A 43,112-nucleotide genomic window follows, 5' to 3' on the forward strand; every position below is an offset into this window, starting at 1 on the left:
CTTAAGTTGATGGGCATGTGACGCTACCCCTTTTATAAAGAAAAGACACCCTAAGGTGCCTTCCTCCGACTTGAACCATAGTGAATGTAAACTTTTGAATGTTAGTTTACATTCATTTTGTTTATTCTATTAGATTCATCCTACCTTAACTATTTTTAGTAAAAACACTGAGAAAAGTATACATTCAACAACGTATAAATAAAGAGATTACAAAATCTATTCGAAGTAAAGAACTACTTAATTGAAATGATCTAATTAATCAAAAATCTCATAATTATGATAATATATTATTTAACAGATGTTAAAAAAAGGAGAACATTACAATATGACTGATTCTAAACAAAAAACACCCCTTTGGGAATGGTTTGCTTATCTTGGAGCAACCGTAACAATTATAAAACTTGTATATACATATTTATTTTAAAATCAAACATATACATTCTACACAACCGTAGTTACCATAACACCACTTATCGGTATTCAATGTATCTAGAAAACACCCCTTCAGTCTACTTGGCTAAAGGGGTTTCGTATTTACATAATTTCCGAAAGCGGAAGTTAAAAGTTTTTAGTTTCTTACTCACTTAAAGCACCCGTTACTTTAAGTGTATTTCTTCACAATCTTATTTTTAAAATTAGAAAAAGATTTTACTCTTTTTTAAAAATAAAGCCAGTAGTTAATCAACGAGGGTTCAATCTCAATATTTTCTTGATTTAATGATAATAGAAGATGGTCTCCGTTTTTCATTTATTAATTCTGGCATTTTTTCTAATCCTGTTGGAGTTGACTCTGGCTCAATAATTTTCTCAATTACAAGACCGTTGTCTATAAGAGTATTAATTAATGTTGAAATTGTTCTGTGATATTTAACAACACCATCTATCCACCAATGTTCCTCCCTTTTTCCTTCTTCTTGGTAATTATCTAATGCCCAATGCAATCTATTTCCATTATTATCCTTAAACCAATTATTCATTTCCTTTCGAGCTGTTACTATTGGATGTTCTGTTGAAAAGATAAATTCACCATCATTTTTTAACAGACCCCTTATTTTCTTAATTAGATGTGAGTAATCTTCTATGTAATGTATAACTAAAGAACTTGTTATTAAGTCGAATTTTTGATTTGGCAAATTAAGTTCTTCTATTGGTACACACATATAATCTATTTTTTCGTTTTTGTTATACATTTCAGCTTGTTCAATCATATTTCTTGAGATGTCCACTCCTATAACTTTCGAGGCACCATTTTCTACACAGTACATAGAAAAATGACCAGTTCCACATCCCAAATCTAATACAGACTTATCTGTAAGATTAGCAATTATAGATTTAATTGCTGGCTGTTCAACAAAATCATTAAAGGTAAATCCATTTTCACGTAATGACTTATACTTTTTAAAGAAAAACGGATTATCATAAATGTTTTGTTTCATTATATACCTCCTATAATACAATCTATATTTTTTATATTCTAGGGGGCATCCGAAAATTCCTATATTAACCAAAATACACTTCAACTAACCTGCCATTTAGTTGAATAAGGAACAGTGTATATCCTATACATGTTAGGTTGACATAACGTCCCATTATCAGTAGTAACCAAATCCCAGAAAGTCATTCATATCAATAGTTTTCTAGCTTTCCGTCCCTTTCTTTGTATGCAAGATTTCATACATTCCTGTCACAATCGTTCTTGTAGTCTGCATGAAATCCTGCATATTCTTAGCGTTTAAAATCTGCGTTTTGCCGTCAGTCCTCCATAAAGAAAAGACACTCATATAAGAGTGTCTTTTCCGATAGTTTTTTAGCAGAAGCAAGCAGCTCCAACGATGATCAATAAAATAAATAATACAACTACTAAAGCAAATCCTCCAGCAAAGCCGCCACAACTACCACCAAAGCCAATAATAGTTCCTCCTTTAATGGGAGGGGAAAACACATCTTGCTTATGCTATCGCAGATCAGCTTGCAGGGGCAGGGATATCAGTTGTCTTCGTCACAGTTGGCGAATTGCTACGGAAGATAAAAAGTACATTTAATAAAGATTCTTCCTTAACAGAGGATTCAATCATACAGACATTAGTACGAGCAGATGTGTTAATAGTTGATGATTTAGGAGCACTGGATGCAAATACAAAAGCAACAAACTTCATTAATAGGGTGTTATGCGATGTTTTCGATGGTAGACAAGGCAAATCTACTATATTTACTACAAACCTTACAGGTGAGCGTTTAGAGGGCGCGTATGACGAACGAATTGTATCACGTATCTTCAATAACTTCAGAGCTATTGTTTTCAAAGATACAAAGGATTACAGAAGAAAAGCACTACCATTCTAAGGGGGAATTAAGATGTGTGCATGTAACGGAACGGGAGTAATTAGAAATGATATCGGAATGGGAATGAATGTATCAATTTGGGCCATGTGTATGTGAAGCGGGAAATCAAACGTCTGAGGAAGTAGATAGAAAGCGTCATGCTGTTATGGCGGAACTAAGAGCAATTCATCAATTACAACTGGAGGGGAAATGGGATGCCGAGACTTGGAACAGATTTGGAAAAGGAAAATTACACAATGGCGTTGCAGCAGAGAAAGTACATGAAGAAATCGCGTCGTAACTTATATATCGCTCTAGAAGAGTTGGACCTGGTATTTGATGAAAGTGAAGTTACTCGATTGCAAGAAATGTGGAAGGGAGATAAAGGAATTCTTAAAATCGCAAAAGAGTTAGGAAGACATCAATTAGAAATCGCGGTTCTAATCATGGATCAGGCGGATAAGAACAAAATCAAATCCCGTCCGATGGGGTTAGGGGCATGAAACAACTAACACTTGAGGATGTTGTAGGAAGTTTTGATTATACCGCAACAAGTACAGCGGGAAAGTTCTTGAAGCGTAATAGCGTTATGACGTACTCAATAGAGTTTTACGACAAAGACGAGAAGTGGAAACTCCGTTGGTTTGAGGCGAAGTTAGAGAGCGACGCTATAGAAATGGCTAAAAAGAAATACGGACAGATACAAATTATTAACACTTATATTTCGGATAGAACCTTAGAAGAGATAATGCATTTAGATTAGGAGGCATAGCGCTATGACGTGTGATACGAAGTTACGCGTGGTTAGCGGATAGTGAAAGAGGCAATAACGGGTTTGGATCGACAAGAGTAAAGTAAGACCAATTTTGAATTTTATTCAGGATGGGAATTCAGTGCAACAAAAAGTAATGAATAAAAGAGAAAATCCCTGCGGGGACAGGGATTTTATAGGAGAGATATTATTGTTGTATGGTGTCGAAATTTGGCGTATTCGACGAATTAATATTATCACGGGATTTCAAGTAATTGTGATGGTTGGTGTGTCAAAAGTGTGTACAACTTTCATATGAAAGCGTTATTTGATACCGAATAAAAATAAAAAAGCCCTTTAAGAGGGCCGTGTAAATGCTATCGCATATCGTATACCACAGTATATGCAGGTCTCGGACTAATGCGAACAAAATAGTTATTTGGGTACATTTAAATACAAAAAGAGCGCCCTTAATTAGCCTCCTTATACCTAATCATAATGAAAGTGACGAGCTCACATTATACAGAAAGGCAATAATTATAGTATGTAAAAGTATGAAATTAGTGAATGGATTTAGAAAAAATCGTTATTTAAGAGAAAAAGAATTATTTCAAATGTTGTAGCTGTGATTCAGCTAACCCTGCGCCAATAATAGTAGCGATAATTAATACGCAAGCAATTAAAATACCTAAAATGATTAACATAGTAAAAGTGATTTTTTTCGCTGTATCGCCTTTTGGAGCAAGAATAGCTAAAATAATTGAGATAGACAGTATAAAAATAGCAGTAAAAAAATCAAAGTGTATATACCTAGAAAATGAACTGAAAAATAAGATTGAAGTTAAAAACATTGAAACGAAACCGAAGTATTTTCTCATTACTTTAGCCTTTCTTGAAAAAATAAATTATACAGATTATACCATAAATGAAATGGATTAAAGTGAAAGTTTAACAAAAACGCTATTTGAAAGGAAAGTGACTAGAATGTCTGAAATCGGCGATATGGTCAAGGTGGTTAGAGAAAACCAGTCAGGTGAAATCGGTGAACACAATATTGATGAGGGGACGATTGGAAAGATAGTAAATGTATTCGTTGATGAAGAACCAGACAATATTTACTTTGAAGCAGGAACATTGATTTTAGCAGAATAGTAATAACATTTCAGTTGAATCGAAAGGAGAAGCTGTAATGGAAGTAGCAGAGATCGAGGGGCAGTTATCAATATTTGATATAGATGAAACGAAAATCAAGCTGTATGAAGTCTTGAAAGCAAATAACTATCATTACGAGATTCGGAGTTACTACTTGCATAATGATTACATCGGATTGGTGAAGTACTTTTATATACGTACGACAGATAATACTATCATCGATTTATGTTTAAGTGAGTTTCCAGAAGTATTTGTGGTGTATGAGGGATTCACTGAAGCGCAGATCAAGAAGATATACAGAGGAAGATTACAATGAACTTAAAGGAGTACGTGGAATGAAACGCTGCAGTAGCTGTTTAGAGGAAACAGATTGGGTAGATGAAGTTAGTGAGTTATGTATGGCGTGTATGCATGAATTAGAAGAAAACGAATAAAAATTTCATTTTAGTTGAAACTTGGAAAAAACATAGAACAAATAAAAAGATAAGTAAGAGCCTAGGTAAATACATTCTTACTTATCTCAAGTGCACTATCAAAAACTTGTTCTTTTACTAGCAGTGATTATCGTGTCCGATAGCCAAAGCACTAAAAGAAAGAGGTCCAACAAGAAACACAAATTATTAAAGGCTTAATGGATAACGGAACCATGCAGAGTGGATGGTGAGGGTTACTCGCTATGCATGGTTCCCTTATTCAACAATGAGATAGTAAAATTTCACGTACCTTACGTGATGTTAAAAAAACAAATTCAGAAATAAAGGGAACGGTGCAAAATGCGAAAATATGAAAGTAAATTTGCAGGGAAACTAGCAGGAGAAGAAAATCAGCAAGGGGAACATTTGGGATTAAATTTGGTAAACGAGCTAAAGAGTTTTAGTGTATCTCGTAAGCCTGAGAAAAAGGTGAAAATATGTTGGAAGTGTAATGGTACTTGTGATATTGAAAGAGGACCAAGTACGGAAAGAGTTACTAGCATGGTATTTATGCCGCGAATGTAATGAACGTGTAAAAGACAATAAAGCTATTAAAGTTTAAAACCTAAAACAAGCATAACCCCGTTCTAAATTTAGAGCGGGGTTAAAATATAGTTGCTCAATTTTCGATATAAGTTACTTAACTGTACTCAAAAATATAACAATAAAGTCGTTTAATAGGGGGAGAACCACGTGTGTTTTTAGTCAATTCCAATTAAATAATTTAACCTAAAGTTTTATTTTATTTTTTTAGCTGCGTAATCACCATAATAGTAAATTCTATCTAAATCATTATATTTAGGATTAGCAATTATGGTATATTTACCATTTTCATCGACTTCAAACAAAGCTACATTATTATATTCCCATCCTACAAAATGATCTGGATTTGAATCATCTACTAACATATCTATGTTGTATATCCCTTTTGTTAATACCCCACTTTTTTGGAAATCCTCAATTAGATCTTTGGCCTTTGGAATAGGATGTTTATTTTTATTCATGTCAAATTCAAATAGAAAATTCACCACCCCTACATACCTGCTATTATAATTTTCACGTCGGGGGTCACTTGGTATTAATATAGGTAAAAGTCCAGTAGTATCAATCTTTTGAGTCTTTTTAAAATCATCAAGTAGCTCTTGAGAATTACTTATATTTAACTCGATGTTGTCGTAAGGGAATATACGAATAGGACCATTTTTTTCTGGGACAGCTTCATTAGGATATTTTACTAACCCATATTTTTTTATGATCTGTTTCATTACTTGAACTACTTCTGGATGTTGCTCAATATATGCACCCGTGAATTGTTCGAGATAGATATCATCACTATCATCTTCTAAAATTTTCAAAGTATCTCTTTCAATCATTAGGAACGGATAAGCACGATATGGCTTTTTAATTTCTATATAAGTTTGATGGTCAATCCCATTAAGCCAATTATTATCTGTCCGAATAACAGAAAACTCATCTTGTATTCCATAGTTTGTTTTTAAATATTCTTGTATTGGTTGATTCAGTTGATCTTTAGGGAAATAGCATCCACTAAGAATTAGGAATGATGTACTTACTAAGATGACTTGAATCAATCTTTTAATACTCTTCATTTTTCTCCCTACATTTCTAAAATTTTATTAATATTATAACATTTTCCATTAAACTAAACTGCTACGTTGACTTAAATACACTTCTTCACAATATTAACGAAATAATTAATAAAATCACTCTGCAATCTGGCCCAATTGCTGAATAACATGACCGGCATTTTTACAACAACTTTATTATGTTTTAAACGACTTTATTGTAAATTAAACAACTTTATTATCTCTATACAGAACGACAACGTCATCCGTATACTGATTAACTAATTCGAAGCATCCATAACGGGTGCTTTTTTCTTTGTTATATAGAAATTACACATTAAACCAGTGAACATTCTAATAAGACAAGCATATGATGAATTCGTGGACGAGTTATCATATGAGGTGAAACTTGGAGCGCCATACTTATTTGTTGAAGGGTACCTAATGACGGGTACTCTTTTTATTTTGCACTTTTTAATAAGGACAAGCATATATTGGAGTATGGGGTAGCCCCACTTCATATATTTGAGCACCTGCAATCGTAAGGTGCTCTTTATTTTGTACAAAATGGACATTTGAATAGGAGGATAAATGCTGGAATTAACATTAGAAGGATTAGAACAGTGTTTTAATGAAGTGGCAATTGAAGGCGCGGAATATGTGGCAGTTCAGATTGAAATGGATGGATTTCCTGGTGATGAAGTGATTATTGATGGTAAGAAAAACATTGATACTAAATTTCTTTAATTCGCTTAAAGAAATATATTCGTTTTCATTAATGATCCCGTTAGCACTTTGTTTAGCAAATTCAATAGCAATTATTAATTTAACCATACTTGCTAACGGTAACCTCTTATCTTCATTAATAGAACATAGAATTTCACCATTTTTTTTTATAATTAATGCACATGTATTCTTCTGTGCGTTTTCTTTAATATACGACAAAATATATTGTGGATCCGTTTTATTCATATCCTTCCTCGCTAGCATAAATACAATAACAAAAACCACTATACAAATAACCACAATACCTAACAAAACATTAATAAACATTATAAATTTCTCCTTATTTAATTTTGACTTATATTTTTTGAGTTGATATAAATACCGGATTTATGTAGTTTTAAAATAAAGTTTGATTAAAAATATCTACTCCCGCCCTTACCCTAAGGAATATAAAAAGAATCTAATTTGAAAAAATACTAATCAAAATAGATTCTTTTTCAGTAGATTTAAGATTGGTTTTTATAAAAATGTTTGATTAAAATTACACATATTAACCTTACTATATGATTCTCTGATTAATAAAACGTATAAAAAATTTTGGAATAGTAACACCTATACGTTATTATTCTCCTTTTTTTTATAGAAATGGTTCGAATTACAGGCAATAACCCATCCTATAATTATTAATGTTACAGAAAACAACTTAAGACACGCCCTATATATAATCTAAATCTTTAAGATAAACCCAGGATATTACCCCTATAACAGCACCAACTATTCCTAGATTCAAACCCTTATATTTTTGTAAAAACATCAAGTTACCCCTTCCGTACAAACAAAATATTCCATATATAAATAATACTAAATTATGGAACATCTTTAAAGAATCAAAATGTTTTTATATTCAATTCATATATTTTATTTCTTTTCTTAATAAAAATATCCCCATAGATAAGTAAATTCAAAGGGATAAAACGGTGCATATTTTTTATAAACAATTAATCTTTTTTCAAAACGGTTAAACTTTTGTAATAACGATTAAACTTTATTTCAAATCCACAGGGAGTTGAAATGCAGTTGAATCTAAAATACGAATACGCTTGAAAACAGAAGTATATGGAGAAGAAATTGGTATAGACGAGGCTAATTTTTGATTTAGTAGTTCAGCTAATATGTGTTGTAAAAATTGGACAGCCGCTTTATTAAATCGTTGATTCAGTCCTTCGGGACTGATGAGCACTTCTGTTGATGCCTCTAAACAGCTAGATAACTGCGTTAAAGAAGTCATAGCGATATTTTGACTCATCCATACACATAAAGCGACTAAATCTTTTGCTTGGTACTTACTGGTTCGTTGCACAAAACCAACATCTCTAGCAAGATTTCGTAAGATATTTGGGGATAAGAAGCTTTGAACTTCTTGAGCAAATAATTGTAATTCATCAGATACAGAAATAGACATACAAAAACGCCATCCTTTCTGTATATTTCTACAAAAAGAATAACGCTTTCTATGAATTATGTGTATAAGTTCACCTTAGGTTGATAGTAATGTATAGTGACTCCTAATAAAGTGTCATTCCTTGATCGTCTGCTAAATATTTTCCGATTCCGTCTGATTCTAACACCTAAAGCTTGTATTTATTTGACTTATCACGAATCGTATCGGTGATGGATAAGTCTTTTACATTCACACGGGAAATGGAGAGGTCACGATTAAGGACATAAGCGCGTTCTCCGTCCTGGCTAAAGACAATGGCTTGTCGGGGTTCTGTGAAACCACTGATTGTCTTAATCACATGGTTATCAGAGACATTGATCACATCGATAGTATTGTCCGCCTTGCTGCTTGCAAAAAGCAGTTTACCATCGGGCGACAAGGCTGCACCATATGGCTCACGTCCAACTTTTACCTCGTTAACGATTTGTCCTAGAGAGATGTCCACCACGGAAATGCTGTCACGACCGCTGTTTGCGGCATACAATGTTTGACCATCGGCAGTCACGGAGATTCCACGAATCATAGAGAAATCAACAATCTCACGTACGATGTTCTTAGTGGCTGCATCAACTATGGACACCTTATCTCCTTTAAAGTTTGTTACAAACACATATTTTCCATTCGGAGAGACTGTAATACCTTGGCGTGGTTGGGAGAAACCAGTGATGACTGCAGTCGGTTTGCGTTTCTCAAGGTCTATAACGGTTACAGAACTATGTGCCTGATTGTTCACGTACAGTGTCTTTCCATCGGGGCTGACGCTAGTGCCGAATGCACCTGGACCGACTACGACTTCATCCTTTAAGGCTAGGCTTTTTGCGTTGTAGAATCGTAAAGTGCCTAGCGTACTGTCCGAGACAACAAATTCTGAACCATTGTTAACGAACACGATGTTTCTCGGTGTAACAAAACCATCGATTTTCTTGCGTAAATTACCTTTAGCAAGGTCATAAATACGAATGGATTGTTCGCGACTATCTGAAACAATCGCCATCTGCTCATCGGGACTTATAGCGAGGGAGTTGTTAGTGATGCTTCCATCGAAGCTCTCCTTTGCCATAGAGCTTTTATTTTCAGTAAATGAAGCAAAAATGGCAGTCGGAAAAATAATAACAAACATCAAAGCTACAACCAATACACCTTTAAATTTCATTTTTTTTAACATTTCTTCACCTCGTTAAAAATTTTTTCATATGATAAATCTTCAAGACACACGAATAACTTCCATAGGTACACGCAAGCCCAGCAGGTAAACAGGGTGTTTGAATCTTTGCAAATATACTTACTATACGTTTTTTGATTCCCTCCTATTGTAATCGTGTCTGAATTTTTATCCCTTCGTTCTATGTAAACGTACAGATGGACAAATTGGTTTGAATATTATAAAAAAATAAATTTGATGATTAAAAATAATTACATGTTTTATAAGGGGTACCACCACATCACTATCAAGCTAACAAAAGTAAATACCCCAAAACGAAAAAAAGCTGACTTCTCAAATTAACTAACTGTAGAGAAAAATTTTCATTTTGGGGGTACTTCAAAATCTTAGCTTGATGGCTGGCGATACCCCATTGCCAGCAAGTTAAGAAACTCATTGTTCTCTAAAACGAAAAAAATCCACTGGATTCTCATAGAAAACCGTGGTGAGATGAAATTTTGATTTTGAAGTACTTCAAAATCTTAGCTAGATGGCTATCTATCGGTACCTCATAATAAAAAGGCAAGAATATTTTGTACATATTAAATATGTTCCTGCCTTTGATTTTATTAAGCTTGACATCTATGACCTAATTATAAATTTATTGAGGTCTTCTTTATTTATTATTTTTCGAACCGCAAATGAACAAATTTCAACATCTTTATTAAGTTTACAATTCGCATCATAATACGCGTACTACCATCCCAATCTTTATTTGTAGGTATAGCTTTAAAGAAAGGGGTGCAGCTTAATACTTTTAAGTCAGAAGACCATTTTTCTATTGATTTTGGATTGTTTACATAAAAATACATCATAGCGCCGTTGTTACCAGATTTTTTTACTGTAGCATTTGAAAGATTCAGTGCGAATTTTGATTCAGCATCAAAATATAACTCTCCTCCAGGAAAACGTTTTGACAAAGCGATTAGGATTTCTTTTAAATCTTCTTCTTTAAAGTAATAAAACACACCTGCTGATATAAAAAGAATACCATCGTTCGGATCATATTTTATTTCGTCGAACCAAGAAGTATCAAAAAATGATTTAGCGATGCTTATATTCCTTGGTGTATCTTCAATTAAAGTCTTGCGAAAAGAGATTGCATCGGGCAAATCAAGGTTGTACCAATGTATAGTGCCGTTATCGATTCTGGAAAAAGTAGTATCCAGCCCTGAACCGATATTTACTATAGTAGCATTCGGATGTTTTGTTATAAATTTATTTATAGTATCGTCTATTTTTCGTGCACGGGTAATGTATGTGATACATCCGTATTCACCAAATGTATTGGCTATATTAGAAAAATCGAAATCACAATTTTTAATAATCTGAATCGCTTCTTTATCCTCTAAAATATCTTTGTTGTTTTCGCTTCCATATGCACGTCCCCATAGCGGAATAAGCATAGTGCCTTGTACTGAATGTATATCTATTTCTTTAACCATGAAACATCCTCCGTTTAATAAAAAACAATATTTTTAGTCGTTATTTAACATTTTTGAGAGCATTTTATTTGTTTTATACAATCCGTAAGTTAAATCCCGTTGATCTTCTTCAGATAACTTTTCGAGATTATCTGTGAAATTAATATAAATTTGTTTCCACCGCTCATAGTGCACCTTTTCAGCTTTTTCTGTCAGAGAAATTAATACAGCTCTTTTGTCTACTGTATCTTGTTTTTTTATAATATATCCGTTCAGTTCTAAGTTACGTACTGTTACACTTAATTGCTGCTTAGGGATGTTTAAATAACTAGCAATCATTTTTAAATTTACAGGTACCTTTTGTTGGGCGATATATTCCACTACGTGTTGCTCTAAATGTGTAAATTCAGAGGATTTCTCCGAGAGTAATTTAAAAGTTCCTGACATATTTAATAATAAATTCATGTATTCATTTAATAATTCGTTATGGGCCATTGTTTTTCTCTTCCTTTATGGATTTAGTCATTATTTTATTACTAATTTAGCCGAAAATCAAATATTTTAATTGAACATAGTAAAGTATAATTTACTATGTTTTTATTTTTAAAAGTTATGTGTACTGAAGTAGAGGAGTATGAGAAGTGCTTTTAGGAAAGGAGAATATGACTGGAAATAAAATATTACTAAATATATATAACTAATGAATGCAATGTCTTTTTCAGTTGTTATGTTGTGAATAATTTTATGATAAAATCTTTTACATAATTAAATAAAGGGGTAGTATTCTATGGGTTATTTCTCAAATAGTTTATTAGTTGTGTTTGTTCTTATCGTGTGTAGCTGTATGATTTTTGGTTGATAATATAATGATAGATTTAAAAAAAGAAGGTAATTCTCAATGGTGAGATACCTTCTTTTCTTATATTAATTATTTAGATTCCGTATAAGGTGATGATTGAAATGTATATATTTTATATTCACCATTGTTATACAGAAATTGTAAAATGTTATTGTCTTTTGGTATTCCTTCAAAAATGGAATAGGGGGCTAAGATAATGAATAATATGTTGATGGATTGTTTGAAACTTTTTTAGAAACGCAACATTTAAGGAGATGGCAGGTAAGCATATTTAGTTAAGGTTTTTAATTTTTCAAGAAGTGTTCCTTGTAGTACATAAAAAACATTAGTAAATGGAATGTGCTTTTTAGTAATACATAATATGTATTAAAAGTCTAATATCAATTTTGTAATTTGGAGGAAGATATATGCAAAAAAAGGTCCTCTTGTTTACAGATTTGGGGATTGATGATGCGTTTGCTATTTTATATACCTTTTTTCGTAAAGATATTCAGTTAGTAGGTATTGTTGCGGATTACGGGAATGTGTCTAGAGAGAAAGCCATATGGAATATCAATTATTTAAAATATATTGCGGGAAGGCAGGAAATACCTGTTTTTCTAGGTGCTTCAGTTCCTTTAACAGGTATAGCTGTTAAAGCTTTTCCAGAAGTACATGGAGAAGCAGGACTAGGACCCATTATCCCACCTCAAATTAATCTTCCGGTTTATCCAATGCATGATATTTATCAAGTTATAGAATCGTATTTGGAAAATATAATTATTATTAATCTGGGAAGACTTTCTTCTTTGGCAACTGCATTCGTTTTAAATTTACCTAAAATGCGAGAGGTAAAGGAATATATTTGTATGGGAGGGGCTTTTTTCTATCCAGGTAATGTGACAGCAGTAGCGGAGGCTAATTTTTTTGCAGATCCTTATGCAGCAAATCTTATCGTGAAACATGCAAAAAATTTAACGATTATTCCATTGAACGTGACTCAAAGTGCTATTGTTACACCTGAAATGGTTCAACAAATTGATGCATTTCATCAGCATACACAAGATCCTGCTGGCCTTTTGATTAAGCCTATGCTGGATTACTATTATAACTTTTACTCCAAATCAAATCCTGGGATACCAGGTAGTCCCATGCATGATTTTGTAACGATATGGTACTTATTAAACCGAGATGCTGTTCAGCTTTCTAAAGTACCTATTAAAATTATACCTGACCAAGGGGAAGGTTTCGGTCAAAGTATTGCTGATTTTCGTTTTACGACAAATCCAGACTATAGCATACATAATATAGCTTTTCAATTCAATTATGAACGATTTAAGCAGGATATTTTAGACACATTCTTAAAGAAAAGGCGATAGTTGATGAGAGTGATGGACAATGTAAAGTAGGAATGGGATTTCCAAAAAGCAAAGCAATCAGCTTACAATACTGATTGCTTTGTGTTTTGAAGAGTAAAGTAAAAATATGTAGGTACTACTAATTTTAAATAGTAAATTCAATTTAGAGTGATCTTTTAATTACTCAGCCCATTCCAATAAAAAGAAACAATTTCTTTTGCTAGGTCATCTATATTTGCAAGTATAGGATTGTGATTCTCATTTTTAAAATTCCCAATTGATAATAAAGCTACGAAAGCATGGGCAGCAAATTTAGGGTTTCCTTTGGGGATTTCTCCAAGATGAATCGCGTTATCGATCGCTTTTTCCAATACCTCATACATGTTATCCTCGGCATTTTTTAATTCTTTTAATTGTTCTTCAGATAACGACAGTTTTGCATCTTTCATAAAATTTTTCATATCAATATCTATCGTTGCTTGTAAGTAAACTTTAGAAAAGTCCAATAATCTTTCTTTTAAAGTCTTATTTGTAGAGAGAATTTGGGACATATTCTCTCGTATACGTATCATCATTTGAGTCATAGTTGCAGTAAATAACTCGGCTTTTGTTGAATAGTAATAGTAGACGGTTGCTTTCGTAACACCACATTCTTTCGCGACCTCATCCATTGAAACGATTTGATAATTTTGAGTAAGAAATAAACGAGTTGCAACTTCTAAAATCATTTCTTTTGTAGATTTTGTATTTTTATTTTGACGAGGTCTTCCGAGAGGACGTTGTTTTTGCTCCAAATACATTCGCTCCTGACGTTAAATAGTAAAGATATTATAACACAAATTTTTATCATTCTTGATTAATTAACTGACCAGTATATATAATTAATATTGGATGGAAAAAAGAAGGAGGGTTTTTATGAAAAAGCACCCGTTACATATGTTAGGGAGGCTTGTAGCAGGGAAGCATACGCAATGGATAACTTTATCGGTTTGGATTCTTATTACATTAGTACTTTCATTTACGTTACCACAAGTAAACAGTACGAAAGAACCGAATCCGAAAAATTTACCCGAAACAGCAATGTCACAGCAAGCGGAAGCAGTTATGAAAAAAGAGTTTCCTAATAATGCAGGAAATCCGTTGTTAGTAGTATGGTATAGAGATGGTGGATTACAGTCAAAAGACTATAAACTAATACAGGACGTTTATAAAGAGTTAAAAGCTAGTCCTTTAAAAGAACAATCAACATTACCGCCATTTGATACAATTCCAGAGCAAGTATTATCAAAAAGCGCATCAAAAGATGGTACATCATTTGTTACACCGGTATTCTTTAATAAATCTGCTGGTACGGATATTTTAAAAGGAAACCTTGAAGATTTAAGAAAAATAGTGAATAGTAAGGTGGATGAAGATCCATTTAAACAAAAAATAAGTGACTCTGGTTTACATGTTCGATTATCTGGACCTGTAGGCATTCAAACGGATGCAGTTAGCTTATTTAGTCAAGCAGATGTGAAGTTATTAGTTGCTACTGTATTACTTGTATTGGTTTTATTAATTTTACTGTACCGTTCACCAGTTTTAGCGGTTTTACCTATAGTTGTTGTAGGCTTTGCGTACGGAATTATTAGTCCGACACTTGGTTTTTTAGCCGATCATGGATGGATTAAAGTAGATGCACAGGCAATATCAATTATGACGGTTTTATTATTTGGCGCTGGAACGGACTATTGTCTATTTTTAATTTCGAGATATAGAGAGTACTTGTTAGAAGAAGAAAGTAAATATAAAGCATTGCAACTCGCGATTAAAGCATCTGGTGGAGCAATTATAATGAGTGCATTGACTGTCGTACTTGGATTAGGGACGTTATTACTTGCTCATTATGGTGCCTTTCATCGATTTGCAGTACCATTTAGCGTAGCTGTTTTCATTATGGGGATTGCAGCTTTAACGATTTTACCAGCATTATTATTAATTTTCGGTAGAATTGCATTCTACCCGTTTATACCGAGAACGACTTCAATGAATGAGGAGTTTGCAAGAAAGAAAAAGAAAGTAGTAAAAGTAAAAAATACTAAAGGATTCTTTAGTAAAAAACTTGGGGATATCGTTGTACGTAAACCGTGGACAATTATTATGCTGACCGTATTTCTATTAGGAGGATTGGCTTCGTTTGTACCACGTATTCAATACACATACGATTTATTAGAGTCATTTCCGAAAGATATGCCTTCACGCGAAGGGTTTACGTTAATTAGTGATCATTTTTCAGCTGGTGAATTAGCACCTGTAAAAATTGTTGTTGATGCGAAAGGAAAAGATCTTCCTATTAAACAAGAACTAGAGAAGTTTTCTTTTGTAAATACAGTAAAAGAGCCAAAAGAGGGTAAAGATAATAAGCAAATACAAATGTATGAAGTTTCTTTAGCGGAAAATCCTTACTCAATTGAAGCATTAGATCAAATCCCTAAATTGAAAAGTAGTGTAGAAAAAGTATTAAAAGATACTGGGATTAATAATGTTGAAGATCAAGTATGGATTGGTGGAGAAACAGCGTCACTATATGACACAAAACAAATTACGGAACGTGATGAAGCAGTTATTATTCCAGTCATGATTAGTATTATAGCTTTGTTGTTACTAGTTTACTTACGATCTATTGTGGCGATGATTTATTTAATAGTAACGGTTGTTTTATCATTCTTCTCTGCATTAGGGGCAGGATGGATATTACTTCACTTTGGTATGGGAGCGCCGGCAATACAAGGGGCGATACCATTATATGCATTCGTATTTTTAGTTGCTTTAGGTGAAGATTATAATATCTTTATGGTTTCAGAAATATGGAAAAATAGAAAGAAACAAAATCATGTAGATGCAGTAAAAAGTGGTGTTATCCAAACAGGTAGTGTAATTACATCCGCAGGTTTAATTTTAGCAGGAACATTTGCGGTGTTAGGTACACTTCCAATTCAAGTTCTTGTTCAATTTGGTATTGTGACTGCAATCGGCGTATTGCTAGACACATTTATTGTAAGGCCACTACTGGTGCCTGCGATTACAGTTGTTTTAGGACGCTTCGCTTTTTGGCCAGGAAAGCTTTGGAAAGAAGAAAAGCAATTACAAAAAGAAGATACTTTATAAAAGAAGGTTGCCGATAAGGTCAGTAAAACTGATTTTTAGGCAATCTTCTTTTTTGTTTGTCTTATAAAGAATGACCATTTTAAATATGCAGCGAAAAATATGGAGGAAATGTAACATGAAGCTTTAAGTGCATCAAAATTTTGCTTATCAGACATAATAATTCATAAGAAATTCCAATTGAGAAAGGAATTTCTAATATGTATTTTTATAGGATGATAAAAATGTGGGACAAGATTGTTTCTTATGTACCTGAGTGGAAAGTTTTTATGCAAGCCTTTATCGTACTTTTCATTCCATATATAATTTCAAGATTTTTTAGTTGGATTCGTACATTAGAAAAAGAATAATCTAACGAACTATATGGGGCATTCAAGTGAGAATAAATATTGAAATGTAAAGAAGAGCAGTATAGGAAGTTTTATTGAGAAAGAGTGATGAAGGTGAAAGCGCAGGATTCAATAGTTAATCAAAGCCAAGAACAAGGAAACACATATGAGAATAACGCGACAAAAGTTTCTGAAGACTATTTTACAGGTGATTTCAACTTAGATTTAGAAGTTATAAAAAAAGAAGCTCTTGATAACTCGGACGTTTATTGTCGAGAGTTTAACATTGGCGGGACTAGCATCCGCGCAGTTCTTGTTTTTGTAGAAGGGCTTTCAGATAAAGATCTTATTGATACGCACATTATGAAATCATTAATGTGTAATTTTTTTGATGAGTATAAAGATGAATCATCTTATAAGGAAGAAAGAGTTTCAAAAGAGTTTATTAAAAACCGAGTTCTTCCTATTAGTGGCGTGGAAGAGATGCAATCTGCACAAAAAATGATGTCAAAAGTGTTAATTGGTTCAACGGCATTATTAATTGATGGATTATCGGATGTATTCATACTTAATACAAAAAAAGGAAAAACACGTAATGTTGAAGAGCCAGTATCAGAAGGATCGGTCAGAGGTCCACGGGTAGGTTTTACAGAAGTTTTGTCGGACAATACTGCTTTGTTGCGGTTACATGGTGAAAATGAAGGATTATCTTTAATGAAATTTCATGTAGGAGAACGGGCTAAGAAAGAGTTGGTTGTTGCCTTTATGAAAGAGATTGCTGATCCAGAATTAGTAGAAGAAGTTAAGAAGAGAATTGAGAAAATTAATATTGATAATGTGCCAGAATCAGGTTATATAGAACAACTTATTGAAGATAATTATCTTAGTCCTTTCCCGCAAGTACAGAGTACGGAACGTCCTGATAAAGTTATCGCTGCATTAATGGAAGGAAGGGTTGCAATTTTATTGGATGGAACCCCTTTTGTATTAATTGTTCCGGTTACATTTAGTATGATGATGCAATCACCCGAAGATTATTATGAACGTTGGATACCAGGTACGCTGATTCGGTTATTGCGCTTTGGAACAGCTATTATTTCTCTATTTGCTCCCGCTCTGTACATTTCATTTATTTCATTCCATCCCGGATTGATTCCAACTAAGTTAGCCATTTCAATTATAGGAGGACGAGAAGGCGTCCCGTTTCCTGCAATTATAGAAGGATTATTTATGGAAATTGCAATTGAAATTTTACGAGAAGCAGGGTTACGACTACCTAAGCCTATTGGTTCAGCGATGGGAATTGTAGGAGGATTAATCATTGGGCAATCAGCTGTATCAGCTGGAATTGTGAGTCCAATCATGGTAATTGTTGTGGCGGCCACAGCTATTTCTTCTTTTGCACTTTCTCATTATAGTACAGCAATTCCATTACGCATTCTTCGCTTTGTAGCTATGTTTTTCGCTGCGATATTTGGGTTATATGGAGTTATTTTATTTTTCCTCTTTATATGTAGTCATATTGCAAGGCTTAAAAGTTTTGGTGTACCTTATGCTAGCCCGGCTGTCTTATATCAATTTACTGATTGGAAGGATTTTATGGTTCGTATGCCAATTCAGATGATGAAGCGACGTCCAAAAATGTTGAATTTAAAAGACTATGTACGGAAAGGTAGTGAAGAGGAATGATTACGAACTCAAAGGACAAAATTCCCACTTCACAAGCAGCTGTTATTCTTATCAATTATATACTTGCTATCGGAATTCTCACCTTGCCTAGAACTGCAGCTGAGAAAGTACAAACGCCTGATGTTTGGATAACGGTTATTTTAGGAGGATTAATTGCGATAGTTGCAGGAATAATTATCGTGAAGTTAAGTCAACAATTTCCTGAAAAAACATTTTATGAATATAGCCAGGAACTTGTAGGGAAATGGATTGGGGTGGTAATTAGTTTATTGATTATCGGTTACTTTTTAACACTTTCGTCATTTGAACTTAGAACGTTGGAAGGTATAACAAGTTTCTTTCTACTAGAAGGTACGCCTGACTGGGCTATTATTATGCCGTTCATGTGGATATGTCTGTATTTAAATTTAGGCGGAATAAATGCGATAGCACGTTTATTTGAAATTATTTTTCCAATTACAGTTTTTATTTTCTTAGTTACATCTTTTATGAGTATTGGAATGTTTGAACTCGATAATCTTCGTCCTGTATTAGGATTAGGGATTGTTCCGGCATTAAAAGGCCTAAAAACAACAACTATGGCATATTCGGGTGCTGAAATTATGTTATTACTTTTAGCCTTTATGAAGAAGCCATCTCAAGGTGTAAGGGTTGTAATAATTGGCACTATGATTCCTTTACTTTTTTATGTCATTACAGTTGTAATGGTTATAGGAGCGTTTTCTATCGATGGTGTATTGGTGAGAACATGGCCTACAATTGACCTTATGAGAAGTTTTGAAATTCAGGGCTTAATTTTTGAACGGTTTGAATCTTTGTTACTAGTGATATGGATTATGCAAATATTTGCAACATATACAATTTGCTATTATGCAGCTGCTTTAGGGTTAGCGCAGCTCTTTAATAAAAATATTCATTTCTTTTTGTATGGGTTACTTCCATTAATATATATCGTTGCTGAAATTCCGAAAAACATAAATGAGTTATTTGAATTTGGAAATATGATTAGTAACGCAGCAATCATTTTATTTGGTATTCTTCCGTTTCTTCTTCTTATGATTTCGAAGGGGAGGAAAAAAAGGCATGAACCAAAATGTTAAAGGTAGAAAAATTATTATAAGCATAGCGTCAATAGTTTTTCTCTTATTACTTACAGGATGCTGGAGTAGTCATGAAATTGAGGAGTTAGGTTTCGCCGTAGGTTTAGCAATAGATAAAGAAAAAGAAACAAAGATTGAGAAAGAAATTGAAGAAAAGGGCGGCGGATATAAAAAGAAAAATTTAATAACAACCACCTATCAATTTGTTAAAGCACAATCATCATCAGATGGAGGCAAAGGTGGAGTATCACAACAAAAAGCTTATATGAATGTTGCAGAAACAGGAGATTCTCTTCATCAATCAATACGTGAAGTTGCATTAAGAAGGCAAAGGCCTATCATTTTTCATCATACGAAAGTAATAGTTGTTAGTGAAAGTATAGCTCGAACATATAATTTAACGCAGTTATTGGACATCTACGTTCGTGATAATGAGATGAGACCGAGTTGCTTTATTATGGTTAGTAAAGGGCTAGCTAGTGATGCGTTAAAATCAAAAGAACCTGGGGAAATTCCAGCATTTCGCTTAATTGAAATCGAGGATAATCAATATAGATCCTCACGAATTTTACCGCCGATGCCACTTGCAAAACTACCAGGAAAAGTGAAATCTGGGGCGAGTTTTCTTTTACCAAATGTGATTTCTATAAACGGAGAAGTGAAATATGTAGGTGCTGCTGTCATAAAAGGGAGTACAAAAAAACTTCGTGGCTTTTTAAACGAGAATGAATTGGAAGGGTTAATGTGGATAACTGGAAAAGGCAAAAGTGGGTTGGTGAAAAGTTTCGATAAAAAGACGGAAAAACTTATTATGTATGAAGTGAAATCAATGAAAAGTAAAATTAAGCCCCATGTAAAAGGGGATAAAATCTCCTTTGATGTCAATATTCAGTCTGTGGGGCGGTTATCTGAAAACTGGGCTGAGTCAGAGGAAGCTTTTAAAAATGCATTTCTCAAAAGGGCGGAGCAATCTGCGGAGCAAGAAGTGAAGCGATTAGTGAAGCATACATTACAAAAAATTCAAAAGGAATATAAAACTGATGTTGCTGGCTTTAATACTAGTTTGAAAATCGAGTATCCAAAAGTATGGAAGAAAGTTGAAAAGGATTGGGATAAGGTGTTTAGTAAGACACCAATTAAATATAATGTAAAGTTAACAATTGAAGATTATGGTACAGAAGGCGCTTAATGAATGAACAACATGAAATATACAAAGGCTCTGAAGCATGAACTTATTCGTGAATATGCGTCAGAGCTTTTTATTGTACATATTTATTATATTAAGTAAATTAATAATAAGATATATATTTCGTTTTAATATTCTTTATTTTATAATGACTTACAAGTACTGGTAAATACAATCACTAAAAATAGGAGTGGGAAAATGACAATATTACCTATACGAAAAGATGAAGCCATAATTATTAATATGACAAAACTATATTGTAAAGTATTTAATAAAACAAATTTTGATGAAATGGTAGAACGAATTACAAGACATATGGGATATACAGGTTTTAAAGGAGCAGTAGCAATAAATGATGAAAATGAAGTGGTAGGTTTTACTTATGGTTATCGTTCTTTGGAAGGACAGTACTATAATCAATTAATGAGAGAAGCATTAAATTTGGAACAAGTAGACCAATGGCTAGAAGATTGTTTTGAATTTGTAGAGTTAGCAGTTCACCCACAATATAGAAATGAAGGTCTTGGAACGAAATTACATAATAGATTATTAGACGGGATTTCAAATAGAACGAGTGTTTTAACAACACAAATAAACAATGAAAAGGCGCGTTCTTTATATGAGAGATTAGATTGGGTAAATCTATTGGAACCATTTCATCCAAGTAAAAATGATGTTCCTTATGTAATAATGGGAAAAGCATTAAAAATAAAAGTAAATGAATAACTATGTCGTTCACAAAAGTTATTGGTTTGCAACAATGAAGGGGAAAACAAAATGACAATAATATCTATAGAAAAAGCTACAATTGTAGATGCTGAAGAGTTAACGGAAATAATGGCAAGAACATTTGATGAAGAAGCAAAACGATGGCTATGCGGTCAAGCTGATGTAATAGATTATAACATCCAACCACCAGGATATTCTTCAGTTGAAATGATGAAATATTCGATTGAAGAATTGGATTCTTTTAAAGTGATAGCGGATGAAGAAATAATTGGTGGAATTATAGTTACGATCTCTGGTAAGTCATATGGTAGAATGGATCGTATTTTTGTAGATCCTGTTTATCAAGGAAAAGGAATTGGATCACAGGTTATTAAATTAATAGAAGAAGAATTTCCAAACATAAAAATTTGGGATCTCGAAACATCTAGTAGACAAGTTAATAATCACCAATTTTATAAAAAGATGGGATACCAAATAATTTTTGAATCGAAAGATGAGTATTGTTACGTGAAAAGAATAAAGACATCTTCACCGGAAGATACATTAGTTAAAAATGAAGATATGAAAAATAATCAATACGAAAACTGTAATTTAGCAAATACAGAGTATTATCAAGTGAATTTAAAAAATAGTTCATTTGTTGGTAGCAATGTAATGCATATGAATATGAGTAATTGTAATGTAAGTCAATCAAAGTTTAGAAATATAAACTTTAGAAATTCCTCATATGCAGATTTAAATCTTTCTGGTAGTAAATTTAATTTGGTGACTTTAGGTGGAGTACAATTTAAGGATATAAGCCTTGGAGAAGGTAAGGAGTCCATTTCTTTTGAAAGATGCGATCTTGAAGGTAGTAAAGTAATGAATTGCAGTCTTAAAAATGTTGAAATACAAAATAGTGATATAACAGGTATGAAAATAAATAATATTCCTGTAGAGGAACTACTTGGATTGTATAATCGGGTGAATAGTTAAAATACATTCGCGCGGATTTTTCTAAGTGGTTAGAGTGAAGAGTATGGGGTTTGAAAAATGTTATTATACTGAAATAATTATATAAAAATGACATGATTAATTAAGGTTAGGAAGGGTTTTTACATTGTATATTAGAATATCTATATAACTATTTGAATGGAGGGGAAAAGATGGGGATCAACATTAGAGCAGTAGAACTACAAGATGCTAGAGCAATTCATCGTATATGTATACAGGATGAGGTTTTACCATATATGGTTTTCTTACCTAGTATGCGTGTAGATGCTATGGAGAATAGAATTCGTAATTTAGCACCAAATCAATTTGAATTTGTTGCAGAATATGATGGAGAAATTGTTGGGTTTGTTGGATTAACACAAAGTCCAGGACGGAGATCGCATTCGGGAGAGTTGTTTATCGGGGTAGATAGCGAATATCATAATAAAGGCATTGGCAATGCACTTCTTACAAAGATGCTTGATCTGACTGATAATTGGTTAATGTTAGAAAGAGTAGAACTGGGTGTTTTAGAAACGAATCCTAAAGCAAAAGCACTATATGAAAAATTCGGATTTGTAGAAGAAGGGGTAAAGGTAGGGAATTTGAAGGCTCACGGGAAGTTTATTAATGAAATTATGATGAGTCGTTTTAGACCGAATGGTTTACTTGTACATAATTAATTGTTAAAAGCATGACAAATCAATGTCATGCTTTTTTTGATTGTTATTTGTGATTTGGTAGTTTCGGTTGTAATAAAAATAAGGCTAATCCAATGAAAATGAGTGAGATTCCTAGTGCTTGTTGTAAAGAAATAGATTCATTTAAAATAAAGTAAGCTAGAATACATGTTCCAATTGTTTCTCCTAAAATACTCATTGAAATAACAGTAGCACTCATCCATTTTAATAGCCAATTGAAAATGGTTTGACCTAAAATCGTTGCAATGAAAGCTAATCCAATAAAGGACAACCATGTTTGTGTAGAGTAATGAATGAAGGATTCTTGCTGCATGTAAGCAAATATACCAAGAAAGCAGGCGCTACTTCCATAACTAACTACTGAATAGGGTATAAGGGATAAATCTTTACGAACGTGTTGGCTAATGAAAAAGTAAGCAGTAATAATTCCGGCCGCAATAAACGCTAAAATATCTCCGTATAAAGCTTCTCCGCTAATTTGGAAGTCTTGCCAGCCAATGACGATACTTCCTGAAATGGCAATGAGGCAACCAATAACGGCTCCTTTCGTAAATTTCTCCTTAAATAAAAAATAACCACCAATCATTGAGAATAAAGGTTGTAACGTTACGATAACTGTAGAACTTGCTACAGAAGTATATTGTAAGGATTTAAACCATAGTACATAATGCGCAGCTAAAAATAGCCCAGATAGGAATCCAAATCCCCATTGTTTTTTCGTTACTGTTTTTAGCTCGTTTCGATTATTATTATTAAATAGTAATAAAGGTAACAAAATTATTGTGGCAAATAATAATCGATAAAAAGCAATGATTGCCGCAGGAGCATCCGCCAATTTTACAAAAATCGCTGAAGTTGATAAAGCGAATACACCGAAAAATAAGATGAAATATGAAAGAATAGGTGATTTCAAAGTTTGCCCCTCCGATATTTTGTTTATTATAATAAAATAAGTACAATATAATGTACAAAAATAAGTATATAAGTCTCGGAGACGATAGAAAAGGATTATTTGCCTTTGTTTAGTAAGTCAGCACAAATGGAATGAAACATACATTATGATGGACGAAAGGAAGTTTTTGCTGTGATACATTATAGGCTTGGACAAACTGTGTTAAGTTATCGTAAGAAAAATAATATGACAATTCGTGAATTCGCTGATTATGCAGGGATCAGTACGTCACTGATTAGTCAAATTGAAAGAGGGTATGCTAACCCTTCTTTAAGTGTATTGGAATTAATTGCGAAAGCATTGAATGTGCCGCTATTTACACTTTTTATTAATGATATTGATACAGACTCACTCATTTCTAAGAAAAAAGATCGAAAAAAGGTATATCGAGAAAATAATGATCACATTGTATATGATGTATTAACACCGGACTTCATGAAAGCACGCATTGAAATGTTAATGATGGATTTAAATAAACAAGCAAACACAACAGAAAGTCACTATTCACATGAAGAGAAGGAAGAAATTGCTGTTGTTATGAAAGGAGAAGTGTATGTGGAATTAGAAGGAAAAGAATACTTTTTAGAAGAAGGCGATGTTGTGCGTATCCCGCCGAATGTGAAGCATCGGTTTTTGAATAAAAGTGATGAAGTGAATCACATCTTGTTTGTGCTGACACCATCTTTAGGGTGAAAATAAATTAAGTTTTATTATGGGAGATAGAAAGATGAAAAATAAAAGTGTTTTAAAAGAGGGGCTTTCAATTATATCTCAATGTAAAAAACAAACAAATGATATTTGGCATGCGCATTTCGGGGCAGCTGCAATTGCTAGTTATTTTTTCGTGAAAGATAGTAATATTGATGAAGAGATAGCTTGTAATATTTATTCACAAACTAAAATGATGCTAAACAAGCAAAACTTAGGAGAAATAATTGATAATAAAGAAGACATTGATTTTCAAAGTACTGAAAAAATGATTATAAAATCTTTGGAACATACGATTGATGAACTTCATTGGGTGGGGCATAACGTCATTTATGCAGCATTAAGCTTATTAGCCATGAAAGAGTTACAACATTGGGGAAATCATCAAGATATTGAAGGAATTACTAGCCTGATATTATCATTTCAAAAAACAATTCCTGGTAGGTCATGGATTGGTTTTACGACGAAAGAAGTAAAACAATTAAGTATAAATGATGAGATACAAAGTGAATTGAGAAATCCAAAACAATTATCTAATTTCATTTTAAATGAGCTATCGAAATTTAATATTATTTATCGAGCGGAATCACATCATGATTTAATTGGCCATATGCTTACTTTTTCCCATGCAATTAATATAATGTATGATTTAGGACATAGAGATATATTTCAACGAGGGCTACGTCCACTTTTAAAGCTAGTTTACGTATTGCGTGCTAGTCAAAAGCTTATGCCGAATACTGAAATGAATTTACACTCACCTATAGATCGTTTACCTTTAATCGAATCTGAACGTGCTCATGTTTTACCAACCGAAAATCGATTTTGGGTAAAAGATTTTAGTAAATCGGATTGGGATTTTGGACATGTTTTCAAATTTTCATATAGTTATTTTGATCATATAAAGAGGGCTCCAGAATATGAAGATGTAACGTTGGAAAAATTCCGGCATTTTATTAATTTCTAATATATTTTAATAATCTGTAAAAAATGACTAAATTTAAGTTACTTTATCGGTAGTATATTATTTTTGAATTTGTAAGATTTTACATGCATATTTTACTTTTACTAATTATGTAAGTAGGCTATACTAAATAACATACATTTTATGTTTGGAGAGAAGTAAATCGACATGGAACTAGTAAAGCTGGAAAAGGTCATTGAAATAAAAAAAGAAGAACTTTTATATTTAGTATCAGATTATGGAATGCAACATGAAAAAGTACTGACATTAAGTCAAGAAATAGACAAATTGATCAATTACTTTATGTTTTTAAAATAGAGAGAACTATGACGTGATTTAAAACTGTTATAGTTCTTTTTTATTTAAATTCGGGGCATTTACTAATTAAGACTAAATGTATTTGTATATATTGTCTAATTTCTTACAGAATGCGCAAGCTGCTAGTCGGAAATAAGGAGTTTTGGGTATAATAATAAAGGTATTATTAATTGTATCGGTTAGGAGCGCAGCACATATGAAAACAGTTGTTGTTATCGGTGGAGGTATAACTGGACTTTCTACTATGTTTTATTTAGAAAAATTAAAAAAGAATTATAATATTGATTTAAATTTAATCCTTGTCGAGAAAGAAGAGTATTTAGGAGGTAAAATCCATAGTGTAGAAGAAAAGGATTTTATTATGGAATCAGGGGCAGATTCTATCGTTGCTCGTAATGAACATGTTATGCCGCTTGTTAAAGAATTAAATTTAGAAGAAGAAATGGTATATAACGAAACAGGTATTTCTTACATATATTCTGATAACGTGTTACATCCAATTCCTTCTGATACTATATTTGGGATACCGATGAGTGTGGAGTCGTTGTTTAGCAGTACGCTAGTCTCAACGAAAGGAAAAATTGTTGCTTTAAAAGATTTCATAACGAAAAATAAAGAGTTTACGAAAGATACATCACTTGCAGTATTTTTAGAAAGTTTTTTAGGGAAAGAGTTAGTGGAAAGACAAATTGCACCTGTGCTTTCAGGTGTATATTCCGGTAAATTGAATGAGCTTACAATGGCATCTACATTACCGTATTTACTGGATTATAAAAATAAATATGGAAGTATTATTAAAGGTTTTGAAGAGAATAAAAAACAATTTCAATCAGCAGGAAATAAAAAGTTTGTATCATTTAAAAGTGGATTATCTACGATTATTAATCGCTTAGAAGAAGTGTTAACTGAGACTGTCGTTAAAAAAGGTATTGCAACGACATCTGTAAATAAACAAGGGGATCAATATGAGATTTCTTTTGCAAATCATGAGACAATTCAAGCTGATTATGTTGTTTTAGCAGCTCCGCATGATATCGCACAAACTGTATTACAGTCTAATGAGTTAAACGAGCATTTTAATAAATTTAAAAATTCCTCACTCATAAGTATTTACTTAGGCTTTGACATACTAGATGAACAACTACCAGCTGATGGTACAGGGTTTATCGTAACGGAAAACAGTGATTTACATTGTGATGCTTGTACATGGACAAGTCGGAAGTGGAAACATACATCGGGTAAACAAAAGCTATTAGTAAGAATGTTTTATAAGAGTACAAATCCTGTATATGAAACAATCAAAAATTATAGTGAAGAAGAATTAGTACGAGTAGCTTTATATGATATTGAAAAAAGCCTCGGAATAAAAGGTGAACCAGAAGTAGTTGAAGTTACGAATTGGAAAGATTTAATGCCGAAATATCATTTAGAACATAATCAAGCAGTTCAATCATTAAATGAAAAATTGCTGGCTCTTTATCCGAATGTGTATTTAGCTGGTGCTTCCTATTATGGTGTTGGAATAGGTGCTTGTATTGGAAATGGAAAAAATGTGGCTAATGAAATAATGGCTACATTAAATGAACAGTCAAAATAATACTGTAGCATACATATGTAAAAACTGTCCCTTCAACATAATGGAGGGACAGTTTTTTGTTTACTTCACTTGAATTGTAACCTTTTTATTTACTGTGTTATTCTCTTTAATTGTTAATATAATTTTTCCAGACTCTTTAAATGAATATGGTGAGAGTTGATATAGCTCTTTTATACGGTGTTTTTCTTCAAGTTTATTTGTAGATATTGATACTATGTTGGGCTTCCATATTTCTTGTTTGCCTGAAGGATAATCAATTAATATTTCTGGATTTTTAAACTGTAGTGTTTCCCAAGAGGCGAAGTACAGTTCGACTTCTGCATCTTTTTTTGGTAATTCCGCTGAGAAATAACCGAACTCGCCCACAGTACCGAAAACGGTGTAGTTTTGATTTTGTAATTTAATATCTAAATAACTAGGTTGATATGTTGCGGCATGGTATATTCCGTACGAAAGTGAGAGTGTGGCAGCGACTAAAATACTAACTGAAAATATTTTAAAGCTATTTCCTTGAAAACTAGTCATCATGAATGAGTTTGGTGTAAATTTTTTTGCGAATAAAAAAATGAGTAATATGAGTAAGAGGGATAAGCCGATGAATATATACATAGAAATTTTACACCTCCAGTATAAAAATAAATATTTCCTATATTTTAACATAAATTCATTAATTAGGATGTTTTTTAGAAGGGAATATTGAAAATGATATCGAATTTATAAAACATCATATTACAAGCGGAGTGATGAAAATGAAAAAAATACAATTGGTTTTTAAAGATAAGGTGAGAAGAGGATAACAGGAGGGAAAGCAATTGTTACGTACCTTTGAAGCGACACAAAAATTATTTGATGATACGGAAATCTATCCGTTTGTTAATGAAGTAGATACACTTCTAAGGCTTATAGGATTTTCAAGTGTAAACTGGCGACAAACAGCGCCTTGCCATTGGGCGTTAGTTGCATATAAATAGAGAATAAAGAGGTGATCATGGCATGTGGGTCATCTCTTTATTTTTTCTAATCATGCAAAAGCAAGAAGGTATACTATTAGTTCGTATTGAATTAAGAGAAGAAGCGTCGTTAGAAATGTTTGATTTATGGAACATTAAGGACTTTCCTAATTATAAATATCTTTTCTGCTATAATGATTAGAGAGAAAGGAGTGATCCTGTGGCGTTTCCTATATTAGAAACAGAACGTTTGCGTTTAGTTGAAATAGAACAATCTTATTGTCAAAAAATATATGAAATCTTTTCATTGGATGAGGTAACATGTTATTACGGCATGAATTCATTTACTGAATTTGGACAAGCTTCGCGTATGATTGAATCTTTTTCAAAAAATTACTTTGAGAAAAAGGCAATGCGATGGGGGATTGTCCTAAAAGAAACAAACACTTTAATAGGTACAATTGGGCTAAATAATTTACAACTATGGAGCAAACGATCAGAGATTGGATATGACTTGCATCCTCGTTATTGGGGGAATGGTTATGCCTCTGAAGCAGCTCGGGAAATTATTCATTATGGATTTCAGGATTTAGGTTTATTTCGAATTGGAGCTATTACATACCCTGAAAATGTTACTTCGTGCAAGATGTTATCGAAAATAGGTTTTCAAAAAGAAGGCTTGTTACGTGGATATATTCATCAAGGAAATAAGCAACATGATGCATTATTATATTCTATAGTGCGAACAGATGTGGAAGACATTAATTTATAATAAAAAACCCCTCTTATTAAAAGAGGGGTTAAGTAAAAAATTAACCTAACTTAGGTAATAAACGTTCTCCGCTTTTCATGCTACTTTTACATAAAGGACATTTAGGTTCTTCTTCAAATGAAAAATTCTTTCTCATCCATCCTAAACAATCCTCTGATTCACATTCCCAAACAGGGGTTTGTTCTGGTGGTACTTCTGCTACATCGTTCTTTCGATTGCGATACATGTAACCACTCCTTTTATGTAAAAAATTTTAGTTATATATTAAAAAGGTTGTTAACCGAGCTGGTAACAACCTTTTTTTTGTTTGAATTATAGCTTTACAACGTTTTTAGCTTGAGGTCCACGGTTACCGTCTTCAACTTCGAAGCTAACTTCTTGACCTTCGTCAAGAGATTTGAAGCCGTCGCCAGTGATAGCAGAGAAGTGAACGAATACGTCGTTACCGTCTGCAACTTCGATGAAACCGAAACCTTTTTCGCTGTTAAACCATTTTACTTTACCTGTTAATGTCATGGTAATGCCTCCTAAAATTTAAAAAGATTACAATATGATCGGCCTTATTTGAATGAAAATAAAAGTTCACATATTATCAAAAACCCATAAGGAGTACAAAATGGTCCTGATTGATACTTGATAATATGCAAAGAAAATATAGTGTTAAATTGACCTTAATTACTATCTTACAACAAATGGTGTGAAATAGCAAGTGCTGGTAATACCAGTGAAAAAATAGGAGATAATGGTAAAAGACAAAAAGACATCTCTTTTATTTATATATTATTCCTAATCTGGATTTATTCCAAACAGAAATCATTTAAATTAAAAGTAAGTTTAAGGGAAACGCTATTTATATTTTAAATGTATTGTTGAGTACAATAATTAGGAGGATAAAATATTGCAAAATAAACAATTTAAAATAATTGAAGCAGCAAAAGAAGGGAGAAGAAAAGTTCATCCTGTTTTCGCTGTTATACTTGCTATCGTATTTTTAACTTTAGGTGAATTGTTTATGTTATGTATGCTGTTTTTACCAAAAGCAGAAACATCCTTTATGAAGGCAATTTATAGCGATGTTGAGATGATATTAACGTTTGGCGGGGCTATATTTTTTGTGTTTTTGTGGATTAAATTTGTAGAGAAAAGGTCATTTTCATCCATTGGTTTTTGGAAAGAGCAATGGATGAGAAAGTATTTGAGAGGTGCATTAATAGGGTTTATTTTTATTTCAATACCAGTAATTTTACTCTTGTTAATAGGGAATGTAAAATTACAAATACAACAAATTACAGTAACTGCTATATTTGGTATTGTAGGATCTTTAGTTGCATTTTTAATACAAGGGGCAACTGAAGAAATTGTTGTACGAGGCTGGTTATTCCCAATTCTTTCTGTTAGGAGCCGTATATGGATTGGGATTGTTGTGACGTCTTTTTTATTTGGTTTTCTTCATTTACTTAATCCAGGTATTACAATTCTTTCAATATCGAATATAATATTAGTTGGTGTATTTGCAGCTTTTTACGTTTTAAAGGACAGTAGTCTTTGGGGGATATGTGCATGGCATTCTATTTGGAATTGGGCACAATATAACGTCTATGGTTTTGGAGTTAGCGGTATGACGATTTATTCAACGCCTCTTTTCAAACCTGTAACAAATGGATCGGAAATTCTACATGGAGGCTCATTTGGAATTGAAGGTAGTATCATTACCACAATATTGCTTTCTATCGCTTCGATCGTTCTATGGAGACAGTTATGGGGGAGCAAGGCGAAACAAAGAGATATTAGTTAAAGAAGGTGGGAGAAACTATGGGAATCATAGCGATTGAGGGAGCGAGTGCTGTTGGTAAGAGCACAACATGCCGTGAATTAGAAAAAAATTATGGAGCATACATTATACCTGAAGTGAACTTTTTATTTGAAAGACCTAAAAATGAACATAGAACATGGTATTTTGAAAAACAAGTAGAGCGCTGGAATATAGCGATGCAGAAGTCGCAGCAATATGATTTAGTAATACTTGATGGAGACATATATCAGCCCCTTAGTTATAATTGGTGTTTCCATTTTGATATATTTAATCAACCATTATCTTTAGTAGAAAACTTTTATAAAGAAAAGATAATAAATAGGGAAATTGGTTTTCCAGATCAATATTTTTACTTATATACGAATGATGAAGAACTTCGAAAGCGGAAAGAATTTGATGAGACGAAAAGAAGAAGAAACTTTGAAAAACATTTACATATATCAAAATCATTTCAGCGTTATTATGAAAATTTAAATAATGTAACAGACGGGTACTGCAAATTGATTGAAGCGAAAAGTGTAAAGTCGAATGAATTAGAAATCGCGAAAAGTTTAAACAGCTTGAGCGTATGTGAAGAAAGACGTTTTGATGTTTTGAGGTTAGATACTATTACGAAGTGGTTAAAAGAAAATCGTGCATAAAAAACAACGAGTGCCTTATAAGGTGCTCGTTGTTTTTTATGCATATTGGATATCTCAATGCACATTATATTGTTTTATAAATATGAAAAGAAATATTTAGGTTAGGATTAACATTGGAAATGGATGATTTTTTTAACAGAATAATCTTTCAATTCGTCCGAAAAAGAAATACAATATAAGGAAATATACATATGATTTAGGAAATAGAAAATATGTAATAAATAGCGTAGGGAAATATTGATAAATTACTTGGGGATTTCTTGCTATATGCGGGCAGAAGACTCGAAAGTCAGCTGAGAAAAAGAAGAGATCAACTCCCCGTAAAGGCCAGATTGGTCTAACAATTAATCAGTGTTTCGAATTATAACTTGTGAAGGGAGAATCAATATAAGTATGAAAAAGGTTATTATTTCAGATCTTGATGGGACTTTATTAAGAAGTGATAAAACAATTTCAGAGAAATCTATTAATATTTTGAGGGAATGCAAAAATAAAGGAGACGAATTGATTTTTGCTACGGCAAGGCCTCCAAGGGCTATAAAACAGTATATACCTAACGTGTTAAAGAATGAGATTGTCATTTGTTATAACGGAGCCCTTGTTCTTAAAGGTAATGATATTTTATATGAAATGGAGATTTCTAAAAATACCTTTTTAGAAATCATAGACATAGCAAAAAAGTATGAGTTTCATCAAATTTGTCTTGAAATAAATGATAAGTTGTACTCAAATTTTGATGTTACTGATTATTTTGGTAATGTACCGTGTGAAATTATGGATGTAAGAAAATTAAACTTTGAAAAAGCATCTAAAATAATTATTTGTATGAAGGGCTCAATAAATAAGGAGTTTATTAAAGAATTGCCTATTGAGTGCAATGCAGTTATTACAGATAACGGGACGCTGTGTCAAATCATGCATGCAGAAGTTTCAAAATGGAATAGTATTCAACATGTTCTACAGCACCTAAATCGAGACGTATCTGAAGTCATTGCATTTGGAGATGACTACAATGATATGGAAATGATAGAGAAGTGTGGGATTGGTGTAGCGATGAGCAATGCTGTTGATGAGTTAAAGTCGGTTGCTAAATTTATTGCTAAAAGTAATGATGAGGACGGAGTTGCTTCATTTTTGGAAAGTAATAGTTATTTTTATGTTAAGTAGAATGAAAAAATTGCGATAAACTGTGAAATGAACAGATGTTAAACCTGATATTAATAGATAGAAATTAAGAAAAAGGAAATGTGGGAGGAAACAAGCGAGATGAAGACATTTTTTAAAATAATAGGTATTATAGTTGGTATGGCGGTAATCGGAGTAGGTTTAACGTATGGTATGCTATATTATTTGAATAGTAGTAAACCGGCTGCGAAAAAGACAGCACCAGCTGCTCCGGCAGTAGAAGTACTAGCTGATAGTAATGTAAAAGCAGAGGATGCAAAGCTTTTAGAAAATGGCAATTATTCATTACCGAATAGTGGGTTTAATAAAAATTTTAAATGGACAGATGAGAACATACAGACAGCATTACATGAAATGGCACATCAAAAAACGAAAGCGGATCAAAAATGGGGCTATATTTTTATAACACAAGAACGTATTGAAAGTTTACTTGAAATAATAAACAGTAATGATATTGCACAAAAAAGTACATATGTGGATATTTTAGAACGATGGAAACAAGGAAAATATGAAAAGGTTGATGCGGATCACAATAAGATTTGGAAATTGCAAAGTGGGAATTTAGGAGAAGGAAAAGGAGTAATGTCAGAAAAGGAGCAAAAAGAATTAATTAATCAAGTATTTATGCAAAAAGGTACATATTCAGGTAGTAAATTAATTGCAGATGGGGGACAGACAAATAAATAATATAATAATTAATGCAAGAGAGTAAGTGCCTATTAGGCACTTACTCTTTTTTTGTATGTACTTTTTTTATATCTTAATCTCACTCTAGTAAGGAAAGAAACGACTGTACTACAGGGGAAATCCATCTAGATTTATGATAGATTACATGACTTTGAATAACGGCCGGAGTTTCGATAGGTTGAAAACAAAGCTGCTCTTTTTGGCAATTTTCTTGTACAACGATGTAAGGAAGAATTGAAATGCCTAACTCGCACATCACAGATTGTTTAATGACTTCAACATTGGAAGTTTCAAATGTTTTATCTGGAATATTCCCGCTTTGACGTAAAAAACGATCTACCATTGGTCTATAGCCACAGCTTTGTTCTGTAAAGATAAATTGGGTGTCCTGCAATAAATGGAATGGGTTTGTGTGTGCGGAGGAATAAGCCGGTAAAATCCATCCAAATGTTTCATTACTAAAAGTACGCGTAATAAAATCATTAAATGATCCCTCTTTTATTATCATGATTTGTGAATGATCATATCATGTATTTCAATTTTTCAAATGATTAAATTTCTTTTAATATTAAGTTGTGGAGGAATTTATTTAAGCAGTATTGGAGGAGAAACAATGAGTGAAAAGGGCTATCATGTAGCTGTTGTTGGAGCTACAGGTGCAGTTGGACAGAAAATTGTTGAATTGTTAGAGGAAGAAACAAATTTTAATATAGTTGAAGTTACGTTGCTTTCGTCAAAACGATCTGCTGGTAAGGCAGTACAATTTAAAGGACGGGAGATAATCATACAAGAAGCAAAAACAGATAGCTTTAAAGGTGTAGATATTGCTTTTTTTAGCGCTGGGGGAGGGGTTTCTAGACAATATGTAGATCACGCTGTTTCTAATGGTGCAATCGTAATTGACAACACAAGTGAATACCGAATGGCGCAAGATGTACCACTCGTTGTTCCAGAAGTAAATGCGCATACTTTAAGGCAGCATAAAGGTATTATAGCGGTGCCGAATTGTTCAGCCTTACAGATGGTAACGGCACTCCAGCCAATTCGAAAAGCATTCGGATTGGAACGAATTATCGTTTCCACATACCAAGCTGTATCAGGTTCTGGTATTCATGCGATTCATGAGTTAAAAGAACAGGCTAAGTCTATGCTTGCAGGTGAGGAGATGAAAAGTACCATATTACCAGCAAAAAAAGATAAAAAGCATTACCCAATTGCGTTTAATGTCCTGCCTCAAGTAGATATATTTACAGATAATGATTTCACCTTTGAAGAAGTAAAGATGATTCAAGAGACGAAGAAAATTTTAGAAGATCCTAACCTAAAAATGGCAGCTACTTGTGTCCGGGTTCCAGTTGTATCAGGGCATTCAGAATCGGTGTATATTGAACTTGAAAAAGAAGCATCTGTAGCAGAGATTAAGGCAGTGCTAATGGATGCACCGGGTGTTATTTTACAAGATAACCCTAGTGAACAGTTGTATCCAATGCCATTATATGCAGAAGGGAAAATAGAAACATTTATAGGGAGAATTAGAAAAGACCCTGATATACCAAATGGATTCCATCTTTGGATTGTTTCCGATAACTTATTAAAAGGTGCGGCTTGGAATTCAGTTCAAATCGCAGAGACGTTGGTGGAAAAGGGGATAATTTAGTATAGGTTAAAAACTGGGGAAATGTTTGTGATTAAGGTTTCCCAGTTTTTACATAATAATTGTTTTCTTTATTTCGACCAAATTTAATTTAAATTAGTCTTTATTGAAATTTTATAAATATCCACTCTCGTAAATAATAAAAACTGCTATTTTAATAGCAGGGGGCGGAATAATGCACCTAAAGGAGTATACCGTTTATAAAGGTGAATCACTCATATGTATCCGGGACTATACAGGAATGCGCTCAGCATAGGGGAGTGCCTATTGATTCCTAATATGAAAAGAGAGCCAGAAGGCTCTCTTTTTTGTTATATGATCCGCTAGCAAAACAAAAACCTGTAAGTGCATCAATACATTAGAAATTTTGTGAACATGAAGTACAAGGTCCGCCTGTTGGTTGGAAGACAACGTTATCTACAAAAGCTGTTGCTCCTGTTCCAGTTGTAGCAGTGTTTTGGAACGAAATACAAGCCATTGTCACAGTAGGTGGGATACATACAACAAGCGTAAAATGTTGGAAACTAGCTTGCTGTTCATGTCCAACGGGTACAATGTGTGGAATGTTTGATGGTCCAAGTGTTGTTTGAGCAGGAGGACATCCCTGCCCAAGTTCTGGGAATGATACGGCAGCGATAAGAAACGCTCCGTCCCGTACATCTGCCGCAAACGAAAGCGTAAAACAACAACCTTCATGCACATCAATAAGTTGAGTCAAACTTCCGCCAGGTCCAATGGACGCAGCAAAAAGACTAAACGTACCATTTGGAAGAAAACGACCACTGTGAGCATCTGGACTACCCACTTCTATAACTGGACCTGTTTGAACCCACCCTGGTACAGTGTCACCTGTCACTCCTGGTATATCAAAACCAGGGTTGTCAAGAAGATTTGTACATGGGCAACATGCTGTTGCAGCTGGTCCCGTAGGTCCTGTCACTCCAGTAGCCCCTGTAGGTCCAGTCGGTCCCGTAGGTCCAGTCGCACCTGTATTACCTGTTGCTCCAGTGCCAGTAGCCCCTGTAGGTCCAGTCGGTCCCGTATTACCCGTAGCTCCTGTCTGTCCTGTGTTACCTGTTGGTCCCGTTGCTCCGGTATTTCCTGTAGCTCCTGTAGGTCCAGTCGGTCCAGCTTCAGGTATAGGAACTGGGGGAAGAAAACATTCGCACGGAATATGAAATTTCTTATTAAATTTACTCATTTTTACACCATCCTTATCATTAATCCACCTACACTCTATAACTTATGAATTAGCTAGCACACAAGTATAAGAAAAAAGCCTTTGAAAATAAAAATAAAAATAAAAATAAAAATAAGCCCTTATGTCGCAAATATAAACCTATGCCATAATATGTAAGGAACTGGGATTCACTTCAAACGGCTTTCAATATATAAAAGGGGACCGCTTCCTAAGTCGATACCGTTGCTCCTGTTGGACCTGTTGGTAAAGTGAATGACGAAAAATAGGTGGAGTGTTGAAACGATTAAACTTGATTCAACAGTAGCTCCACGTAAAATAATATTTTCTTCATTCATAACTTCATCTCCTATAATTGCTCGTCATAGGAGATGAAGTTAGAGAAAAACAAATTATGAAGCTGGAAAGCGATTATATAAAGGCACAAGAATCGTTAAGAAAAATTATAGAGTGTATCGAAAGTGAGAAACAAAGCAAGATGAAGCTGCAAGAAGACTTGTATAATCATGGTGGTTGGATGATATACGATGGTGAATGGGTTGAAGTGGACAAGCAATAAAAAAACAGCTAGCAAAAGCTAACTGCCCCGTTTTAAAGGAGAAATCAATTGTTACAGATTGGCGTATTTAAAGTATGTACAGTATTCGGGGATTTATTCAAAAAACTAAAAAGAGCACTTTTAAGTAGTGCTCTTAGTAAGTTGGTTCCTGAGAGAGTAGTGTAGTGCTCATGATAATATATGTGAGCTATTCATTGAGGTGCAAATATCTAATACCAACTTTATTTGGCACAACAAAGCAGTCAGCTTAATTGGCTAACCACTTGTTGTACAAAAGAAATTAGACCCTACAAATATGGATATGTAACTTGAAGTTACAGCTATAGTATAAAACGTGGTTGGAAATGTTATACGCAAATGAAAAGAACTAATAAAAATTTCATTTTTTATTAGTTTAAAACATAAAAAGAGCACTTGAAAAAGTGCTCCAGTGACGAGATCCTTTACTTGTAAAGACTACCTTATTTTATATAGAAAGGAACGCAGAATATTATATGAGTGTTCAGTCTATTGTGTGCATGTTTACAAATAAAGAGCAGCCAGCAAAAGCTAACTGCCCGATTTCAAGATGATAATCGCAAATACAGTTTGGTCAAGATAAGAAGTAATTATTCAAAAAGAAGATCTAACGTAGGAGAACCGTATCGTATAAATCAACCTTCTAGACATGTAAATGAAAAGGAAATACGGCCTTTCGTGATAGAAGAGTTACAAGATTACCGTGTGTTAAAAGTGAAATTTAAAAACATAGACGAGCAAGCAGAATTCGGAGTGGTATTCCAACTTCGTGTTCTAATGTACGTATTTGTTGACTTAGTGAAGGTTGTGAAATGTTTAATTTCTCAGCTGCTCTTGTAAAATGCAACTCTTTTGAAACAGCTAAAAAGTATTCTAGTTGGCGAAAAACATTTGAAAAACGAATGAGGGGAGAAGAAATTAGTACGAAGGAGAGGATTGAAGGAAAAAAAGAATAAAAAAATTTTATTATAAGTAGTGCATTTCTATTAGTAAAAGCTAACTAGAAAGCACTATTTTCATGTAATTAACTTATTAATATTCGAAAACCTTAATATTGGTTTATTCGACTTGTTTTCGAATAGTCGAAACATAAAATTAATTAGACTATTTTTTTATATTTTATGATACTATATTGATTTGTAAGGTCTATTGTTTTATGAGTAGGTCATATAAGTATATCTAATTTAATGGAATTGACGTATGGAGGTACAATATGGGGAATGTTGAAAAATTGGCAAATCTTCTAATAGAAGAACCGAAAAGAGAGAAGTTATTTCCTTTATTTGAAGAAGTTTTTGGGATTACAAGTCAAACATTGAATGATTTTTCGGAGAAAGGATATTGGGATGATACATATAAAGCTTTGTCCTTTTTACAAGAAGATAAAGTAATTGCAAATGTTGCGGCATTTTCACTACCACTCCTAATAAATGATGAAAAAATAAATGCAGCGGGCATCCAATCTGTAATGACGCATCCTAGTTTTCGTAGACAAGGACTAATGAAGCAATTAATGAGTAAGATGATAGAAGAAATCGATAAGCAATGTGAGTGTGCGTTATTGTTTACTGAAACCCCTGAATTGTATACATCATTTGGGTTTAAAGTTGTGCAGGAACATCTGATGACTATACCATACGATAAAAGTAATAATAAGGATTCTTTACTTAGAAGGTTAGATTATTATACTGAAGAGGATAGACAGTTAATACATGAGATTATCGATAGTAGCCAAAGGCTTTCGAATATATTTTCAACATTAAACTTCCAACCTTCGTTTTATTTGAATATGTATGACTCAAACTGGAATAAAAAACTGTATTATTCAGAAAAACTAGACACTTTAATTGTATATGAAGTAGAAAATCAAAAGTTGAAATTATTTGGAGTGTTTGCGCCGGTACTTCCAGTTTTAGATGAATTATGTGAGGAAATTAATGGCGAATTTACAGAAATTGAATTTTATTTTTCTCCAGATCAATTAGGGATTGAAGATGTACAGTTTACAGAATTACAGTCTAGTAAGTTTTTAATGGTTCGAAGTAATAAAGAGTTAGACTTTAAAGGTTATAAATTCCCAGTATTAACGGAGTTTTAAATGTACATATAAATGATTTTTCATTGAACAAATATAGAGGGAAACCGTATTCTTTTAATAAAGAATACGGTTTTTTTTATTTATATAAGATAAAGCACATTTATTGACCACAAAGGAATTAATACTTATCATTTAATAATGTTAAATATTAATTTACATAATATAATAAAAGTAATGGAGAAATTACAGACTATGGGAATGAAATAAGGAGGGAAATGAATTATTCAGTGTTAATTTCATGAAAAAGGAGATTATGTATGAAATCATTTCGAAGGTTGTTACAGTATTTAAAACCATACATGTTCTTCGCTATTATTGGACCGCTATTTATGGTACTTGAGGTTGCGATGGACTTAATTCAACCGACTATTATGCAGCATATTATTGATGTTGGAATTGCAAATAGGGATTTAAGTTATGTAATAAAAATGGGGCTTCTTATGATAGGAGCAGCAGCACTCGGTTTAGTTGGAGGACTTGGTTGTATGAAGTACTCTACAAGAGCAGCTGTTAATTTTGCTACAGATATAAGAAAAGAAGTGTTTGCGAAAATTGCAACATTTTCTAGCAAAAATCGTGATTCATTTGGAACAGGAAAATTATTAACGATTGTGACAAATGATATTACATCTATTCAATCAGCGATGACGATGACGTTACGTGTACTTGTTCGAGGACCTCTGTTATTTATTGGCAGTATAATTATTGTTTTTGTAACAGCGAGAGAGCTATTTCCTATTTTACTAGTAGTTGTACCAATTTTATTAATTGCAATTGTGCTCATTGCGAGTCAAGCGAGCGGATCGTTTAAAAAGGTGCAAGAGGCATTAGATAAAGTAAATACAAAGCTACAAGAAAATTTATCTGGAGTACGTGTTATTAAAGCGTATGTAAGACAAAAATATGAAATCTCCCAGTTTGGAAATGTTAACACAAACTTAACGAAGATAAATATCCGAGCTGTTCAGATAATTTCGTTGATGATGCCGATTATTATGTTAGTTGTAAACGGCGGGATTGTTGCAACTTTGTGGATTGGCGGAGAGAAAGTATTTAATGGTACCCTTCAAGTTGGAGCGATTTTAGCATTTATAAACTATTTGAATATCATTTTAATGTCACTTATGTCTATTAGTATGGTATTTATTCAAATTGCGCGAGCTTTTCCATCTGCGGATCGTGTACAACAAGTTTTAAATACTGAAGTTGATATTATGAGCGAAGCAAATGCGATTGAACCTGAGCAAGTCGAGGGGAATATTGATTTTAAAAATGTTAGTTATAGTTATACGAAAAATAATGAATATGTTTTGAAAGATATTACATTTAGCATACGAAAAGGTGAAAAAGTAGGGATTATTGGATCAACTGGAAGTGGTAAATCTACTTTAACAAAACTGTTACCGCGTCTATATGACGTTGATCAAGGTGAAATACGTATAGATGGAATAGATATTAAAACATATGATTTACAAAAATTGCGTGCTTCTATCGGTTTTGTACCCCAAAAGGCATTGCTATTTTCAGGAAGTATAGAAGATAATTTACGTTATGGTAAAGAAGATGCTACACACGAGGAACTGGAAGTAGCGGCTTCATCAGCTTGTGCGACGGAGTTTATTAATAAACTTGAAGATTCTTATCATTATAAGTTAACACAAGGTGCAACGAATTTATCTGGTGGTCAGAAGCAACGTGTATCCATTGCGAGAGCGCTTGTGCGAAAGCCATCAATTTTAATTTTAGATGATTCTACATCGGCAGTTGACGCAAAATCGGAAGCCAACATTCAATCTGCATTAAGAACAGAATATAAAGGAACAACTACATTATTAATTGCCTCCAAAATCTCTTCTATAATGGATGCGGATAAAATACTTGTACTAGATAATGGTGAATTAGTTGGTGATGGTACTCATGAACAACTGATAGAAAAGTGTGAAATGTATCAGGAAATTTATCTTTCCCAGGGTGGTAATTTACAAAAAGAAGGTGGGAAAGAACATGCGTAATTTTCAAGGGCACATAGCTAATAAGGGTGGACGGAACGCGCCGAAGATGGGAAAAGCGAAGAATACCAAAGGAACTGTAATGAGAATATGGAACTATTTAGGATATCAAAAAGCGGCTCTAATGTTTGTTATATTTCTAGTATTTGTTACGACATTACTTGGGTTATTAGGTCCATATTATATGGGAGTAATTATAGATCAATATATTGTTCCAAAAGATTTAAGTGGTACTGCAAGAATGTGTATGTTACTTATCGCGATTTATGGAGTAACAGTGCTTTTAACATGGTTACAAACGTTTGTTATGATTAATGTTGCATTAAAAACAATACAAAAAATACGCCAAGATATTTTTGAGAAAATCCAAACACTTTCTTTACGGTTCTTTGATGTACGTTCTCAAGGAGATTTAATGAGCCGTGTTACAAATGATATTGATAACTTAAATCAAGCTTTGACACAAAGTGTTGTGCAGATTATTTCATCAGCCTTAACATTTATAGGTGTAACGATCGCGATGTTTTCGCTAGATTGGATTTTAGCGATTGTAACTTTAATTACAGTACCTATTATGTTTTTCGTTACAAAAAAACTAGTTACATATAGTGGTAAAAACTTTGCAAAGCGTCAAAAAGATTTAGGTGAATTAAATGGATTTATTGAGGAATCTATAACTGGAGCGGATGTTACAACGTTATACGGGCAAGAAAAAGAAACCGTACAAAATTTTAATAAAATTAATGAACAGCTAAGAATTTCAGCTACGAAGGCTGATACATTTTCAGCGTTTATATTTCCGAGTATGAACTTTATTAATAACTTAGGTATGGGGCTTGTAATTGGAACTGGATCAGTTATGGTTTTAAACGGAATGACAACAGTTGGTGTCATTGCGGCATTTATTAATTATTCTCGTCAATTCTCAAGACCGCTAAGTCAATTTGCAACTTTAATGAATACAATTCAAGCGGCAGTTGCTGGTGGAGAACGTGTCTTTGAAATTATGGATGAAGTACCAGAAATTCAAAATAAAAAAGATGCATTTGTTGTACAAAATTTACAAGGGCATGTTGCACTTGAGAATGTTTCATTTGGCTATGAGGAAAATAAAACGATTTTAAAAGAAGTGAGTCTTAAGGCACAGCCAGGAGAGACGATTGCTTTAGTTGGTCCGACTGGATCGGGGAAAACAACAATCATTAATTTGTTAACTCGCTTTTATGATATACAGCAAGGACAAATTCAAATTGATGGAAAAGATATAAAAGATTATGATATTAATTCGTTACGAAGTAAAATAGGAGTAGTTTTACAGGATACGTATTTATTCGCTGGGTCGATTATGGATAATATCCGTTATGGACGATTAGATGCTAGTGATGAAGAAGTCATCAATGCAGCTAAGGCAGCATCAGCACATTCTTTTATTAAGCATTTACCAAATAAATATGAAACAAAAATTGCTTCAGAAGGATCGAATTTAAGTCAAGGACAAAAACAACTTCTTGCAATTGCACGAGCGATTTTAGCTGATGCAGATATATTAATTCTCGATGAAGCAACCTCTAATATTGATACGAGAACAGAATTACAAATCCAAGCGGGGTTAAATAATTTAATGAGAGGGCGAACAAGTTTCGTAATTGCTCATCGACTCAAAACAATTGAAAAGGCAAATCAAATCCTTGTTATAAAAGATGGAAGTATTTTTGAGCGAGGAAATCACGAATCTCTTATGGAAAATAGAGGGTTTTACTTTGATCTATATACGAGCCAGTTTAAAATATAAAAAATGAGGTTT

The 43,112-nt window shown here is 33.1% G+C and carries 43 protein-coding genes and 8 pseudogenes; 32 read left to right on the forward strand and 19 right to left on the reverse strand.

Annotated elements, in window-relative coordinates; all coding sequences use genetic code 11:
* Positions 1-698: 698 nt before the first annotated feature.
* A complete protein-coding gene (locus tag COI75_RS23415; protein ID WP_000812397.1) occupies positions 699-1,436 on the reverse strand; it encodes a class I SAM-dependent methyltransferase in 738 nt (245 codons plus the stop codon).
* Positions 1,437-1,807: 371 nt separating this feature from the next.
* Positions 1,808-1,909, reverse strand: coding sequence for a YjcZ family sporulation protein (locus tag COI75_RS23420; protein ID WP_000505675.1), 102 nt, complete (start codon positions 1,907-1,909; stop codon positions 1,808-1,810).
* 23 nt (positions 1,910-1,932) lie between these two features.
* On the opposite strand from COI75_RS23420, the pseudogene COI75_RS23425 reads away from it, so the two are divergent.
* The 4 genes and pseudogenes from COI75_RS23425 to COI75_RS23440 form a co-directional block, all read left to right on the forward strand.
* Positions 1,933-2,343: pseudogene (locus tag COI75_RS23425) on the forward strand (ATP-binding protein); the annotation flags it as partial.
* 12 nt (positions 2,344-2,355) lie between these two features.
* Positions 2,356-2,623, forward strand: a pseudogene (locus COI75_RS23430) (hypothetical protein).
* Positions 2,580-2,825, forward strand: a complete 246-nt coding sequence (locus tag COI75_RS23435) for a hypothetical protein (RefSeq protein ID WP_002095656.1) — start codon at positions 2,580-2,582, stop codon at positions 2,823-2,825. Before COI75_RS23430 ends, COI75_RS23435 begins: the two are co-directional and overlap by 44 nt.
* Positions 2,822-3,085 carry a hypothetical protein gene (locus COI75_RS23440; protein ID WP_000811975.1) on the forward strand — a complete coding sequence of 88 codons (264 nt, stop codon included), beginning with the start codon at positions 2,822-2,824 and terminating at the stop codon, positions 3,083-3,085. Before COI75_RS23435 ends, COI75_RS23440 begins: the two co-directional genes overlap by 4 nt.
* A 593-nt stretch (positions 3,086-3,678) precedes the next feature.
* On the opposite strand, the gene COI75_RS23450 is transcribed toward COI75_RS23440, so the two are convergent.
* A complete protein-coding gene (locus tag COI75_RS23450) occupies positions 3,679-3,951 on the reverse strand; it encodes a hypothetical protein (RefSeq protein ID WP_001233791.1) in 273 nt (90 codons plus the stop codon).
* A gap of 106 nt (positions 3,952-4,057) precedes the next feature.
* Here COI75_RS23450 and COI75_RS27050 point away from each other — a divergent pair, with 106 nt between their 5' ends.
* From COI75_RS27050 to COI75_RS23460, 3 genes are all read left to right on the forward strand, one after another.
* Complete coding sequence (locus COI75_RS27050) at positions 4,058-4,225, forward strand: hypothetical protein (RefSeq protein WP_001289485.1); 168 nt, start codon at positions 4,058-4,060, stop codon at positions 4,223-4,225.
* Positions 4,226-4,262: 37 nt separating this feature from the next.
* Positions 4,263-4,541 carry a hypothetical protein gene (locus COI75_RS23455; protein WP_000451399.1) on the forward strand — a complete coding sequence of 93 codons (279 nt, stop codon included), beginning with the start codon at positions 4,263-4,265 and terminating at the stop codon, positions 4,539-4,541.
* A gap of 457 nt (positions 4,542-4,998) precedes the next feature.
* Positions 4,999-5,223 (forward strand): hypothetical protein, encoded by a 225-nt coding sequence (locus COI75_RS23460; RefSeq protein ID WP_001233788.1) that lies wholly within the window; start codon positions 4,999-5,001, stop codon positions 5,221-5,223.
* 212 nt (positions 5,224-5,435) lie between these two features.
* On the opposite strand, the gene COI75_RS23465 is transcribed toward COI75_RS23460, so the two are convergent.
* The gene (locus tag COI75_RS23465; RefSeq protein ID WP_000836003.1) at positions 5,436-6,308 is read right to left on the reverse strand and encodes a hypothetical protein; all 873 of its coding nucleotides are present in this window, start codon (positions 6,306-6,308) and stop codon (positions 5,436-5,438) included.
* A 567-nt stretch (positions 6,309-6,875) separates the two neighbouring features.
* On the opposite strand from COI75_RS23465, the gene COI75_RS27055 reads away from it, so the two are divergent.
* Positions 6,876-7,031, forward strand: a complete 156-nt coding sequence (locus tag COI75_RS27055) for a hypothetical protein (protein WP_000891857.1) — start codon at positions 6,876-6,878, stop codon at positions 7,029-7,031.
* On the opposite strand, the pseudogene COI75_RS27720 reads toward COI75_RS27055, so the two are convergent.
* From COI75_RS27720 to COI75_RS23495, 6 genes and pseudogenes are all read right to left on the reverse strand, one after another.
* Positions 7,014-7,337 (reverse strand): annotated as a pseudogene (locus tag COI75_RS27720) (serine hydrolase); the annotation flags it as partial. The gene COI75_RS27055 and the pseudogene COI75_RS27720 sit on opposite strands and share 18 nt — an antisense overlap.
* A 285-nt stretch (positions 7,338-7,622) precedes the next feature.
* A pseudogene (locus COI75_RS27725) lies at positions 7,623-7,824 on the reverse strand (hypothetical protein).
* A gap of 246 nt (positions 7,825-8,070) precedes the next feature.
* A pseudogene (locus COI75_RS23480) lies at positions 8,071-8,472 on the reverse strand (IS4 family transposase); the annotation flags it as partial.
* A 166-nt stretch (positions 8,473-8,638) separates the two neighbouring features.
* A complete protein-coding gene (locus COI75_RS23485) occupies positions 8,639-9,676 on the reverse strand; it encodes a WD40 repeat domain-containing protein (protein WP_000914520.1) in 1,038 nt (345 codons plus the stop codon).
* Between the two features lie 659 nt (positions 9,677-10,335).
* Positions 10,336-11,157: a class I SAM-dependent methyltransferase gene (locus tag COI75_RS23490; RefSeq protein WP_000237859.1), complete on the reverse strand. Its 822-nt coding sequence runs from the start codon at positions 11,155-11,157 to the stop codon at positions 10,336-10,338.
* 33 nt (positions 11,158-11,190) lie between these two features.
* On the reverse strand, positions 11,191-11,631 hold the full coding sequence (locus tag COI75_RS23495; protein ID WP_000940923.1) for a MarR family winged helix-turn-helix transcriptional regulator: 441 nt from the start codon (positions 11,629-11,631) through the stop codon (positions 11,191-11,193).
* Positions 11,632-12,402: 771 nt separating this feature from the next.
* On the opposite strand from COI75_RS23495, the gene COI75_RS23505 reads away from it, so the two are divergent.
* On the forward strand, positions 12,403-13,353 hold the full coding sequence (locus COI75_RS23505) for a nucleoside hydrolase (protein ID WP_001170287.1): 951 nt from the start codon (positions 12,403-12,405) through the stop codon (positions 13,351-13,353).
* A 155-nt stretch (positions 13,354-13,508) separates the two neighbouring features.
* Here the strand turns inward: COI75_RS23505 and COI75_RS23510 are convergent, their stop codons facing one another.
* The gene (locus COI75_RS23510) at positions 13,509-14,126 is read right to left on the reverse strand and encodes a TetR/AcrR family transcriptional regulator (RefSeq protein ID WP_000436012.1); all 618 of its coding nucleotides are present in this window, start codon (positions 14,124-14,126) and stop codon (positions 13,509-13,511) included.
* A 121-nt stretch (positions 14,127-14,247) separates the two neighbouring features.
* On the opposite strand from COI75_RS23510, the gene COI75_RS23515 reads away from it, so the two are divergent.
* From COI75_RS23515 to COI75_RS23550, 7 genes are all read left to right on the forward strand, one after another.
* Entirely contained in the window at positions 14,248-16,482 is a 2,235-nt protein-coding gene (locus tag COI75_RS23515; protein WP_000716541.1) for an MMPL family transporter, read from the forward strand.
* A gap of 434 nt (positions 16,483-16,916) precedes the next feature.
* Positions 16,917-18,497 carry a spore germination protein gene (locus tag COI75_RS23525; RefSeq protein ID WP_000864916.1) on the forward strand — a complete coding sequence of 527 codons (1,581 nt, stop codon included), beginning with the start codon at positions 16,917-16,919 and terminating at the stop codon, positions 18,495-18,497.
* Positions 18,494-19,597, forward strand: a complete 1,104-nt coding sequence (locus COI75_RS23530) for a spore germination protein (protein ID WP_000632267.1) — start codon at positions 18,494-18,496, stop codon at positions 19,595-19,597. The genes COI75_RS23525 and COI75_RS23530 overlap by 4 nt, the downstream gene beginning before the upstream one ends.
* Positions 19,581-20,786 (forward strand): Ger(x)C family spore germination protein, encoded by a 1,206-nt coding sequence (locus tag COI75_RS23535; protein WP_001075387.1) that lies wholly within the window; start codon positions 19,581-19,583, stop codon positions 20,784-20,786. Before COI75_RS23530 ends, COI75_RS23535 begins: the two co-directional genes overlap by 17 nt.
* 195 nt (positions 20,787-20,981) lie before the next feature.
* Entirely contained in the window at positions 20,982-21,509 is a 528-nt protein-coding gene (locus tag COI75_RS23540) for a GNAT family N-acetyltransferase (RefSeq protein ID WP_000154032.1), read from the forward strand.
* Positions 21,510-21,560: 51 nt separating this feature from the next.
* Complete coding sequence (locus COI75_RS23545) at positions 21,561-22,487, forward strand: GNAT family N-acetyltransferase (RefSeq protein ID WP_098448660.1); 927 nt, start codon at positions 21,561-21,563, stop codon at positions 22,485-22,487.
* Between the two features lie 170 nt (positions 22,488-22,657).
* Positions 22,658-23,167, forward strand: a complete 510-nt coding sequence (locus COI75_RS23550) for a GNAT family N-acetyltransferase (RefSeq protein ID WP_000512441.1) — start codon at positions 22,658-22,660, stop codon at positions 23,165-23,167.
* A 43-nt stretch (positions 23,168-23,210) separates the two neighbouring features.
* On the opposite strand, the gene COI75_RS23555 is transcribed toward COI75_RS23550, so the two are convergent.
* Entirely contained in the window at positions 23,211-24,098 is an 888-nt protein-coding gene (locus tag COI75_RS23555; RefSeq protein WP_000841806.1) for a DMT family transporter, read from the reverse strand.
* 138 nt (positions 24,099-24,236) lie between these two features.
* Between COI75_RS23555 and COI75_RS23560 the strand changes: the two genes are divergently transcribed.
* The 4 genes from COI75_RS23560 to COI75_RS23575 all read left to right on the forward strand — a co-directional run bounded on the left by COI75_RS23560 (position 24,237) and on the right by COI75_RS23575 (position 27,724).
* Positions 24,237-24,830 (forward strand): helix-turn-helix domain-containing protein, encoded by a 594-nt coding sequence (locus COI75_RS23560; RefSeq protein WP_346426402.1) that lies wholly within the window; start codon positions 24,237-24,239, stop codon positions 24,828-24,830.
* 34 nt (positions 24,831-24,864) lie between these two features.
* Complete coding sequence (locus COI75_RS23565) at positions 24,865-25,812, forward strand: hypothetical protein (protein ID WP_000792323.1); 948 nt, start codon at positions 24,865-24,867, stop codon at positions 25,810-25,812.
* Positions 25,813-25,977: 165 nt separating this feature from the next.
* A complete protein-coding gene (locus COI75_RS23570; RefSeq protein ID WP_000424363.1) occupies positions 25,978-26,127 on the forward strand; it encodes an aspartyl-phosphate phosphatase Spo0E family protein in 150 nt (49 codons plus the stop codon).
* Positions 26,128-26,323: 196 nt separating this feature from the next.
* Entirely contained in the window at positions 26,324-27,724 is a 1,401-nt protein-coding gene (locus tag COI75_RS23575; RefSeq protein WP_000860388.1) for a protoporphyrinogen oxidase, read from the forward strand.
* A 60-nt stretch (positions 27,725-27,784) separates the two neighbouring features.
* Here COI75_RS23575 and COI75_RS23580 read toward each other — a convergent pair whose 3' ends face one another.
* Positions 27,785-28,333, reverse strand: a complete 549-nt coding sequence (locus COI75_RS23580) for a hypothetical protein (protein ID WP_000275252.1) — start codon at positions 28,331-28,333, stop codon at positions 27,785-27,787.
* A gap of 203 nt (positions 28,334-28,536) precedes the next feature.
* Here COI75_RS23580 and COI75_RS23585 point away from each other — a divergent pair, with 203 nt between their 5' ends.
* Together COI75_RS23585 and COI75_RS23590 are read left to right on the forward strand one after the other, a co-directional pair.
* Positions 28,537-28,695, forward strand: a complete 159-nt coding sequence (locus COI75_RS23585) for a hypothetical protein (protein WP_000946528.1) — start codon at positions 28,537-28,539, stop codon at positions 28,693-28,695.
* A 199-nt stretch (positions 28,696-28,894) separates the two neighbouring features.
* Positions 28,895-29,446 carry a GNAT family N-acetyltransferase gene (locus COI75_RS23590; protein WP_000885401.1) on the forward strand — a complete coding sequence of 184 codons (552 nt, stop codon included), beginning with the start codon at positions 28,895-28,897 and terminating at the stop codon, positions 29,444-29,446.
* Between the two features lie 40 nt (positions 29,447-29,486).
* Here COI75_RS23590 and COI75_RS23595 read toward each other — a convergent pair whose 3' ends face one another.
* Positions 29,487-29,672 carry a cold-shock protein gene (locus COI75_RS23595; protein ID WP_000286203.1) on the reverse strand — a complete coding sequence of 62 codons (186 nt, stop codon included), beginning with the start codon at positions 29,670-29,672 and terminating at the stop codon, positions 29,487-29,489.
* An 86-nt stretch (positions 29,673-29,758) separates the two neighbouring features.
* The gene (gene cspD, locus COI75_RS23600; protein ID WP_000176365.1) at positions 29,759-29,962 is read right to left on the reverse strand and encodes a cold-shock protein CspD; all 204 of its coding nucleotides are present in this window, start codon (positions 29,960-29,962) and stop codon (positions 29,759-29,761) included.
* A gap of 382 nt (positions 29,963-30,344) precedes the next feature.
* Between cspD and COI75_RS23605 the strand changes: the two genes are divergently transcribed.
* The 4 genes from COI75_RS23605 to COI75_RS23620 all read left to right on the forward strand — a co-directional run bounded on the left by COI75_RS23605 (position 30,345) and on the right by COI75_RS23620 (position 33,772).
* On the forward strand, positions 30,345-31,241 hold the full coding sequence (locus COI75_RS23605; RefSeq protein WP_001180193.1) for a CPBP family intramembrane glutamic endopeptidase: 897 nt from the start codon (positions 30,345-30,347) through the stop codon (positions 31,239-31,241).
* A 17-nt stretch (positions 31,242-31,258) separates the two neighbouring features.
* Entirely contained in the window at positions 31,259-31,900 is a 642-nt protein-coding gene (locus COI75_RS23610; RefSeq protein WP_000511280.1) for an AAA family ATPase, read from the forward strand.
* 393 nt (positions 31,901-32,293) lie between these two features.
* On the forward strand, positions 32,294-33,067 hold the full coding sequence (locus tag COI75_RS23615) for a Cof-type HAD-IIB family hydrolase (RefSeq protein ID WP_000755752.1): 774 nt from the start codon (positions 32,294-32,296) through the stop codon (positions 33,065-33,067).
* 99 nt (positions 33,068-33,166) lie between these two features.
* Positions 33,167-33,772 (forward strand): PRK06770 family protein, encoded by a 606-nt coding sequence (locus COI75_RS23620; RefSeq protein WP_000846589.1) that lies wholly within the window; start codon positions 33,167-33,169, stop codon positions 33,770-33,772.
* Between the two features lie 79 nt (positions 33,773-33,851).
* Here COI75_RS23620 and COI75_RS23625 read toward each other — a convergent pair.
* A pseudogene (locus tag COI75_RS23625) lies at positions 33,852-34,262 on the reverse strand (LysR family transcriptional regulator substrate-binding protein); the annotation flags it as partial.
* 123 nt (positions 34,263-34,385) lie between these two features.
* Between COI75_RS23625 and COI75_RS23630 the strand changes: the two are divergent.
* A complete protein-coding gene (locus tag COI75_RS23630; RefSeq protein ID WP_001290633.1) occupies positions 34,386-35,429 on the forward strand; it encodes an aspartate-semialdehyde dehydrogenase in 1,044 nt (347 codons plus the stop codon).
* Positions 35,430-35,784: 355 nt separating this feature from the next.
* Here the strand turns inward: COI75_RS23630 and COI75_RS23635 are convergent, their stop codons facing one another.
* Entirely contained in the window at positions 35,785-36,627 is an 843-nt protein-coding gene (locus tag COI75_RS23635) for a hypothetical protein (RefSeq protein WP_098448661.1), read from the reverse strand.
* Positions 36,628-36,794: 167 nt separating this feature from the next.
* Entirely contained in the window at positions 36,795-36,962 is a 168-nt protein-coding gene (locus COI75_RS27060) for a hypothetical protein (protein ID WP_170958530.1), read from the reverse strand.
* A 56-nt stretch (positions 36,963-37,018) separates the two neighbouring features.
* Here COI75_RS27060 and COI75_RS27065 point away from each other — a divergent pair, with 56 nt between their 5' ends.
* On the forward strand, positions 37,019-37,183 hold the full coding sequence (locus COI75_RS27065; protein ID WP_157259798.1) for a hypothetical protein: 165 nt from the start codon (positions 37,019-37,021) through the stop codon (positions 37,181-37,183).
* 769 nt (positions 37,184-37,952) lie between these two features.
* Here the strand turns inward: COI75_RS27065 and COI75_RS23645 are convergent.
* Positions 37,953-38,105: pseudogene (locus COI75_RS23645) on the reverse strand (LysR family transcriptional regulator); the annotation flags it as partial.
* On the opposite strand from COI75_RS23645, the pseudogene COI75_RS26675 reads away from it, so the two are divergent.
* The 4 genes and pseudogenes from COI75_RS26675 to COI75_RS23660 all read left to right on the forward strand — a co-directional run.
* Positions 38,074-38,157: pseudogene (locus COI75_RS26675) on the forward strand (MOSC domain-containing protein); the annotation flags it as partial. The pseudogenes COI75_RS23645 and COI75_RS26675 overlap by 32 nt on opposite strands.
* Before the next feature lie 257 nt (positions 38,158-38,414).
* On the forward strand, positions 38,415-39,299 hold the full coding sequence (locus COI75_RS23650) for a GNAT family N-acetyltransferase (RefSeq protein WP_000528659.1): 885 nt from the start codon (positions 38,415-38,417) through the stop codon (positions 39,297-39,299).
* Positions 39,300-39,556: 257 nt separating this feature from the next.
* On the forward strand, positions 39,557-41,311 hold the full coding sequence (locus COI75_RS23655) for an ABC transporter ATP-binding protein (protein ID WP_000834813.1): 1,755 nt from the start codon (positions 39,557-39,559) through the stop codon (positions 41,309-41,311).
* Positions 41,304-43,100 carry an ABC transporter ATP-binding protein gene (locus COI75_RS23660; RefSeq protein WP_001243520.1) on the forward strand — a complete coding sequence of 599 codons (1,797 nt, stop codon included), beginning with the start codon at positions 41,304-41,306 and terminating at the stop codon, positions 43,098-43,100. Before COI75_RS23655 ends, COI75_RS23660 begins: the two co-directional genes overlap by 8 nt.
* The last annotated feature ends 12 nt before the right edge of the window (positions 43,101-43,112 follow it).

The organism is Bacillus cereus, from assembly GCF_002564555.1.
Lineage (GTDB): Bacteria > Bacillota > Bacilli > Bacillales > Bacillaceae_G > Bacillus_A > Bacillus_A cereus_K.

What these genes read in the sequence shown, in the direction of transcription:
- COI75_RS23415 (WP_000812397.1), bottom strand. Translation starts at nt 1,436, where the DNA reads ATGAAACAAAACATTTATGATAATCCGTTTTTCTTTAAAAAGTATAAG.
- COI75_RS23435 (WP_002095656.1), top strand. Translation starts at nt 2,580, where the DNA reads ATGGCGTTGCAGCAGAGAAAGTACATGAAGAAATCGCGTCGTAACTTA.
- COI75_RS23440 (WP_000811975.1), top strand. Translation starts at nt 2,822, where the DNA reads ATGAAACAACTAACACTTGAGGATGTTGTAGGAAGTTTTGATTATACC.
- COI75_RS23450 (WP_001233791.1), bottom strand. Translation starts at nt 3,951, where the DNA reads ATGAGAAAATACTTCGGTTTCGTTTCAATGTTTTTAACTTCAATCTTA.
- COI75_RS27050 (WP_001289485.1), top strand. Translation starts at nt 4,058, where the DNA reads ATGTCTGAAATCGGCGATATGGTCAAGGTGGTTAGAGAAAACCAGTCA.
- COI75_RS23455 (WP_000451399.1), top strand. Translation starts at nt 4,263, where the DNA reads ATGGAAGTAGCAGAGATCGAGGGGCAGTTATCAATATTTGATATAGAT.
- COI75_RS23460 (WP_001233788.1), top strand. Translation starts at nt 4,999, where the DNA reads ATGCGAAAATATGAAAGTAAATTTGCAGGGAAACTAGCAGGAGAAGAA.
- COI75_RS23465 (WP_000836003.1), bottom strand. Translation starts at nt 6,308, where the DNA reads ATGAAGAGTATTAAAAGATTGATTCAAGTCATCTTAGTAAGTACATCA.
- COI75_RS27055 (WP_000891857.1), top strand. Translation starts at nt 6,876, where the DNA reads ATGCTGGAATTAACATTAGAAGGATTAGAACAGTGTTTTAATGAAGTG.
- COI75_RS23485 (WP_000914520.1), bottom strand. Translation starts at nt 9,676, where the DNA reads ATGTTAAAAAAAATGAAATTTAAAGGTGTATTGGTTGTAGCTTTGATG.
- COI75_RS23490 (WP_000237859.1), bottom strand. Translation starts at nt 11,157, where the DNA reads ATGGTTAAAGAAATAGATATACATTCAGTACAAGGCACTATGCTTATT.
- COI75_RS23495 (WP_000940923.1), bottom strand. Translation starts at nt 11,631, where the DNA reads ATGGCCCATAACGAATTATTAAATGAATACATGAATTTATTATTAAAT.
- COI75_RS23505 (WP_001170287.1), top strand. Translation starts at nt 12,403, where the DNA reads ATGCAAAAAAAGGTCCTCTTGTTTACAGATTTGGGGATTGATGATGCG.
- COI75_RS23515 (WP_000716541.1), top strand. Translation starts at nt 14,248, where the DNA reads ATGAAAAAGCACCCGTTACATATGTTAGGGAGGCTTGTAGCAGGGAAG.
- COI75_RS23525 (WP_000864916.1), top strand. Translation starts at nt 16,917, where the DNA reads ATGAAGGTGAAAGCGCAGGATTCAATAGTTAATCAAAGCCAAGAACAA.
- COI75_RS23530 (WP_000632267.1), top strand. Translation starts at nt 18,494, where the DNA reads ATGATTACGAACTCAAAGGACAAAATTCCCACTTCACAAGCAGCTGTT.
- COI75_RS23535 (WP_001075387.1), top strand. Translation starts at nt 19,581, where the DNA reads ATGAACCAAAATGTTAAAGGTAGAAAAATTATTATAAGCATAGCGTCA.
- COI75_RS23540 (WP_000154032.1), top strand. Translation starts at nt 20,982, where the DNA reads ATGACAATATTACCTATACGAAAAGATGAAGCCATAATTATTAATATG.
- COI75_RS23545 (WP_098448660.1), top strand. Translation starts at nt 21,561, where the DNA reads ATGACAATAATATCTATAGAAAAAGCTACAATTGTAGATGCTGAAGAG.
- COI75_RS23550 (WP_000512441.1), top strand. Translation starts at nt 22,658, where the DNA reads ATGGGGATCAACATTAGAGCAGTAGAACTACAAGATGCTAGAGCAATT.
- COI75_RS23565 (WP_000792323.1), top strand. Translation starts at nt 24,865, where the DNA reads ATGAAAAATAAAAGTGTTTTAAAAGAGGGGCTTTCAATTATATCTCAA.
- COI75_RS23570 (WP_000424363.1), top strand. Translation starts at nt 25,978, where the DNA reads ATGGAACTAGTAAAGCTGGAAAAGGTCATTGAAATAAAAAAAGAAGAA.
- COI75_RS23575 (WP_000860388.1), top strand. Translation starts at nt 26,324, where the DNA reads ATGAAAACAGTTGTTGTTATCGGTGGAGGTATAACTGGACTTTCTACT.
- COI75_RS23580 (WP_000275252.1), bottom strand. Translation starts at nt 28,333, where the DNA reads ATGTATATATTCATCGGCTTATCCCTCTTACTCATATTACTCATTTTT.
- COI75_RS23595 (WP_000286203.1), bottom strand. Translation starts at nt 29,672, where the DNA reads ATGTATCGCAATCGAAAGAACGATGTAGCAGAAGTACCACCAGAACAA.
- cspD (WP_000176365.1), bottom strand. Translation starts at nt 29,962, where the DNA reads ATGACATTAACAGGTAAAGTAAAATGGTTTAACAGCGAAAAAGGTTTC.
- COI75_RS23610 (WP_000511280.1), top strand. Translation starts at nt 31,259, where the DNA reads ATGGGAATCATAGCGATTGAGGGAGCGAGTGCTGTTGGTAAGAGCACA.
- COI75_RS23615 (WP_000755752.1), top strand. Translation starts at nt 32,294, where the DNA reads ATGAAAAAGGTTATTATTTCAGATCTTGATGGGACTTTATTAAGAAGT.
- COI75_RS23620 (WP_000846589.1), top strand. Translation starts at nt 33,167, where the DNA reads ATGAAGACATTTTTTAAAATAATAGGTATTATAGTTGGTATGGCGGTA.
- COI75_RS23630 (WP_001290633.1), top strand. Translation starts at nt 34,386, where the DNA reads ATGAGTGAAAAGGGCTATCATGTAGCTGTTGTTGGAGCTACAGGTGCA.
- COI75_RS23635 (WP_098448661.1), bottom strand. Translation starts at nt 36,627, where the DNA reads ATGAGTAAATTTAATAAGAAATTTCATATTCCGTGCGAATGTTTTCTT.
- COI75_RS27060 (WP_170958530.1), bottom strand. Translation starts at nt 36,962, where the DNA reads ATGAATGAAGAAAATATTATTTTACGTGGAGCTACTGTTGAATCAAGT.
- COI75_RS27065 (WP_157259798.1), top strand. Translation starts at nt 37,019, where the DNA reads ATGAAGCTGGAAAGCGATTATATAAAGGCACAAGAATCGTTAAGAAAA.
- COI75_RS23650 (WP_000528659.1), top strand. Translation starts at nt 38,415, where the DNA reads ATGGGGAATGTTGAAAAATTGGCAAATCTTCTAATAGAAGAACCGAAA.
- COI75_RS23655 (WP_000834813.1), top strand. Translation starts at nt 39,557, where the DNA reads ATGAAATCATTTCGAAGGTTGTTACAGTATTTAAAACCATACATGTTC.
- COI75_RS23660 (WP_001243520.1), top strand. Translation starts at nt 41,304, where the DNA reads ATGCGTAATTTTCAAGGGCACATAGCTAATAAGGGTGGACGGAACGCG.